A 57,111-nucleotide genomic window follows, 5' to 3' on the forward strand; every position below is an offset into this window, starting at 1 on the left:
ACCAGACCATTGACCAGGGCCTCCACTGGTCGATCATCCGCCGCGAACATCAAGCCAGAGCCCGCCGAAGCCACTTCCGCCGACGCCTACGCCTCCAGGTCATCCAGATCTAGGGATGTAGTACTAGGCCGAGCCGAGGAGATCCTCGAGGGCGTCGATCTCGACGGTGACGGCGAGGCGTAGCCACGACTCCAACTGCTCGAGATCAGGGCACTCACTGATCCGGACCTGCGCCTCCTCCGACACCTCGATCCCATGCACCGACAACACGATCAACAGCACCCTCGCTGTCCCCTTGGCCATTCCCGCGGCCATCCCCGCGGCCATCCCCATTTCGTAATGGCGGCGGGCGAAGTCGCTCTTGTACTTACCGGCTCCGGCGCTCATGAAGGCGGCCTAGAGTCGGCGCACGCACCCGGTGTGCCTCATCGGCCGAACAGCTCCTCGACCGAGGCGCCCGTGGCGGCGAGCCGCACCCAGGCGTCCAGTTGCTCAAGATCGGTGCACTCACGGATCTGAACCAGCGCCGCCTCCGGCACCTCGATTTCACGAGCCGACAGCGCGGCCAGCAACGCGCGCGCCTCGCCCCTGGCCTCGCCCCTGGCCTCGCCCCTGGCCTCGCCCTCGACGATGCCTTCGCCGTAGTAGCGGCGGGCGTAGTTGCTCTTGTATTCGCGCGCCCGGGTCTCCAACATCGCCTCCAGAAGCTCGCTGGCCGTCTCTGGGAGCACGGCGAGCACCTCATCAATATAACCTTGCGCCCGGTCAGGCTCTATTTTCTCCATGCCCTCGAGCATCGCGGCGAGAACCTTGGCGCCGTTGGGTCCGGCTCCGTGGACCACGGCCGACATGACGGCGAGTTCGGGTACCGCCATGTCCGGGGTGGTCAGCTCGGGCACCTCTTTCGGGCCCAGCACCAGCGGTGTGAGGACGAGCCCCGGATGGCCCAGCTCGATCGGCCGGCGTGCCCACTCGGCGACGCCGTTCTCCAGGCAGATCACCAGGAGCAGGGCCGGGCGGCCCAAACGCGCGCGGGCGGTGGCGACGTAGGCGGGCCAGCTGTAGTGCTTGCGCCGGTCCGAACGTAACTGCACCTCGACGATCACGGCCAGCTCGCGGTCTCCCCCGCCGACGGTGATCACGGCGTCCGCGTGGTACGACGCGGGTGTGTGTTCGCTCAGGTCGCCGGACTCGAGCCGGGCCTCGGTGCAGGCCGGCATGAGTCCCGACCGGACGCATTCCACCAGGTCCGCCGCCAGCGCCGGGCGCCTGCGGAGGAACTCGATCCACATCTCATGCTCACGGGTCGGCACGCAGGTAATACTAACGGTAGCCGACCGTATACGGGGAGTAAAACGCGCGAGACCCCCGCCGGAGATGGCGGGGGTCTCGGACGACAGAGGTGCTCAGCCGAAGAAGACCTCGGACTCGGTGTAACGCTCGGCCGGGACGGTCTTGAGCTCGTCCGTGGCCGCGCTCAGGTCCACCCGCTTGATGTCGGTGCCGTTCAGGCCGACCATCTTGCCGAAGTCGCCGTCGTGCACGGCGTCGATGGCGTGCAGGCCGAAACGCGTGGCCAGGACACGGTCGAACGCCGTCGGGGTGCCGCCGCGCTGGATGTGGCCGAGGACCGTCGTACGGGCCTCCTTGCCGGTGCGCTTCTCGATCTCGGCGGCCAGGCGCTCGCCGATGCCGCCCAGGCGCACGTGGCCGAACGCGTCGAGCTCCTGGTTCTGGGTGTCCATCTGGCCGTCGGCCGGGTGGGCGCCCTCGGCGACCACGATGATCGGCGCGTAGCGCGTCTTGAAGCGGCTCTCGACGTAGCCGCAGACCTTCTCGATGTCGAAGGGGCGCTCGGGGATCAGGATGACGTTGGCGCCGGAGGCCATGCCCGCGTGCAGCGCGATCCAGCCCGCGTGGCGGCCCATGACCTCGCAGATCAGCGCGCGGTGGTGCGACTCGGCCGTCGTGTGCAGCCGGTCGATCGCCTCCATCGCGATGTTGACCGCGGTGTCGAAGCCGAACGTGTAGTCGGTGGCGTTGAGGTCGTTGTCGATCGTCTTCGGCACGCCGACGACCTTGACCCCGCGGTCGTGCAGCTGCCGCGCCACCCCGAGGGTGTCCTCGCCGCCGATGGCGATGAGCGCGTCGACGCCCAGCCCGGCGAGGTTGTCCTTGATCCGCTCGACGCCGCCCTCGATCTTGACCGGGTTCGTACGCGACGAGCCGAGGATGGTGCCGCCGCGCGGCAGGATGCCACGTACGGCCTGCACGTCCAGCGGAAGGGTGTCCCCCTCGAGGGGACCACGCCACCCGTCGCGGAAGCCGACGAACTCGTATCCGTAGACCTGTACGCCCTTGCGGACCACTGCGCGGATGACGGCGTTCAGGCCGGGGCAGTCACCGCCGCCGGTCAGCACTCCGACACGCATGCCAACTCCTCTTCGAACCATGGGACTGACCCGACCAAGAGTAATGGCCAGGAGACTGTGGATGCGGCATCACGCATGAGACCGCGATTGGTCTAGACCATATCGGATAAAAGTGGTCCCCATCAGCCCACTACGAAGAGATCCCCCTTACCGTCCGGTATCCGTACACCCCGGGCCAGACGGGTTCGGCGGACGGCCGCCTCACGGCCTCCGTACCGTAACCGCCGGTTCGCATGGGACGCCGGCACCGGCCTGGTGGAGAATAGGGGCAGGACCCCCCTTGACGGCCGGTAAAACACCCTCCCACCCCGTCTCAGGTGTACGCCCGGAGACCGAACTGAGAGATGATGGTCATCTTCCCAACCCGGGACCCGCATCGCCCACCATCCGCAGCCGCAACCTTTTGGCCAATCAGAGTTGTTCCGGCCGTAGGCTCATCAGAGGCGTCGGTCGACGGGAGTTCGAGGGGAGGCGCCATGGCGTTCACGCCGGGCGTCCGGTCGGAGGATACGGGCGCGTCGTGCGGCGGCTCCGGCCTCACGCAGAGGGGATCCGGCCGATGAGCCGGCGCGGCAACGGACTCACGGCGGACGCCTACGTGCCACTCGCCGACCTGACACCGCAGCTCGCCGACGCGATGCTGGCCGCGCTGCGGGAGGCGGGCATCGCCGCGTACGCGGTGCCGGCGCCGGGCGAGACCGGGGGCTACCTGGACGTACGCCTGCCGGAGGAGCCGACGGACCGGTTGTACGCCGACGCGAGCGCCAAGTCTGCGGCCGAGGAGATCCTGGAGACCCGGCTGCCCGAGCTGCGGGCCGACTACGCGGCCTCGCGCGATGAGGACCAGATCTTCGCCGAGATCGTCGCGTCCTTCGACCGCCCCTCGGCCACCGGCGAGACGCCGTGGCCGGCCGAGGAGAACATCGACGAGACCCCCGACGAAACCACCGAGGAACCCGCCGAGGAGCCGCCGGGCGAGTCGACCGGGGAGCTCACGCTGACGGCCCGCGTCGTCAAGCCCGCCACCGACGACGATGACGACGACCACTTCATCCCTCCTCCCCCGCCGCCGCTGCCCAAGCCCGACGCGATGACACGCTTCGCCTGGATCGCCCTGCTCGGCGGCCCGGTCTACCTGGTGGCCTCGGTATTCCTGAGCTGGGAGGTGCCGAGCTGGGCGGCGTTCGCCGCGGTCGCGGCCTTCATCGGCGGCTTCGTGGCCCTGGTGCTGCGCATGGGCGACGAACCCCCGGAGGACGACGACGGCGCCGTCGTCTGAAGGCCCGGGGCCAGGGCGGAAGAAATCCGTCACGCCCGGGTTCGGTCCCTCGGGCCGGGATGCGGCCCGCCGGCCCGGCCGCCCTCCGCCGGCCCGGCCGGCTACCACGGGCACGCCGCGCCGGCCGACCCCGAAAGCCTGGGCGAGGTTCGCGTAACCGGCCGCCACCCCCTCCTGCAAGCACAGGAAGAGGCCCGTACGGCCGGCTCGGGGCGTCCACATCGCCGCCCGCAGGGCACGAGCCGACGGTCGAGGAGGCCGCCCGGTCCAGCGGCCATGACGGCCGTGGCGGCGCTCGCCTTGCTGCGCGAGTCCTCGAACCCCACCATCATGCTGACGGTCCAGACCGCCGGCCGGGCATCAAGGTCGACGCACGCCCACGACAAGGCCCCTCAGCGGACGCGCAGCTCGGCCAGTAGCGGGCGGTGGTCGGTGGCGAGTGGATAGTCCGCCAGAAGCTCCGGCTCGTCGGGTACGCCGCAGCGTACGATCTCGATCCCGGAGTCGGCGAAGACGCCGTCGATGCGGGTGAGGGGCACGGTGGCGCTGTAGGTCGCCCCCTGCCCGGACGGCGCGGTCGCGAAGCCGTCGCTGAAGCGCTTCGCCAGGAAGTCCCACGTCGCCCCGCCGGGCTCCTCGTTGATGTCGCCCGCCAGCACGACCGGCGCCTGGAAGTGCTCCCGCGCCTCGTCCAGCTCGGCCGCGATCTCCTCCGCGTGCCGCAGGCGCGGGCGGTCGGCCAGGTCCAGGTGGACGCTGGCCGCCACCAGCCGAGCGCCGCCGACCTCCAGCAGGCCCAGCACCAGCCCGCGGCGGTGCAGGCCCGGCACCGGCGACAGCAGCCGGTGCCGCCGGTGCAGGAGGGCCGTACGGGGCCCGGCGTACAGCTCCAGGCCCGCGGGCCTGGAGCGTACCGCCAGGCCCAGTGACGTCTTGCGGGCCAGCCACCGCCGCTTGCGCAGCCAGAACGCGAAGCGCGGCGCCTCCTGCACGCAGGCGACGTCCGGCTCCAGGCGGCGGATCACCCGGGCCAGCGCGGCGCGGTCGTCGCGCATCGACCGGATGTTGTAGCTCAGCAGCCGGATCGTCGCCAAGGGCGGGCTCAGCGCAGACGCGCCAGGTCCGCGGCGCCGACGATGCCGGCGTCCGGGCCCAGCTCGGCCATCCGGATGTCGGCGAAGACGCGGTGGCCCCGGCCGGTCAGGGCGTTCTCGAAGGCGGCGCGGGCCGGGTGAAGCAGGAGGTCTCCCGCCTCCGACAGGCCGCCGCCGATGATGAACGCACCCGGGTCCAGGATCGCGGCGAGGTCGGCCATGCCCTGCCCGACCCAGACGGCCACGCTGCGGAAGCACTCCAGCGCCGCCGTGTCGCCGCCGCGCGCCGCCTCGGTGATCTCCGGGCCGCTGATGCCCTCCGGCGAACCGTCGCCGAGTTCGAGCAGCCGCCCGGCCAGTGCCGGGGACACCCGTGCCAGCTCGCGGGCCTCGGCCACGAGGGCGTTGCCCGAGGCGTACTGCTCCCAGCAGCCGCGATTGCCGCAGCCGCAGCGCCGCCCGTCGGGCACGACACGGAAGTGGCCGAACTCCCCGCCGATGCCGAACCGGCCGCGGTAGAGCTCGCCGTCCATGATCAGGCCGCCGCCGATGCCGGTGCCGAGGGTGATGAGCGTGATGTGGTCCTCACCGCGCCCGGCACCGAACTTGGCCTCGCCCCAGGCGGTGGCGTTGGCGTCGTTCTCGACGATGACCGGCAGCCCGACCTGACTCTCGACCTTCTTCTTGATCGGCTCGTCGCGCCAGGCGAGGTTGGGCGCGAACAGCACCGTGGACCGGCTCTCGTCCACGAAGCCCGCCGCGCCGAGGCCGACCGCCTCGACCTCGTCGAACTTTCCCTTGAGGATGTCGACGACCTCGGCGATGACCGCCGCGGTCTCGTGCGGGCTGGTCGAGGGCGTCGGGCGACGCAGCTTCTCGATGATCCGGCCGCGGTCGTCGACCACTCCGGCGGCGACCTTGGTGCCGCCGACATCCACTCCAATGGTGAGCGTCATCGACGCGGGCCCCCTAGTCGCTGTGCGGCCGGCCGCCGTCGGCCGGTTCCTCGCCCGGCTCCTGGCGCGGCGGACGCGTCCGCTCGAACCCCGCCACCGCCTCGCGTACCGCCGCGTAGAGCGACTCGCCGGCCGACATCACGTGGCTGACGACGTCGGGACCCGACGTACGCGAGGCCGCGATCGCCCGGCAGACCGGGCAGTACCGGCACTCCGGTGCGCCGGTCGCGATGTGCTCGCCCCAGGCGTCACTCGTCGCCTCGCTCCACACGTCTCCGGAGGCCGCGCCGCCGCTCATCTTCTTACGCAGCGTCTCGGCGAGGCGTACGGCCTCAAACAGCACCGATGCTGGCTGTTCACTCATGGAGTCATCATCTACCTAATCGTTCGACGTGAGACGGTACCGCCTCGGAGGCGTCCGTGGCGCGCAGAAGCGGGGTCAACTGTCACGGTCTATGCCTCGACGCGCCGTTTGAGCCCTTTGAGAGCCGTCTCGATTATCCGCTTCTCCGCCTTCCGCCGGACCATGCCGATCATCGGGATCCGCACGTCGACCGCGAGCTCGTAGGTCACCTCGGTGCTCCCATCGGCCGGGGCGAGGCGGTATGCCCCGGTCATGCCGGTCAGCATCGTGCCCGCCTCGGCGAGGTTCCAGTGCACCGCGTCGTCGCCGGCCCAGTCGTAGGCCAGGACGTAGGTGTCCCTGATCGGCCCGGCCTCCAACGTGATCCGCACCTGGTCGGCCCGCCCGTCCTCGGCCGTCGAGACGACCTCGGCGGCGGTGATGCCCTCGGCCCATCCAGGGTATGCGGGAAAGTCGGCGATGACCGCCATCACCTCAGGCGCGGAGGCGTTGATCGTGATGCTCGAACTCGTCCGATCCGCCATCAGCACGTCCTTTCGTCGGCACATTTTCTTCCGGGAGCGTAGTCGTTACCACTCCAGGACGTAGGGAGCGCCGCGAGCGCGGAAATGCCCGACGTTGACGCACTCGGTGCGGCCGATGCGCATCCGGCGGGCGAGCGGCTGGTGGACGTGGCCGAAAAGCACGTAGCGCGGCTGGGTCTCGTGGATCGCCGCCAGCACCGCCTCGCTGCCGCGCTCGAAGCGCCGCGCGACGGTGTCGTACAGGAGTTCGGGTACGGCCGGCGGGATGTGGCAGCACAGGACGTCGACGGCACCGACGGCCGCGACCTTCGCGGCGTAGGTCTCGTCGTCCACCTCGTAGGGCGTGCGGTAGCGCGTGCGCAGCCCGCCGCCGACGAAGCCGAACCGCAGGCCGCCGATCTCGGCCGTCTCCCCGTCGAGCACCCGGTGGCCCTCGCGGAGGTTCTCCGCGTACATGTGCGGGATGTCGACGTTGCCGTAGGTGAGGTAGGCCGGTTCCGGCATCGCCGCGAACAGCGCCTTGTACTGCCGCCGGACCGCCGCCTCGATGTGCGCGCGCGGCTCGCCGTCGAGGGAGGCCCACAGCCCCTGGGAGAACTCCCGCGCCTCCTCGAAGCGCTTCTGGGTGCGCAGCGAGATGAACGTGTCGGCGTTCCGCTCGCCGAACAGGTCGGCGAAGATGCCCTGCCCGTGGTCCTCGTAGTCGATGAAGAGAACCAGGTCGCCGAGGCACACCAGCGCGTCGGCTCCGTCGCCGGCACCGGCGAGCGCGTCCACTCGCCCGTGAACGTCACTCACCACATGAACCCGCATGGGCAAACCCTATTCCGGACCCGCGGCGTTCAGACGCACGGCGACGCGTCGACCAGCGTCCGCCAGTCCCGTACGAGGGCGGCGTCCACCGTGTTGACCCCGGAGACGCCCGCACGGCGGACGGCGGCGCCGACGTGGAAGGCGTCCACTCCGGCCGCGACGAGCACGGCCACGTGCTTGCGCCGCAGGCCGCCGCCGGCGAGCACGAGCGACGCGTGCGAGGCGGTTCGCCGCAGCAGCACCGCCATGCCGGCCTCCACGCCGCGCGGCGACCCGGCGGACAGGACCGCGTCCAGGCCGGGCAGGTCCGCGATGGCCGCCCACGCGGAGTCGAGGCACGCGGCGTTGTCGACGGCGCGGTGGAACGTCCACGGCAGCGGCGCGACGGCGTCGGCGAGCTTCATCGTGGCCGCGACGTCGACGGTGCCGGTCGCGCTCAGGAAGCCGAAGACGAAACCGTCCGCGCCGCACTCGGCGTGCTCGCCCGCCGCGCGCCGCAGCCGGTCCAGCTCCGGGCCGGTCGTACGGAAGCCGGTCTTGGCCCGCAGCATGACGCGCATGGGCAGTGACGTGGCACGGCGGACCACGGCGACGGTGCACGGATCGGGCGACAGCCCACCGGCCCGTACGTCCGCCACGACCTCGATCCGGTCGGCGCCGCCCGCCTCGGCGGCCTCCGCGTCGGCCTCGGTCTGCGTTATGACCTCGAGCAGCGACATCTTCCTCCCCGGTTCACAGCGGACGAGCGCACATTCTCGCGGCGCCTGGGACCCACGCGGACCGGATTGACCTGGTCTTTGTCCGGGCAGGCCATGCTGGGGACGCCATGCCGACCGCCCTTCCAGCATGACGCGGCCGTGGTGAACGAGTGCGTCAACCGGTGATAAGAAGAAATGCGAGACGCGTCACCCGCCGAAGGCTACCGATCGGTAAGTAGAAGCGGTAGCGTCCGTGCAGCCCTGACGCCGTGCCCGAAAGAGGAGAATTCGTGCGTGAGTTCAGCGTTCCCGCGCAGGTGGCGATCGCCGATTCGGCGAATCTGACCGAGACGCTGTTCTCCCGGGCCGCCGAGGAGCCGGACCGGACCGTGTTCCGCCGCAAGGAGGGCGCGGGCTGGCGCGACGTGAGCGCGCGCGAGTTCGGAGACGAGGTCTCCCGCGTCGCCGGCGGGCTCGTCACGGCCGGCGTCGAGCCGGGCGACCGGGTCGCGATCATGTCGCGCACCCGCTACGAGTGGACGGTCGCCGACTACGCGATCTGGACCGCCGGCGCGGTGACCGTGCCGATCTATGAGACCTCCTCGGCGTCGCAGATCGAGTGGATCATCGGCGACTCCGGCGCCAAGGCGATCTTCATCGAGAGCGACGAGCACGAGAAGGCGGTGGCCTCCGTACGAGGCGAGCTGCCCGGCCTCGCGCACGTCTGGCGGATGGACGACCTGCCCTCCGAGACTCCCGGGGAGACGGATCTGGAGGAGCGCCGTGCGTCGCGTACCTCATCCGACCTCGCGACGGTCATCTACACCTCGGGCACCACGGGCCGCCCGAAGGGTTGTGAGATCACCCACGCCAACCTGCTCGCCACCGCGCGCAACACGATCGAGGGCGCCCTCGCGGAGGTCTTCGACCTCGCCGACGGCTCCACTCTGCTGTTCCTCCCGCTCGCGCACGTGTTCGCGCGGCTCATCGAGGTCGGCTGCGTCGAGGCGGGGGTCACGCTCGGCCACACGCCGGACCTGACCGACCTCGTCGGCGACCTGGAGTCGTTCCGCCCGACGTTCCTGCTGGCGGTCCCCCGCGTCTTCGAGAAGGTCTACAACGGGGCCGAGCAGAAGGCCGCCGCCGACGGCAAGGGCCGCATCTTCCACATCGCCGCCGACACCGCGATCGCCTACAGCCGGGCCGCGTCCCCCGGCCTCGGGCTGCGGCTCAAGCACGCGGTCTTCGACCGGCTCGTCTACACCAAGCTGCGCGCCGCGGTCGGTGGCCGGGTGACCCACGCCGTGTCCGGCGGCGCCGCGCTCGGCGAGCGCCTCGGCCACTTCTTCAACGGCGTCGGCATCACGATCCTGGAGGGGTACGGCCTGACGGAGACGACCGCGCCCATCGCGGTCAACCGGCCCGCCGACAACCGCATCGGCAGCGTCGGAAAGCCGATCCCCGGCACCTCGGTGCGCATCGCCGACGACGGTGAGGTGCTGGCCAAGGGCCCCAACGTCTTCACGGGCTACTGGCACAACGAGGAGGCCACCAAGGAGGCCCTCGACGACGGCTGGTTCCACACCGGTGACATCGGCGAGCTCGACGACGACGGCTACCTCAGGATCACCGGCCGCAAGAAGGAGCTCATCGTCACCGCCGGCGGCAAGAACGTCGCCCCCGGGCCACTGGAGGACCGCCTGCGCGCCCACCCGCTCATCAGCCAGTGCCTGGTCGTCGGCGACGGCCGTAAGTTCGTCGGCTGCCTGATCACCCTCGACCCCGAGGCCGTCGGGCCGTGGAAGGAACAGCACGGCAAGGACTCCATGTCCATGACCGAGCTGGTCGAGGACCCCGACCTGGTCAAGGAGATCGACGCCGCGGTGGCCGAGACCAACGCGTCCGTGTCACGGGCCGAGGCGATCAAGAAGTACCGCATCCTCGAGGCCGACTTCACCGAGGAGACCGGCCATCTGACCCCGACCCTGAAGGTCAAGCGGAACCTCGTGGTGAAGGACTTCGAGACCGAGATCGAGGCGCTCTACTCCTGACCCCGCTCCTGGCGCTCCTGGCCTTCCAGGAGGGCGGCGAAGCGCCGTGCCTGAACCGTCCAGCGCCACTCGCGCTCGATCCACGAGCGGCCCTTGTCGCCCATCGCGGCCGCGCCCGCCGGGTTGGCCAGCAGGTCGGCCACCGACTCCGCGACGGCCGCGACCGAGCGGCCGTCGACGACGAGCCCGGTCTCGCCCGCCAGCACGGCGTCCGGCGCGCCGCCCGAGTCGCCCGCGACGACCGGCAGCCCGGTCGCGGAGGCCTCCAGGTAGACGATGCCGAGGCCCTCGACGTCCAGGCCGCGCCGCCGCGTACGGCAGGGCATCGCGAAGACGTTCCCGGCGTCGTAGTGCGCCGGGAGCTCTTCCCAGGGCACGGTGCCGGTGATCCGCACGGACCCGGTCACGCCCAGCTCGTCGCGCAGGCGTTCGAGCGCCGGACGGTACGGGCCGCCGCCGACGAGCAGCAGCGCGGCGTCCGGCACCCGCCGCAGCACCCGCGGCCAGGCGTGGATCAGCGCGTCCTGGCCCTTGCGCGGCACCAGGCGTGAGACGCACACGGCGACCGGCCGGTCCGCCAGGCCGTACCGCGCGCGGATCTCCTCACCGCCCGCCCCGGGCCGGAACACCGTCTCGTCGACGCCGGGGGCGAGCCGCCGCATCCCGGCCGCGGCCCGCGGCGACAGCGCCCCGGCGATCCGGCCGCGTGTGTAGTCGCCGAGGTAGGTGAGCACGTCCACGCCGTCCCCGATGCGGCGCAGCAGCCGGCGGGCGCCCGGCAGCGCGGCCCAGCCCGCCTCGTGCCCGTGGGTGAGGCCGACGATCCGGCCGGCGCCCTCGCGGCGCAGGGCGGGCGCGAGCAGGCCGAGCGGCGCCGCCGCGCCGAACACCACCGAATCACACCCCTCGGCCCGTACGAGGCCGGCGGCGCGGCGCAGCACCGCCGGCACGGGCACCATCAGCCGGGTCGGATGCCGTACGACGGGAAAGGGCTGGGCGGCGTCGAAGGCGTCGGCGCCCGGCCACGAGGGCGCGTAGACCAGGACGGAACCGGGCGGGCGCCGTATCGCGAGGTTGTGGACGAACGCCTGAATTCCGCCCGGCCGCGGGGGAAAGTCGTTGGTGACAACGAGCGTCTTTGTCATGGCTCCGTCAGAATCGATTTGATGATCACATTTCGGTTCCAGGCCAGTGACCGGAACGAAACAGGGCGTTAATCTTTACAGGTGTCACATGTGGCCGCCCTAACCCCGCCCGGCCTGCTGAGATCAACGCGGACCTGACGAGGCACGGCGGTGGGAGTACTCCACGGATTAGGAGAAGCCACCTTGACCGAAACCCCCCAACCCCCCGCGCCGGCGATCTCGGCGATAGCAGACCCCGCCCCCCTCGGCCTCGCCGCCTTCGCCCTCACCACGTTCCTGCTCTCGGCCAAGAACGCCGACTGGACCAACGGTACCGACGCCTGGCTCGGCTACGCGTTCTTCTACGGCGGCCTCTGCCAGCTGCTCGCCGGCATGTGGGAGTTCCGTAACCGCAACACCTTCGGGGCGACCGCCTTCTCGACCTACGGCGGGTTCTGGATCGGCCTCGCCTGGTACGTCACGCACGTCGCGCCGACGGCCGGCGCGGCCGCCAAGGCCGCGGGCGGCGGCGACCCGGAGCTGCTCATCCAGAACGACCTCGGGTGGATCCTCCTCGCGTTCGCCATCTTCAACACCTACATGCTGCTGATGGCCTCGCAGGTCAACACCGCGGTCTTCGGGGTCTTCCTCACGCTGGAGGTCACCGAGATCGTCCTGTTCATCGGCAACTTCAACCACAGCGCCGGCACGGTCAAGCTCGGTGGGTGGATCGGCGTGCTGACCGCCGTCGTGGCCTGGTACACCTCGGCTGCCGGCGTCGCCAACAACACGCCCGGCCGGATCTCCCTGCCGGTCGGCTCGCCGTTCGGCGCCAAGACCGCCCAGCCGGTCGCCTAGCGACCACCGTCCCCGCCGTGGCCGCGCCGCATCGCGTGGTCACGGCGGGGTGCCGCCCGCGAGCGGCGGGGGCACCGTGAGGTGATGGAGCCGGGCCCAGTCGCGGCCCATGGCGATCCGCTCCGGGCCGGTCGGGTGGGAGTTCCACAGCGCGTACTCCAGGGCGTCCGGCGACAGCTCGTCCAGGTTGCTGGCGCTGAGCGAGCGCTGCATCCGCACGTACGTCTCCGGGTCCCGGGTCAGGTCCAGCGCGTGCATGTCGGCCCGCGCCTCGATGCGGCGGCTGACGAGGTTCTCCACCGGCGCCGCCGCCTGCGTCAGCACGGTCACCGCGGCGAGCAGCAGCGCGACCGACCGCGGGTCGGCCGCCGACTCCGCCCCGGCACGCCGCAGCAGCCGGGGCGAGCTCATGACCAGGTAGAGCACACAGACCCCGGCCGCCGCCCCGAGCGCGCCGACGAGAGTGCCGTGCAGGACGTCGCCGCGCTTGGCGTGACCGAGCTCGTGCGCCACGACCAGCTCGACCTCGGGCCGCGGTTCGGTGTCGAGCAGGGTGTCGTAGACGACGATCCGCCGGGTCGAGCCGAAACCTGAGACGTACGCGTTGAGCGCCGTGGTCCGCTTGGAGGCGTCGGCCACGAGCACGTCGTCGACCGGCACTCCGTCTCTTCGCGCCATCGCGAGCAGGTCGGTGCGCAGCGGCCCGGCCGGCATCGAGTGGAACGAGTTGAACAGCGGCTCGACCAGCACCGGATAGCCGAACGACGCCGCCCCGACGAGGACGAACCCGCCCACTGCGGCCCCCGCCCACCAGCGCCGGGGGAACCTGCGGACGAGCAGGTGCAGGCCGAGCAGCACGACGATCCAGATGACGAGGGTGACGCCGAGGGAGGTCGCCTGGTCGGTGAGCCAGGCGCCCCAGTGCTGGGTCGACAGCCCGTACTTTCGCAGCACGGTCTCGGACCACATGTCGAACGGCAGGCCGACGAGCCGCGTGAGCACCGCGAGCACGACCGCCGTGCCCACCAGGCGCAGCGGCGCACGGCGCAGCGGCCGGGTGAGCACGCCCAGCAGCCGCGAGCCCAGCGGCGTCAGGCCGAGCAGGAGCACCGCCACGAGTCCCGCGACCAGCCCGCCGTACGCCGGGGGGTTCAGGTCGGTGTTGAACGCGTGGCTGCGCGCGATCTGCGCGGGCGTGAAGTCGGCCCGCGGGTCGGGCGCGGTCCGCGCGCCCGGCAGCGGATGCCAGGGCGTCGTCAGCGCGATCACGACCACCAGCAGCGCGCAGAGCAGCACCGCCGCGATGACCGCGGGCCGCCGTGACGGCGTCGCGGCGGCCGACCGCTCGCTCTCGTCCACCTCCGTGGCGCTCACGCGAGCTCCTTGCGGACGTACGCGCGCCACTGCTCGTCGAAGCCGCTCGCACCGACGCCCAGGACCGTACGCAGCGCGCGGTCCTCGACGCGCGGGTCGCCCGCCTCACCGGGTTCGGCCTCGGCCGTACGGTAGAGCCGTACCAAAGTGTCCTCCCCGTAGCGTTCGGCGATCATCCGGCAGGCCAGCCAGGCCTCCTCGTACGCCGCGGACAGCCGGTCCCCCGAGCCCGCGAAGTCGGCGCGCCCCGGCGGGGCCGACGGCATGTCGCCGCCGGCGATGAGATCCGCCAGCTCCCGGCCCGCCGCCTTCGTCGCGACGCCGGCGTCCTTGTAGCCCACGTAGTCGGCCAGGCCCTCGATCAGCCACATCGGCGTACGGGCGTCGCGGGCCCCGCCCATCGCGACGTGGACCAGTTCGTGGGTGAGGACGACGTGCCGGCCGATCGCGTTGAGGCGGCCGAACGCGGTCGGCGTGATCACGACGCGGTCCTCCCCCGTCGCCCGGCCGCCGGCGTCGCCGGTGATGGTGGCGAGCGCCGCGATGTCACCGAGGTTGCGCATGTCCCCGGCCATCGCCTCGGCCTTCTGCTCGGTGGCGGGGACGAGCGCGACGACGTGCCGGGACCACCGGTCGCCGACCACGCCGGACACGATGCCCGCGCCGTCGTCGAGGCGGCCGGCGATGTCGTGGAGCTCGGCCGTACGGGCATGGGCGTTCTGGCCCGCGCCGTCTTCGGCGAGCACGAGGCTGCGCCGCCCGCGTACGACCGTGAGGTCGCCGCCGCTCCAGATCTGCGGGTCGTCGCGCAGGCCGTGCGCCGCGCCGTCGCCGGAGATCACCCATCCGGCGCCGCGGCGCCGGTCGAAGGTGAGGTACTCGGTGTAGACGAGGTCGCGGCGGTCGAAGCCGCGGATCCGGTACGCGAGACGCAGCCGGGCCGTCCAGCCGTCGTCCGCGGCCACCGCGGGACGCGTGTCGGCCAGGGACTCCTTCCAGTTCGTGAGGGGCACCTTGGCCAGGTTGTCGAAGAGCACCGACTGCCCGGCACGGAACGCCTGGCCCGACGGGTCGACGGTGGCGAGGAAGGCCGCGCGGTCGCGGGCCAGGACCGCTCGGGAGCGCCGCTGGAGCAGGGAGTTCACGGTCGCCGCGCTCGGCGCGGGCAGGGCTCCGGCGACCGGCTCCGAGCGGGCCGCCGGCCGGCCCGGGTCCGCGCGTGAGGTGAGGTAACCGGCCGCGGTGACCAGGTCGGCCACGATCGCCAGGCCGACCAGCCCCGCCAGGACGACCGGCGTGGTCGCGCGCGGGGTCGCCTTCTCCGTGGCCGGCATGCGCGCGATCCTAGCCGCCGGTGCCGAGTGACCCCGAATCCTTCCGGCATCCGCCGGCCGTCGCGGGCCTTTCGCCGCGCCGATCATCGCCATTCGGGCCGAAATATCGAGCCGATTATCGTCGTTCTCAGTAAAGGATTTTATCCGCCCCGGAAAAGGGCGGACGGCCCGGGACGATCCCCGGTAAGGGGACGGCCCCGGGCCTCAGATCGTGCCTCGGTCAGGCGGATCAGTACGGGCGAGCGCCGCCGTTGAAATGGTGCCGGTAGTAGCTGTTGAGCAGGACCTGTTTGATGCGGGTGCCGGTGTGGGCGGCGTGGATCATGTAGACCTTGCTGCCCTTGACCTTCGAGACGATGCCGGTGTGGCCGTCGCCGTAGAAGTACACCAGGTCACCGACGGCGAGGTTCGTGAACCTCACATGCCGTTTGACGTGCCTGTGCTGGGCGTCCGCGGTGCGCGGAAGCCGTACTCCGGCCTTTCGGTAGACGTACTGGACCAGACCTGAGCAGTCGAAACTGCTGGGACCGTGCCCGCCGTAGCGATACGGCTTGCCGATCTGCTTTCGGGCGACGGCGACCGCCGTCAACCCGACCTTGTGTCGCTGGCTCCAAGACTTGTGCTTCGCCACCGTGGCCGTCATCGGTGTGACCGTGGCGGCGTCCGCCGCCGGTATCGTCACGACCGTCACTGCCACGGGCGCGAGGATCGCGCCTGCCACCAGCATTCCGCCGGCGAGGCGCCTACGCGCGAATGAAGCGGTCGAGGGGTTGCGAGACAGGGTTCTCTCCTTCCGTGGACGCCTACCGGGTTAGCTGACGGGTTCGGGCTGGAAGTCGCGCCCTACGGCACGCCTGAGAAACAGGCGTCTCGATTCACCCCTGGAAGGCCGCGCTCATGGCGCGGTTGGGTCCCCGGCTCCGCGTGCCCGCGGATTCGGCGTTCGCGGCCACCCTGACGCGCCTGTTGTCAGGCGGTCCCCGTGGCTGGCCGCTTACCGATGCATTTCGGAAAGGCCGAAATAGAAATCCATCCCCGTAACGTGTTCCACAACACACGAATGACAGAATCCACCCCGACCGTGCGATACATGGCGTGTACCGCACATTTCTCGCACGCTAGCAAGACATCTACGAATGGGCAAACTTTGTCATAAAAAAGTAGCGGTGCAATCACTTAACGTGTGATTGCACCGCTACGAATGTTGGTTCTAGGCCTCTTTTAGAGAAGTCGGCCGCCGCCCTCGAAGACGGACGTGTACCATGCCTCGCTCAGGCTGGACACCTTGACGACATCGCCCGTGTGCGGCGCCTGAATGAACTTCCCATTTCCGACATAGAGGCCGACGTGCCCCAAGTCGTGGAAGAAAACAAGGTCGCCGGGCTGAAGCTGGGCCCGTGAGATGTGCCGGCTGGCGCTGTACTGGTTCGGCACATAGTGGCTCATGTTGATGCCGACCTGCTTGTAGGCCATCATCGTCAGCCCCGAGCAGTCGAAGGACGACGGGCCCGCGCCACCGAAGACGTACGGCTTGCCGAGCTGGGCGCAGGCGTACCGGAGTACCGCCTCGGCCTTGCCGGTGGCCAGGATCGAGCAGTTCGCCTTGGAGCTGCCCGGGTCGATGTTGCTGCCGAGCCGGTCGATCAGCCGCAGCTGCTTCGTGATGGCGGAGTTGGCCGAGGCGCGCTTCTTGTCGACCTGTTCCTTCTGCTGCTTGAGCTGCTCGGCCGCCTGCTCGGCCAGCGCCTTCTGCCGCTCCAGCCGCTGCGCGGACGCCAGGAACTGGGTGAGCTCGGCGGCGCGGTTGTTGGAGACCTTGGTGAAGGCCGTCATCTGGTCGAGCACGGCTTCGGGGTCCTTGGCCGAGACCAGGTCCGGGACCGAGCCGGCCTCACCGCCGGACTTGTAGGCCGCGGCGGCGAGCTGAGCCACTCTGATGTGCAGCTGCTCGAAGGTGGACCGCTCGGTCGTGACACTGGAGTTCAGGGCCTTGAGGCGGCTCTGAGCGGCCTTCCAGTCCTCTTTGGCCTTGTTGTACTGGTTCGCCAGCTGGTCGACCTGGTCGTTGAGCGTGGCGAGCTGCTTCTTCGCGGCGCTCAGGGAGGGGGTGGGCTTGGCTTCCGCGGGAGTCGCGGGCATGAAGAGCCCGGCGACGACGGCCGCTCCGGCGGTGCCGACGAACCAACGACTGGCTTTGGACATGGTTGTACGCTTCATCTCCACTCGTGACCCCCTACGGCCGGCCTGCGCCGTAGTAGTTCGAGGTGTAGTAACCGCTCAGGCTCGTGATCTTGACGACGTCGCCCGTGTGCGGCGAGTGGATGAACTTACCGCCGCCGACGTAGATGCCGACGTGGCCGAGTCCATCGAAGAAGACCAGGTCACCCGGCTCCAGGTCGGCCTTCGCGACCCGGCGGGTGGCGTTGAACTGGTCGGGCACGACGCGCGGCAGGCTGACGCCCGCCTGGCGCCAGGCCATCATCACGAAACCGGAGCAGTCGTAGCGGGGGCCGGTGCCGCCGTACTCGTACGGCGTGCCGAGCTTGCTGTACGCCCAGTTGAGGACGGTGCGCGCGTTGCCGGAGGCCGGACCGGTGTAGGTGCCGCCGATCGATCCGCCGCCGCTGCTGCTGGTGCCGCCGCCGAGCCGGTTGACCAGCGACTGCTGCTGAGCGGCCTGCTTCTTGAGCTTGTCGCGCTGCGAACGCTCGGACTTGAGCTTGGAGTTCAGGTCGGCGGCGGCCTGCTTGGCCTGCGCCTGCTGCCGCTGCAGGAGCTGCGCGGCGTTGAGGAACTGAGTCACCTCGGACGACCGGTTGCGGGCCACCTGGGTGAAGATCGAGATCTGGTCGAGCACGTCCTGAGGGTTACTCGACGAAACGAGGTTCGGAATGTCCCCGGACTGGCCGCTCTTGTACGCGGACGCGGCGAGCTGTGCCACGCGGACACGCAGCTGCTCGTACGTCGTCTTGTCGTCGGCGACCGACTTGTTCAGCGCCGCGAGCTTCTTCTGAGCGGCCTGTCGCTCTTCTCTGACCTTGTTGTACAGGTTGTCCTGGTGGTCGACCTGTGAGTTCAGCTTTTTGAGCTTGGCCTGGCTCTCCTTCAGCGTGGCCTTCGGCTTCGCCTCAGCGGACCCGACGGGCAAGACCAGCGCCGCCGAAGCCGCTACGCACAGGGTCGCCAAGGCACGAAGCCCGACCCTGCCTCTCGGCAGCCAGCCACCGGCGCGACTGCCGGCACTGCGCTCTGTTGCCACGATTGCGGCACGCCCCTCTCCCAAGGACCGCCTACCGGGTTAGCTGACGGATTCGGGCGTGGAAGTCGCCCTACGAAACGCCGCAGCGCTCCGATTCACCCCTGGAACCTGGTTCCCCGGCTCACACGACAGAACGGAGACCACCGCGAACGGAGGTCTCTCCTTTGTGCCGTGACGACTCGGCGGGAGCCCGTCGCCGTCGCCTGGGGGGCGACGAACGAGCGACTGACTCAGGGCGCGAGACTAGTCAAGTATCACCCTGGTAACAACCGCTTCCCGAGGAATGCTCGCAATTCGCATCACGGACGCCACAGAATGCGCACGCGCGACTACGAGGCGCGCTCATCGGAGATCGTCAACCGCAGCGGCGGCAACATGCCGCCCTCGGCGAGAACGTCCAGCGCACGACGCTCGCTGTCGCCGATCTCCATCGGCGCGACCGCGTCGCCGAGCATGACGGAGACTACGCAGTCCGCGCAGCCGACGTTGCGTACCTCACACTTTTCGCAGTCGATGAGCATGATGCCTCCTTGTGTCGACGTCATGACACAGACGCTAGGAGGGGGCACCGACAAAAACGCTCAGGTGCGGCTCAGCCGCCTGAGCAGGAGCGCGGCGGGTGCCGGGCGCGCGTCGGCGCGGCGGGCCGAGTCGCACACCTCCTGGTCGGAGGAGATGACCACGACCGCGCGCCCGGTCGGCTCCGCGCGTACGAGCTGGCCGATGAGGTCGTCGGCGGTCTGGCCGGGCACGCTGAACAGCACGCGTACGCCGCGCGGGGCCTGTACCGCGACCGGCGCGTCCAGCTCCGCGCCGTCGAAGACCACGGTCACCTCGGCCTTGGTCTGGGCGTGCAGGACGCCGACGCCGGAGATGAGGCGCGACCTCTGGTCGGACAGCGGGAGGTCGCCGTAGCCCGTCTTGGTGACGTTGTAGCCGTCGATGATGAGGTGCACCTGCGGCAGCATGAGGAGCTGGTCGAGCAGGGCCGGGTCGCTGTCGGCCAGGGCGCGCCCCGGGAGCGTGCGGTGCCCCGGGCGCGCCGGCGTGACGGCGCCGACGTTGTCGGCCGGCCGCGTGATGCCGGTCGGCAGCCCGACCTCCTCCCGCAGCCCCTTGGCGGCGTCGGTGAGCGCGTCGAGCAGGACCCGCAGCCGCGTGTCGTCGAGGTTGCGTCCCTCGCGCGCGGCCCGGCGGGTGTTCTCCGCGGTCGCCTCCGCCTGGGAGAGCCGGGCGCGCAGCCGCCGCATCTCCGCCTCGGCCGCGGCGAGCGCCGCCGTGGCGGCGGTCCGCTCCTCCCCCGCCTGGCGGTCGAGCTCCTCCGCGCGGGAGTGCTCGCGCTTGGCGCGGGTGCGGCTCTCGTGCAGCTTCTTGCGGAGCTCGGCGTTCTCCGCGCGGGAGGCGCGCAGCTCGGTGCGGAGCTTGTCGATCTCCTCCGAGCGCGTGGCCTTCGCCGCGGCGATCTGCTCGTGCAGCTCGGCGACCTTGCGGATCGTCTCGGCCTCGTCGGCGGCGAGCGCGGACCGCTCCAGGTCGCGGCGGGCGGTCTCGACACGCTCGGGCCAGCCGGGCGGGCGGATGAGATAGGCCAGGGCCGCGACGTTCACCGGGTCGGCCGCGGCCGGGACCGTTCCGGACTCGAGCGCGGCGGCGAGCTCGGGCTGGCTCTCGCGCACTGACTCCGCGACGCGCTCGCGGAACTCATCGTCCTTCTCGAGCTGGGCGGCGATCGGCATCGCCGCGAGCCGGGCCCGGCGGCGTGGCTCGAAGCGGGCGACGCGGCGGAGCGGCGCGGGGACCTCGTCCGCTCGCAGCGTGCCGACCACGTCGGCGGCCGTCTCGACCACGCGCTGCCGCACCGCCTCTGGCAGCGGTTGATCGAGCTGCTCGCCCGGGCCGGTGTCGATGATCTTTCTCCTCACGCATGATCCGGTCACGGGCTCCGACATGCCCCCGGTCGCCCGTACCGCCGTCGTTGCCCAGCGTAGACGGCACAGCACCCGGGAGCAGGTGATCTCTCCACGAATACCCCTCGTCGCGGCGGGTGATGAGCCGCACTTCCCGCGGGCATTGTCAGTGGCCGCCCGTACGGTGCCTGCCATGGCCTCCGACGGCCCTGCGGTGCAGGGCACCCTCGACGATCTCGGCACGCCTCTCGTCGGGGTCACGTTCGTGGTCGTCGACCTCGAGACCACCGGCGGTTCGGCCCACGACTCGGCCATCACCGAGATCGGCGCCGTCAAGGTCCGCGGCGGCGAGGTGCTGGGCGAGTTCGCCACGCTCGTGGACCCGGGCACGCCGATCCCCCCGTTCATCACGGTGCTGACCGGCATCACCCAGCAGATGGTCGTCGCCGCGCCCCGCATCGGCCACGTGCTGCCCTCGTTCCTGGAGTTCGCCCGCGACGCGGTGCTGGTGGCCCACAACGCGCCGTTCGACATGGGCTTCCTCAAGGCCGCGTGCGCGGCGCAGGAGCGGCCCTGGCCCGCGCCGCCCGTCATCGACACGGCAGACCTGGCGCGCCGCCTGCTGACCCGCGACGAGGTGCCCAACTGCAAGCTGTCCACGCTCGCCCGCTTCTTCCGTACGGCCACCGAGCCGTGCCACCGCGCGCTGTCGGACGCGCGGGCCACCGTCGACGTGCTGCACGGGCTGCTGGAGCGTGCCGGCGCGTTCGGCGTGGAGTCGCTGGAGGAGCTCCGGAGCTTCTCGCGCGCCCCGACGCCCGAGCAGAAGCGCAAGCGCCACCTGGCCGACGCGGTGCCGGCCGCGCCCGGCGTCTACATCTTCGAGGACTCCCGCGGCGAGCCGCTCTACGTCGGCAAGAGCGGCCGGCTGCGCACGCGCGTCAAGTCCTACTTCACCGCCTCGGAGACGCGGCGCGGCGTCCGCGAGATGATCGGCATCGCCGAGCGGGTGCGCACGATCGTGTGCGCGAGCGCGCTGGAGGCGGAGGTACGCGAGCTGCGCCTCATCGCCGCGCACAAGCCGCGCTACAACCGCCGCTCCCGCCATCCCGAGCGCGCCGTGTGGCTCAAGCTGACGCCCGATCCGTTCCCGCGCCTGTCCATCGTCCGCGAGGTGCGCGACGACGGCGGCTCCTACCTCGGCCCGTTCGGCAGCACCCGCGTCGCCGAGGAGGCGCGCGCGGCCGTGCACGACGCGGTGCCGCTGCGCCAGTGCACCCAGCGCCTGACGCTCCGCGTGATCTCCTCCGGCCGCGCGAGCACCTGCGCGCTCGCCGAGCTCGGGCGCTGCGGCGCGCCCTGCGAGGGACGGCAGAGCCCCGAGGCCTACTCCGAGCACGCGGAGCGCGCCCGCGCGATCCTGACCGGCGACGTACGTCCGGTGGTGGCCGCGGCGCGGGCCCGCATCGAGCGGCTCTCCGAGCAGCTGCGCTACGAGGAGGCGGCGGCCCACCGCGACCGCCTGGCCGCCTTCGTCCGCGGCGCGGCGCGCTGCCAGCGGCTGACCAGCCTCGCGGGCATCGCCCAGCTCGTCGCGGCCCGGCCCGCGTTCGACGGCGGCTGGGAGTTGCACGTCGTACGGCACGGCCGGCTCGCCGCCGCGGGCTCCGTCCCCCCGCACGCCCATCCCGTCCCCTATGTGGAGGCGCTCGTCGCGACCGCCGAGACCGTACGCCCCGGGCTCGGCTCCGTCCCACGGGCCTCCGCCGAGGAGATGGAGTGCGTGCTGCGCTGGCTCGACACCCCCGGCGTACGCCTGGTCGAGGTGGACGGCACGTGGAGCTGCCCGGCCCACGGCGCGGAGAGCGTACGGCAGTGGATCGAGGACGCGTACCGCGACGACTCCCGTATGGTTGAGCGCGCCGGTCGGCCGATGCGTTAGGAGCAGGAGTGGCGCTGCCGCTGTACGACAACCAGCCGACAAGGCGCGCGCCGCTGGTCACCTACCTCCTCATCGCGGCCAACGTGGTCGTCTTCATGTTCTCGCCACTCGCCTCCATCGGTCACCGGGGCGAGACCGACACCCAGCGCAAGTGCGAGCAGGCGACGTACCTCCTCAAGTACGGCGCGGTGCCCAAGGAGATGATCGACAACCGTCAGGAGCCGGTGCCGGCGGAGATCACCGAGGTCTGCCACCCCGCGCCGATCCACAAACGGCCGTGGCTGTCCGCGCTGACCTCGATGTTCCTGCACGGCGGCGTGACGCACATCCTGGGCAACATGGTCTACCTCTTCATCTTCGGGGCGGCCACCGAGGACCGGCTCGGCAGGTTCCGGTTCCTGGTCTTCTACCTGCTGGTCGGCATGATCGCGGCGTACGGCTTCGCGCTCACCTACCCCGACTCCCTCACCCCGCTGGTCGGCGCCTCGGGCGCCATCGCGGGCGTGCTCGGCTCGCACCTGGTCCTCTATCCGCGGTCGCGCACGATCGCGCTGATCCTGTCGGTGTTCCCGTTCCGGCTGCCGTCGTGGGCGCTGCTGGCGCAGTTCTTCGTGTTCCAGTGGTTCAGCCTGGGCGACCAGAGCCAGACGGCGTACGTCGCGCACATCTACGGCTTCATCGCGGGCATGATCTGCGGCCTGCTCGTTAAACGCGGCGGCTTCGCACGTAAGTCGGCGGCCCTGAGCTGGCAGTGACCTGCGCTGGACTAGGCTTTCCGGCGCCGCGTCCACCATCGCCAGGAGGTCCTCGTGATCACCGCCATCGTGCTCATCAAGGCCGACGTCTCGCGCATTCCCGAGGTCGCCGAGGTCATCGCCGGGCTCGACGGCGTCAGCGAGGTCTACTCGGTGACGGGCGAGTTCGACCTGGTCGCCCTCGTACGGGTGCGCCAGTACGAGCAGATCGCCGACGTCATCCCGGGCAGCCTCAACAAGGTCGACGGCGTGACGCACACCGAGACCCACATCGCCTTCCGCACGTACTCCCAGCACGACCTGGAGGCGGCGTTCTCCCTGGGCCTGCCGGGTTCGGACTGATCACTCCGTGCCCAGCCCCCGGGCCGCCGCCTCGGCCGTCTGGGCGAGCAGGACGGCCACGGTCATCGGCCCGACCCCGCCGGGGACGGGCGTGATGAGGCCCGCACGGGTCCGCGCGGACGCCTCGACGTCCCCGACGTTGCCGGGGTTGTAACCGGCGTCGACCACGACCGCCCCGGGCTTGACGTCCTCGGTACGGATGAACTCCGGCCGTCCTACCGCGGCGACCAGGATGTCCGCTTCGCGGACGATGTCCGTCAGGCCGCGCGTACGGGAGTGGCAGTACGTCACGGTGGCGTCCCGGGCGAGCAGCAGCATCCCGACGGGAAGCCCGAGAATCGGACTGCGCCCGACCACGACGGCGTGCCGCCCGGCGGCGTCGACGCCGTACTCCTCCAGCAGCCGCATGATCCCGCCGGGCGTGCACGAGACGAACCCGGGCAGCCCGAGACTCATCGCGGCGAACGAGGCGGCCGTGACGCCGTCGACGTCCTTGCCGGGCGCGATCGCCTCGAACGCGGCCCGCTCGTCGATGTGCGGCCCGACCGGGTGCTGCAGGAGGATGCCGTGCACCCCGGGGTCGTCCGAGAGCGCGGCGACGGCGCCGACCAGCTCCGTGGTCGTCGTGGCGGCGGGCAGCGCGACGTGGCGGGAGCGGATCCCGGCCTTCTCGCAACGGGCCCGCTTCATGCGGACGTAGGTGACGGAGGCGGGGTCGTCGCCGACCAGAACGGTGGCAAGGCAGGGCGGCGTACCGGTCTCGCGGGTGAGCGCGGCGACCTTGTCCGTGGTGCGCTCGACGAGGTCACGGGCGAGCCGGGCACCGTCCATCAGACGCGCGGTGTGGGGCTGGGACATGGGCTGCTCCTGAGCGGTCGGGGTGAGGAGGCCCAGGCGCGCGGCACGGATGACGGACCGCTCCCCGGTGGTACTCCACCTCAGCGCCAGTCACGGCCCGGGTCCACATTAACGCCCGCTTCGCGCCCACGCCGCGACGAAGTGCGGGGACCTGCCCATGGGCGGACGGGCCCGGTCAGTGGGAGCGGCTCGGACGGCGGTGGCGCCTCGGGGTGCGAGGGCGACTCGGTGGGTGAGGGCATCTCGGGGGCTGGGGCGACTAGGAGGGTGAGGGCACCTCGGAGGGCGGGGGCGGCGTGAAGGATGGAGGCACCCCGGAGGTCGGGGCAGGTCAGATGGGTGGGGCCAGCACGGAGGACAGAGGCGGCCCGAAGGGGCGGGGCCGCCACGGAAGGGTGAGGCCGACGCGGGAGGGCGGGGGCTAGTAAGGAGGGCCGGGGCCAGCGCGGGAGGGCGAGGGCGTGTACCGAGACAGGCAGGCGGGCGGTGTGGGTGATCGAGGACTCGTGCAAGCGATCGCGCGATGAACACCATCTGGGGCGAGATCGTCGGGTGTCGTGGGTCTCGAGCGGGGCCTGCGGCCAGCCCGGCTTTCGCCGCCGCTCGGCGGATTCCGAGGGCGTGGGCATCGCGGCCCTCAAGGGTTCCGCCGGCAGCCTGAGGGACACCACTCGCTCGACGGGCGCTGACCAGGATCGATGCGGTGCTGCAGTCCTCAACGGATCCCCTAGCCGGGGCTTAGCGCCACCGCCTGGTGGCGGGCCCGGGAAGCGGCCACACGGGGCGGCTACCTCGCGACCCATAGGCCGCCCGGCCGGACGGCGGGAACCCTCGACCCTTAGCCAGGCGCGCAAAGACGACCTTGGCGGCGTACGACGCCTGGCCGGCCCGGGGGCACCGCCTGGTCAGCGGGTACTGAGCAGAAAAACGGAACCACCGCAGGCCTCGGAGAGGCCCGCAGCCGATGCTAGGGCCGCGATCCCGCCTCCACTGCACGAACGGGAACGTCTGCCTACCGCGACTCGAACGCGTCCGCAGGACCGTGCCTGATCAGCGGGCTCACCAGGACGCGAAAAATAGATGAGTGGCGCGGGATCGGTGGCCAGCCGGTACGCCTCAGGCACGGCCCCCGCACCACCGCCTCGGCGCGTACCCGCGGTGGAAACGCGACGGCCCGCCTCCTTCAAGTGGAGGCGGGCCGTCGGTTCGCCGGGTTCAGCCCCGGCTCAGTTCCTTGTGGTCGCCGCCCTCGATCTCCGGGTGGTCCCCGTGACCGTCGGCGTGGCCGTTGCCATGACCATCGCCGTGGCCGTTGCCCATCGGGATGTCGTCGGACGTGAAAGCGCTGTTGAGCGCCTTCCGCGCCCTGCCCAAGGGGCCACGGGCACTCGGCGACGGGATGCCGTTCTCGTCCTCCTCAGCGGCCTCCAGCGCCGGGAGTTCCGGCTTGGCGCGCAGGACCGCCTCGGTGTCTTCCTTCACCGGCTCGTGGACCTCCACGAACTCGCCGGTCGGCAGCATCTTGATGATGCCCGACTCCACGCCGTGGTCCAGCTCGGCCGCGTCGCTGCGCTGCAGGCCGATGCAGATCCGCTTCGTGACGATGTAGGCGATGATCGGGCCGATGATGACGGCGAAGCGGAAGAACCACGTCGTCGCGTACAGCGACACGTCGAAGCGGTCCGCGAGGATGTCGTTTCCGCCGGCCAGCCACAGCAGGCCGTAGAACGCGACCGCGGTCATGCCGACCGCCGTGCGGAACGGGGCATTGCGCGGGCGGTCGGCGAAGTGGTGGACACGCCGGTCGCCGGTGGCCCACTGTTCGAGGAACGGCCACAGCGCGGCGCCCGTCATGATCAGGCCCAGTGGTACGAGGGCCGGGATCAGGACGTTCCAGCCGATCGTGTGGCCCCACAGGTTGGTCTCCCAGTTGGGCATGATCCGCAGTGCGCCCTCGAGGAAGCCCATGTAGAAGTCGGGCTGGGAACCGGCCGTGATGGAGTCCGGGGTGTACGGGCCGAACAGCCAGATCGGGTTGATCTGCGCGAACGTCGCCAGCCCCGCGATGACCGCGAAGGTGAACAGGAAGAACGCGTTGGTCTTGAGAAGGAAGACCGGGTAGAAGGCCTTGCCCGTGACCGTGCTCTCCGACTTACCCTTGCCCGGGAACTGCGTGTGACCCTGGAACCACATGATCATCAGGTGCGCCGCGACCAGACCCAGCAACAGGCCTGGGATCAGGAGCACGTGGACCGTGTAGAGCCGTGGAATGAAGTCATGGCCTGGGAACGAGCCGCCGAACGCGAAGTAATACAAATACGTGCCGACGAGCGGGATCGACTGGAGAACGCCCTGGGTGATGCGCAGGCCCGTACCGGAGAGCAGGTCGTCCGGCAGCGAGTAGCCGAACAGGCCCTCCAGGATCGCGAGCGTGAACATCGTGACGCCGATGAGCCAGTTGATCTCACGCGGCTTGCGGTAGGCGCCGGTGAAGAAGATCCGGAGCATGTGCACCATGATCGACGCCAGGAACAGCACCGCCGCCCAGTGGTGGATCTGCCGCATGAGCAGACCGCCGCGGACGTCGAAGGTGATGCGCAGCGTCGAGTCGTACGCCTCGCTCACGCTGACGCCGTTGAGCTTGGTGTAACTGCCGTGGTAGACGACCTCGGACATGCTCGGCTTGAACCAGAGCGTCAGGAACACACCGCTCAACAGCAGGATGACGAAGGAGTAGAGCGCGATCTCTCCCAGCATGAACGACCAGTGGTCGGGAAAGACCTTCTTCATCTTGCCGCGCAGGAAGTTCGCGGTGGCGAAACGATCGTCGGCGTAGCCGACCGCGCCGTCGACGGCCTTGGGGGGTGTCGTGGTGCTCATCTGTCGCTCACCGCTCCTCGCTCGCCGAGCGGATCACCGATCGGCGAGCCCATGTAGTACGTGCGGTTCATGCTTTGGGCCTCCCGCGTTCCCAGAAGCTCGGGCCCACCGGCTCCGTGAAGTCGCTCTTGGCGACCAGGTAGCCCTCAGAGTCTACGCCGATCGGCAGCTGGGGCAGAGGCCGGGCCGCCGGGCCGAAGATGACCTTCGCGCTGTCCAGCGCGTCGAAGGTGGACTGGTGGCACGGGCACAGGATGTGGTGGGTGGTCTGCTCGTACAGGGCGGCCGGGCAGCCCACGTGCGTGCAGATCTTGGAGTAGGCGACGATGCCGCCGACGTTCCAGTTCTCCCGGCCCTTCTTGATCTTCAGCCGGTCCACCGGGAGGTTGAGCAGCAGGACGGCGCCGGTGGCGATCTCGTCCAGGTTGTCCTCGGCGCCCTCGGGGACGACGGTGATGATGCCGCCTGGGGAGTTGAAGTCGGCCGCCTTGAGCGGGAGCCCGGTGCCGTCGACCACCAGCCGCGTGCCGTTCTTCCACGCCGTGTGACGCAGCTTCTTCTCCGGCAGCGGGCCGAGGTCGCGCAGCAGGACGAGTGGCAGCAGGCCAAGGGGCGCCGCGGCCAGCAGGAGAGTACGGCGGAGCAGCCGGCGGTGGCCGAGGCCGGTCTCCTGGGAGCCCTCCAGGAGGTACTGGTTGAAGGTCTCCCGGTCCTCGGCCCTGGAGGAGATCGCGTGCCGTTCCTGGACGATCTCCTTGGTGGTCACCAGGCTGCGGACCCAGATGGTCAGGCCCACGGCCAGGCCGAGGAAGACCAGCGTCAGCGCGATGCCCAGGGTGTAGTTGGACCGCGTCGCCCGCTGGATGTTGCCGACGTGGCCGGGCCACACGGCGTAGAAGACGATGAAGGCGATGCCCGCGACGAACGTGAGCATGAAGAAGGCGGCCGCGACGCGCTCGGCGCTGCGTGCCTTGTTCTCGTCCAGCACGTAACCGCTGCTCCCCTCCCCCGGCTCGTCGCGGGGCAGGAGCTCCTGGGTGCCGACCGGCGGCGGAGTGCCGATCACACGCTTCGGGACGCGGCCTTCCTCTTCCGGAGTCGCGTCGCTGGTGTCGTTGTTGTCAGTCATTCTGCGTCTTCTTCTTGGGCTTCCGGGCAGTGAGCCACATCGCTGCGACGACCATGAATCCGATCCCGACCAGCCAGCCGACGAGGCCCTCGGCCACCGGGCCGACACGGCCGAGGCCGCTGCCGCCGGGGTTGGGCTCGTCGCGGGTCTGCGTGACGTACGCGATGATCGCGCGCTTCTGCGCCGGCGTGACGGTCGTGTCGTTGAAGACCGGCATCGCCTGGGGACCGGTGATCATGGCCTCGTAGATCTGTGTGGGCGTGGCCTTGTCGAGCGACGGGGCGTACTTGCCGCCCGTGAGCGCGCCGCCGGACCCGGCGAAGTTGTGACACTGGGCGCAGTTGGCGCGGAACAGCTTGCCGCCGAGGGCGGAGTCGCCGTCCTTGGGGTCGACCTGATCCGCGGAGGGGACCGCGGGACCGCCGCCGAGGGAGGCGACGTACGCCGCCAGCAGGCGGACCTGCTCCTCGTTGAACACCGGCTTCTTGCGCGGGATCTGCGCGCCCGGGTTCATGGCGGGCATCCGGCCGGTGCCGACCTGGAAGTCGACCGAGGCGGCGCCGACGCCGATCAGGCTTGGCGCGGTGCGCGTACCCTCGGCGTTCGCGCCGTGGCAACTGGAGCAGGCTTGATTGAACAGCTCCTTGCCCTTGGCGACGTCCTGCGCCGACGCCTTGGTGTCAGACGCCTGGGCGCGGTCGGCGCTCGACGAGACACCGGCGTACGCAACACCGATGATCGCGAGCGCGGCCAGCACGACGGCGTAGCCCGCCCACGGGCGCCGGCGCCATGCGGTGAACCATTTCACGGAAGAATTCCCCGTTCTGGATCAGTGGAACTGCTCGATGAGGTAGATCGTGGCGAACAGCCCGACCCAGACCGCATCGACGAAATGCCAGTAATAGGACACGACGATCGCGCTCGTCGCCTGTTCGTGGGTCCAGCGTTTCGCTGCGAACGTGCGTCCGAGCATGAACAGGAACGCGATCAGGCCACCGGTTACGTGCAGGCCGTGGAAGCCGGTGGTCAGGTAGAACACCGAGCCGTACGCGCTGGAGGAGATCGTCGTGCCCTCACCGACCAGCGTGCGGTACTCGTTGAGCTGTCCGGCGACGAACACCGCGCCCATGAGGAAGGACAAGAAGTACCACTCGCGCAGGCCCCACTTGCGAAGATTGAAGATCTTCCCCAGCCGCCGGACCTGACCTCGCTCCGCCGCGAACACACCAAGCTGGCAGGTCACACTCGACATCAGCAGGATGAAGGTGTTCACCGAGGCGTACGGGATGTCCAGGTGGGCCTGCGGCCAGCTTCCGCCGTCGCCCTTGGTCACCGACCGGATGGTGAAGTACATCGCGAACAGGGCCGCGAAGAACATGAGCTCGGAAGACAGCCACACGATCGTGCCCACGCTCACAAGGTTGGGCCGGTTGACGCGGGACCGGGGTGCGCTGTCTGTCGCGGATACTGTTGCCACGGGCAGCATTATTACGGCACCTGCCGACCATGTGACGCAGGACCCCCCATCAGGCGTGCTCCGATCCTCTCCGAGCGGCCGTTTCCAGGGGGTTTTCCGGATCGATGCCGGTGAACGTGCCATTACGGAGCCGCTCCGGTCGTTGCGGCGGCGTCCCGCCCGGTAACATCGCACCGTGCGCGGGGCCTCATCGCCCGACCTGTGTCGATGATCACGCCGCTCGCCGGCGCCGGCATCGCGCGGCGCGACAGAGTCCTTCCAGGAAGGGGGAGGCGCAACCGCTTCCCGGCCTCACCGCCGGGGCCTCCGCGCCAGAGTCAGATGAAGATCCTCGTTTACAGCCACGACGCGAACACCCGCGCCCAGGTGCGGCTCGCGATCGGCCGCCGGCCCGCTCCCGGGCTCCCCCAGGTCGAGTTCGTGGAGATCGCCACCGAGCCGGCCGTGTTCGCCCGCCTCGACGAGGGCGACGTCGACGTGGCCGTCCTCGACGGAGAGGCGCAGCCCGCCGGCGGCATGGGCATCTGCCGCCAGGCCAAGGACGAGATCTACCACTGCCCCCCGATCATGGTCCTGATCGCCCGCCGCGACGACGGCTGGCTCGCCACCTGGTCGCGCGCGGACGCCGTCGCCAGCCAGCCGATCGACGCCATCGCCCTCGCGGAGGGCGTGGCCGGGCTGATGCGCAAGCGCGCCGCCGACACCGGCACCGAACTCTCCGTCCAGTAACGCCCGGCCTCACCCACACCAGGAGCCTCCGGATGGACCCGCGTACGACGTGGCCCTCCCTGCTGGACGCGCTGCTCAACGGGCAGTCGCTGTCGGCGGAGGAGACCACCTGGGTGATGCACGAGATCATGTCGGGGCAGGCCACCGACGTTCAGATCGCCGGTTTCGCCGTGGCCCTGCGCGCCAAGGGCGAGTCCGTCGCCGAGGTCGCGGGCCTGGCGACGGGCATGTTGGCCCACTCCACGCCGGTCTCGGTGCCCGGCCCCGCCGTCGACCTCGTCGGCACCGGCGGCGACCAGGCCCACACGGTCAACATCTCCACCATGGGCGCGATCGTCGCCGCGGCCGCGGGCGCGCGGATGGTCAAGCACGGCAACCGCGCCGCGTCCTCCTCCTGTGGCTCCGCCGACCTGCTCGAGGAGCTCGGCGTCGCGATCAACCTCTCCCCCCAGGCCACGGCCGAGGTCGCGGGTGAGATCGGCATCACGTTCTGTTTCGCGCCGCGCTTCCACCCGGCGCTGAAGTACGCCGCCCGTACGCGGAGCGAGCTGGGCACCCCGACGGTGTTCAACTTCCTGGGTCCGCTGACCAACCCGGCCCGCCCGACGGCGCAGGCGGTCGGGGTCTTCCACCTGCGGATGGCGGGGGTGACGGCGGGCGTGTTCGCCGAGCGCGGCTGCTCGTCCCTGGTGTTCCGCGGCGACGACGGTCTGGACGAGCTGACCACGACCTCGACGTCGGTCATCTGGGTGGTCCGCGACGGCACCGCCACCGAGACGACCTTCGACCCGGCGGACCTCGGCATCCCCCGCGCCACGCCCGACGCCCTGCGCGGCGCGGACGCCCCGCACAACGCCCGCGTGGCCCGTGCGGTCCTGGCCGGCGAGGAGGGCCCCGTACGCGACATCGTGGCCCTCAACGCCGCCGCGGCGCTGGTGGCCGCGGAGGGGGCCCCGCCCGCGGAGGCCCTGACGGAGTCGCTGCGCGCCGCGTACGCCCGCGCTCTGGAGGCGATCGACTCCGGCCGTGCCGCGGCCCTGCTCGACCGCTGGTCCGACCTGTCCCGGCGTCTCACCGGCTGACCGGCCCTACCAGGACGCGGACTCCTCCGCCGGGCTCGGCGGAGCGGCCAGTCCCTGACCATGCGACACGCCCGTGGAGCTCTCCGAGAGCCACTCCGGCCAGGTGAGCTGCCAGAAACCCCATCCGTTGCCCGGCGACAGGCGGCGGTGCGTGCCGGTCACCTCGACGACGTCGCCCGGCTGCGTACGGCGGTAGAACCAGCGGGCGTCGCGCGGGCCCAGGTTGATGCAGCCGTGGCTCACGTTGCGGCTCCCCTGGTCCCCGACCGACCACGGGGCGCTGTGCTCGTACTCCCCGCTGTCGGAGATGCGCACCGCGAAGTACACGTCGTGCCGGTAGTGGTCCGGGCAGCCCGGCGGGCAGCCGACCGACGCGGAGTCCATGACCACGTGATGGGCCTTCTCCATCGTCAGGTGGACCCCGCTCGTCGTCGTGTACGCGAACCGCCCGCCCTTGCCCATACTGATCGGCATCCGGCGGGCACGCCGCCCGTTGATGCGGACCACCTGGTGGTGGCTGCGGGCGCTGGCCACGGTGACGTGCGAGTCGCCGATCCCGAAGCCCAGCTCGACGTCCTGCGCGCCGTACGCGGCCCTCGTCAGCCGCAGGCCGCTCAGATGCGCGACCAGCCGGACCCGGGTGTGGGCCGGCCAGTACGTCCTGGGGCGGTAGACCACGTCGGTGTCGGAGAACCAGTGCCAGGCGCCGGTGACCGGGACGGACGTGCGCACCTCCAGCGCCCGCTCGGCCTCGGCACGGTTCTGCACCGGCGCGGCGAAGCGGACCATGATCGGCATGCCCACGCCGACCGTGGCGCCCTCGCCCGGGGCCAGGACCGCCGCGGCGACGGTACGGGCGACCCTCCGCGTACGGAACTCGCTCCGCGCCGTGCTCACCCGGCCGTCCACGCCGGTCACGGTGGCGGTCAGCCGGTACGCGCGACCCGGGGCCAGCGTCCACTTCGGCCACCAGACGGTGCCGTCGGGGCTCGTACGGCCCTCCAGTGACCGCTCCCCGTCCGTGAAGACGACCGTACGGAGCCGGCCGTCCCGTACGCGCACCGCCACGGGCGTGTCCGGGCGTACGGCGTGGCCGCCGGACTCCGGAGAGATCGTCACGATGGCCTCCGGGCGCGGGGCGGTGTGCGCGCAGCCACTGGCCGCGAGGACGCACGCGGCGACGGCCGTCGCTCGCCTCATACCCACCCCCAAGCCGGTAAGCCCGTGGCCGAGTATGGGCGAAGGCCGGTACCGCCTCGGGGCGGCACCGGCCTCTCTACCGTTTCTTGGGGGTTCTCAGTGAGAGAAGTGACCCCGGTAGTACTCGAAGACGAAACCGATGGCGGCGAGGATGACCGCGAACATGCCGATGATCAGCATCCACCAGCCGATGACGGCGCCGAGGGCGGCCGTCGCGGCGGCGGCCGCCGCGAACAGCGGCCACCAGCTGTGCGGGCTGAAGAACCCGAGCTCACCGGCGCCGTCGGCGATCTCTCCCTGCTTGTCGTCCTCCGGGCGGGGACCCACCCGGCGGCCGGTGAACAGGAGGTAGAAGCCGACCAGGCCGGCCAGGCCCACGGTGAGCGCCAGCGCCGTCGTACCGGTCGGGTCGTGCGACCACAGCCAGTAGATGACGTCCATGATGGCGAAGAACAGCGCGCTGAAGACGAACAGATAGCCTTCGACCTTCATCGGGTCAGTCCTCCGTCCCGGCGCCGGCCGCCACGGCGGGTTTCGCCTCGGTGTGCGGGTAGTGCAGGTCGAACGCGGGACGCTCGGAGCGGATCCGCGGGATGGCGGTGAAGTTGTGCCGCGGCGGCGGGCAGGACGTCGCCCACTCCAGCGAGTTGCCGTAGCCCCAGGGGTCATCGACGTTGACCCGCTCGCCGTTCTTGGCCGTGATGTAGACGTTCCACAGGAACGGCAGCATCGAGATGGCCAGGATCAGCGCGCCGATGCTGGAGACCAGGTTGAGGCCGGCGAACTCCTTGGCGTAGTCGGAGACGCGCCGCTGCATGCCCTCGGCGCCCAGCCAGTGCTGGACCAGGAAGGTCGTGTGGAAGCCGATGAACAGCAGCCAGAAGTGGACCTTGCCCCAGAACTCGTTCAGCATCTTCCCCGTCATCTTCGGCCACCAGAAGTAGAAGCCGCCGAACATCGCGAACACCACGGTGCCGAACAGCACGTAGTGGAAGTGCGCGACGACGAAGTAGGAGTCGTTGAGCTGGAAGTCCAGGGGCGGCGAGGCCAGGATGATGCCGGTCAGGCCGCCGAACAGGAACGTCACGAGGAACCCGAGCGCCCACAGCATCGGTGTCTCGAAGGTCAGATGTCCTCGCCAGATCGTCCCGACCCAGTTGAAGAACTTCACCCCCGTGGGCACCGCGATCAGGAACGTCATGAAGGAGAAGAACGGAAGGAGGACCTGGCCGGTCGGGAACATGTGGTGCGCCCACACGGTCACGGACAGGCCGGCGATGGCGATGGTCGCGCCCACCAGGCTGACGTAGCCGAAGACCGGCTTGCGGCTGAACACCGGGAGGATCTCGGTGATGATCCCGAAGAAGGGCAAGGCGACGATGTACACCTCTGGATGGCCGAAGAACCAGAAGAGGTGCTGCCACAGCATCGCGCCGCCGTTGGCGGCGTCGAACACGTGCGCGCCGAGCTTACGGTCGGCCTCCAGGGCCAGCAGCGCGGCGGCCAGCACCGGGAAGGCCATCAGCACGAGGACCGACGTCAGCAGGATGTTCCAGGTGAAGATCGGCATCCGGAACATCGTCATGCCCGGCGCCCGCATGCAGAAGATCGTGGTGACGAAGTTGACGCCACCGAGGATCGTGCCGAGCCCGGACAGCACCAGGCCCATGATCCATAGATCTCCGCCGATCTCCGGCGATCTGATCGCGTTCGACAGCGGCGAGTAGGCGTACCAGCCGAAGCTTGCGGCGCCGCCCGGGGTCAGGAACCCGCTGATCGTGATGATGCCGCCGAACAGGAACAGGTAGAAGCTGAACATGTTCATGCGGGGGAACGCCACGTCAGGCGAGCCGATCTGCAGCGGCATGATGACGTTGCCGAACCCGACGAACAGCGGCGTCGCGAACAGCAACAGCATGATCGTGCCGTGCATGGTGAACAGCTGGTTGAACTGCTCCCGGCTGACGACCTGCTCGCCCGGCTGGGCGAGCTCCGCCCGCATGATGAGGGCCAGGATGCCGCCGATGCCGAAGAACACGAACGACGTGATCAGGTACATGTACCCGATCACCTTGTGATCCGTGGACGACATCCAGGACGCGATGATCCGGCCCTTGGACGTACGCGGGCGGGCGCTGGGCGCCGCCGGCGTCGGATGAGAGATGGTCGTGGTCACTGAGCGCTCCCGCTCGGCTTATGGCTGGAGATGAACTGGTCGAACTCCGCCTGCGGGACGATCTTCACCTGGAAGAGCATCCGGCCGTGGTCGACGCCGCAGAGCTCGGCGCAGCGTCCTTCGTACGTGCCCGTCTTCGTCGGGGTGATCTCGAAGTCCTCACCGGACTTGACCCCCGGGAGGATGTCGCGCTTGAAGATGAACGACGGGACCCAGAACGAGTGGATGACGTCCTTGGACATCAGGTGGAACCGCACCCGCTTGCCGACCGGGATCTCGAACATCGGCTTGTTCTTCGCGTCCGGGGACACGGGCTGGCCGACGATCGGGGTCGTTTTGTACTGCGGGTAGTCGAACTGCCAGCTCCACTGGAACGCCGTGACGTTCACGATCGTGACGTCGCCGGGCTTCGGGTTCTTGGTCAGCTTGTCGAGATAGGTCTCGTCGCGCGCGGTGAAGTAGAACAGCACCGCGATGATGATGAACGGCACGACGGTGTAGAGCATCTCGATGGGCAGGTTGTAGCGAACCTGCGGCGGCAGCTGATCGGACCGCTTGCGGTGGAAGAGCACCGCCCAGATGATCAAACCCCAGACGAGCGCACCCACGGCCAGCGCGGCGACCCACGACCCCTGCCACAGGGTCAGGACGCGCTTGCCCTGCTCGGTGACCGGCGTCGGCAGGCCGAGGCGCACATTCTCTGCGGAGCACGCCGTCGCGGCGATCGCCAGCATCGAGAGCGCCGAAGCGCCCGTCAACAAGCGTCGGCGCGCACCGGGCGCACCTGCGCGCACTGGCGTACGCCGCTCTCTACGGCGGGTCGGACTCACGGATTGCCTTCCCACGATGAAGCCCGAGTCTCGGGCGATCAGGTCGATGTTCACACGTGTGTGGGAAAGATTAGCGGAGGGTCCCGGACACCCCGGTGGTACCCCCGTTACTGTCGTAGGCGTGGTCTACTTCGACGCCGCCTCCACCGAGCCTCTGCACCCGGCGGCACGTGATGCGCTGGTCGGCGCGCTGGAGGGCGGCTGGGCCGATCCCCAGCGGCTCTACGGCTCCGCCCGCCGTACCCGCATGCTGCTCGAGCGGGCCCGTACGCAGGTCGCGGCCGTGCTCGGCGCGCGGCCGGACGAGACGTCCTTCACCTCTTCCGGCACCCAGGCGGTGCACCTGGGGCTGCTCGGCACCCTGCACGCGCGGCGGCGGGCCGGCCGGCACCTGGTGGTGAGCGCGGTCGAGCACTCCAGCGTGCTGCACACCGCCGGGCAGCACGAGCGCGACGGCGGCAAGGTCACCACAGTGGGCGTCGACCGCTCCGGCCGGGTCGACCCGGAGGAGTTCGCGGCGGCGCTGCGGCCCGACACCGCCCTGGCCTGCCTGCAGTCGGCCAACCACGAGGTCGGCACGCTCCAGCCCGTGGCCGAGGTCGCCGAGGCGTGCCGGGCGGCCCGCGTGCCGCTGTTCGTGGACGCGGCCCAGTCCGCGGGCCGGGTGGCGATCCCCGGCGGCTGGTCGGTGCTGGCGGCCTCGGCGCACAAGTGGGGCGGCCCGCCCGGCGTCGGCGTTCTGGTCGTCCGCAAGAACACCCGCTGGCGCTCGCCGCTGCCCGAGGACGAGCGGGAGAGCCGCCGCGTCCCCGGCTTCGAGAACGTCCCCGGCGCGGTGGCCGCGGCGGCGGGGCTGGAGGCGTACCGCAAGGAGATGGATCTCGACGGCCCGCGCCTGTCGGCCCTGGTCGAGCTGATCCGCGAACGCGTCCCCCGGCTGGTCGGAGACGTGGAGGTGATCGGCGACCCGGTCGAACGTCTCCCCCACCTCGTCACCTTCTCGTGTCTCTACGTCGAGGGCGAGGCCCTGCTGACCGAGCTGGATCGCCTGGGATTCGAGGTCTCGTCCGGAAGCTCCTGTACGGCCGATACGCTCCGTCCCAGCCATGTTCTGGAGGCGATGGGAGTGATTACTCATGGAAATGTCCGGGTATCGCTCTCCCGCGGGGCGCGAGCGGCCGATGTCGACCGCTTCCTCGCGGTCCTTCCGGGGGCGGTCGAGCGTCTCCGTCAGACCAGTGGAGTGACCGGGTGAGCGGGCAGAGTTCAAGCGAGGAGTTCGGCATATGGGCCTGAAGCGCCGCCGCGCCGTGCGGGAGGCCCCGCCGGAGCCGCAGCCGGTGAGGACCGGCCCCCGAGCGCTGGTCACCATCGACGCGCTGGGCCGTAAGTGCCCGATTCCGATCATCATGCTGGCCGAACGCATCGGCGAGGTGCCGGTCGGCGAGATCATCGCGGTCAAGGCCGACGACGTCGCGGCCCGTACGGACGTGCCCGCCTGGTGCCGGATGAAGTCGCAGGACTTCGTCTGGGAGGAGACCCTCCCGCGCGGCTGGGCCTTCCACGTGCGCCGCACCTACTGAGACGGCGGCCCCGGAGAACGATCTCCCCGGGGCTCGCGTGGCGGCCGGTCAGGCCAGGACGTGCCGGGCGACCTCGTCGGCGGCCTCCTGGCCGTACGCTCCGGCGAAGCGCTCCACGAACTGGTGCTTGTGCAGGGTGTACTCCTGCGGCCCGGCGACCTCGAGCACGTGCGCGGCGAGCAGGTTGCCCGTCTGCGCCGCCCGCTCGATGGACAGCCCCCACGAGATCGCGGACAGGAACCCGGCGCGGAAGGCGTCGCCCACTCCGGTCGGCTCGACCTTGCGGACCTCCGGGGCGGCGTCGACGTGCAGGCTCGGCTCGCCCAGGCGGTCGATGCGGACACCCTTGGGGCCGAGAGTGGTCACGCGTACGCCGACGCGCTCGAGGATCTCCTCATCGGACCAGCCGGTCTTCTGCTCGCACAGCGACTTCTCGTACTCGTTGGTGAACAGGTACGCGGCGCCGTCGACGAGTTCGCGCACGTCGTTCATGCGGGCGAGCTGCTGGGAGGGGTCGGCGGCGAACGGGATGCCGCGCGTACGGCACTCCTCGGTGTGGCGGAGCATGCCGTCGGGGTCGTCGGCGCCGATCAGCACCAGGTCCAGGCCGCCGACGCGGTCGACGATGGGCTGCAGCTCGATCTCGCGGGCCTCGCTCATCGCGCCCGCGTAGAAGGAGGCGATCTGGTTGTGGTCATCGTCGGTGGTGCACAGGAAGCGCGCCGTGTGATGGAGCTGGGAGACGTACACGGACGCGGTGTCGACGCCGTGCCGGTCGAGCCAGGACCGGTAGTCGGCGAAGTCGTCGCCGACCGCCCCGACCAGGATCGGGGTGTGCCCGAGGACGGCCATGCCGAAGCAGATGTTGGCGGCGACGCCTCCGCGCCGGATGTCGAGGGCGTCCACCAGGAACGACAGGGACACGGTGTGCAGCTGTTCGGGGATGAGCTGGTCGGCGAACCTGCCTGGGAACGTCATCAGGTGGTCGGTTGCGATGGAGCCGGCAACAGCGATGCGCACGACGTCGATCTCCTCGGTCGTTTCGGTGGCCTCGTCTTTGCCGCGAGACCATCTCGAACCAGTGGGGCAAAAACCCGGCAAGACTACTGCCTCACCGGGGCCGGACAGGCAGATGCCCGTGCCCGGTTGACCCCGGGACACGGGCATCCATCATCGATCTTGTGGCTTAAGGCTCAGTGAAATGAGTCACCGCAGGCGCAGGAGCCGCCGGCGTTCGGGTTGTCGATCGTGAAGCCCTGCTTCTCGATCGAGTCGACGAAGTCGATCGTCGCGCCCGACAGGTACGGAACGCTCATCCGGTCGATACGGACACTGAGCCCGCCGAAGTCCTGGATCGCGTCGCCGTCGACCTCGCGGTCGTCGAAGTAGAGCTGGTAGATGAGGCCCGAGCAACCGCCGGGCTGGACCTGCACACGCAGCGCGAGGCCTTCTTCGCCCTGCTGATCGAGCAGGCTCTTGGCCTTCTCCGCCGCAGCGTCGGTGAGGACGACGCCCTTCTGGGTGGAGGTGTCGGCTGAAACCGTCATGTGCTGACTCCCGGATGGCTCGGCCGTCCCATGACGACCGTCGCTGTTGGCTTTTCCCTCCTGCACAACGTACCCGCTGCCCCTGGCCATTCCCTACTTCGTGCGTGTGTTCCTGGCCGCATACCGCCGCATACTGCTGAAGACCCCCACACTTCGTACTCGTCGCACCAGGTCGTACAGTATCGTCAAAGCGACGATAAGCCTCTCTGGAGGGGGTACCCCAGTGACCACCAGCAGCCTGCTGATCCTCGGGCGCGGCTCGGATCCGGCCAGTGAACGAGGCGTCTCCTGCCCCGGCGAGCTTCCGCCCGCCTCCGACCCCACGCTGGTGGAGCGCGCCCGCGTGGCCAAGGCCGCGCTCGGCGACCGGCTTTTCGTGCTCGGCCACCACTACCAGCGCGACGAGGTCATCCAGTTCGCCGACGTGACCGGCGACTCGTTCAAGCTCGCCCAGGAGGCCGCGGCCCGCCCGGACGCCCCCTACATCGTGTTCTGCGGCGTGCACTTCATGGCCGAGTCGGCCGACATCCTCACCACCCCGGACCAGCGGGTCGTGCTGCCGGACCTGGCGGCGGGCTGCTCGATGGCCGACATGGCGACCTACGACCAGGTCGAGGAGTGCTGGGAGGTCCTGGAGGACGCCGGCATCGCCGACGACGTGGTGCCGGTCACGTACATGAACTCCTCGGCCGACATCAAGGCGTTCGTGGGCCGGCACGGCGGCACGGTGTGCACCTCCTCCAACGCCCGGCGGGCGCTCGAATGGGCCTACTCCAAGGGCTCGAAGGTGCTGTTCCTGCCCGACCAGCACCTCGGGCGCAACACCGCCGTCCTGGAGATGGGCCTGTCGCTGGACGACTGCGTCGTCTACGGTCCGAACCGCCCCGGCGGCGGCCTGAGCACCGCCGAGCTGCGCGACGCCTCGATGATCCTGTGGCGCGGGCACTGCTCGGTGCACGGGCGGTTCAGCCTGGACTCGGTCGAGGACGTACGCGCCCGGATCCCGGGCGTCAACGTGCTGGTCCACCCCGAGTGCCGCCACGAGGTCGTACGGGCCGCCGACGAGGTGGGCTCGACGGAGTACATCATCCGCGCGATCGAGCAGGCGCCGTCCGGCTCGGCCTGGGCGGTCGGCACCGAGCTGAACCTCGTGAAGCGCCTCGCCGCGCGCCACCCCGACAAGACGATCGCGTTCCTGGACAAGACCGTCTGCTTCTGCTCGACCATGAACCGCATCGACCTGCCGCACCTGGTGTGGTCGCTGGAGTCCCTGGCGGGCGGCGAGGTGGTCAACCAGATCACGGTGGACGAGGAGACCGCGCGCTACGCCCGCGCCGCCCTCGACCAGATGCTCGCGCTGCCGTAATACCCGCGCGGCATCACAGCCGCGGGAGCAGGTCTTGGACCGCGGGCCGGCGCCGCGACCAGAGTGGGAGCCCTACCGAGAGAGGGGCTCTCATGAAGGTCTTCATCACCGGAGGCTCGGGCTACATCGGCCGGGCCGTCGTCGAGACGCTGGTCCGGCGGGACGTGGCGGTCACGGCGCTGGCCCGCGGCGAGGCCTCGGCACGCACGCTCGCCGGACTCGGCGCGGAGCCGGTCCGCGGTTCGCTGACCGACCTGGGCGTGCTGCGCGAGGCGGCCCGCACGTCGGACGGCGTGATCCACCTCGGCCAGCACAACGGCGAGGACACCGCCGGGGTGGACCGCGCCGCCGCCGAGGCGCTGCAGGACGGCGCGGGGCCCCGCCCGTACGTGCACACGGGCGGCGTCTGGGTCTACGGCGACACCGACGGCGTCGCCGACGAGGACGCCCCGCTGAGGCCGCCGCGCGTGACGGCGTGGCGCCTGGAGAACGAGAAGCGCGTCCTCGCCCGGGTGGCCACCGGCGAACGCCCGATCGTGGTGATGCCGGGCGTCGTCTACGGCCGCTCGGGCGGGCTGGTCGAGTCGTTCTACGCCGCCCCCGGCCGGGCCTCGGGCGCCGTGCCGTGTGTGGGCGACGGGTCCAACCACTGGGCGATGGTGCACGTCGAGGACGTCGCGGAGCTGTACGCGCTCGCGCTCGCCGCGCCCGCCGGGTCCGTCTACGCCGGCGTCAGCGACCGGAACCCGGCCGCCGGGCAGGTCGCCGCCGCGGTCGGGCGTGCCGTGGGCGCCCCCGTCGAGCGGCTCACCCTCCAGGAGGCCGAGGAGCGGATGGGGCCGATCGCCGAGGCGTTCGCCCTCGACCAGCGCCTCACCGGGGCCCGCGCCCGCGCGGAGCTGGGCTGGCGGCCCGCGCACCTGGACCCGCTGGAGGAACTCGCCCGCCCGTGACCTCTGGATAGGCTGGGGCCGGGAGATTCACGTGGATCTGGACCTGCGCAAGGTTCGCTACTTCGTCGCGGTGGCCGAAGAACTCCACTTCGGGCGGGCCGCCGAGCGGCTGCACATCGCCCAGCCTGTGCTGTCCCGGCAGATCCGGGCGCTGGAGGACGAGCTGAAGACGCGGCTCTTCTCACGCGACCGGCGTGCCACCGCCCTGACCCCGGCCGGCGAGCAGCTCCTGGCCGACGCCCGGCCGCTGCTCGCGGCGGCCGAGGCCACGCGCCGCCGGCTGGCCCGCGCGGCCCGCGGCACCGAGACGTTCACGATCGGCTTCATGCCCGGACTGATCGTCACCGGCGCCGTACGCGAGCTGTCCCGCCGCCATCCCCGCCTCGGCGTCGAGGTGGTGCGGACCGGCTGGGACGACCAGATCGAGGTGATCCACGACGGCCGGGTGGACGTGGGCTACGTACGGCTGCCGGTCGACCGGCGCGGCCTGGAGGTACGGGACCTGTTCACCGAGCCCCGGGTGGCCGTGCTGCCCGCCGGCCATCCTCTGGCGGACAGGGACGCCCTGCGCGTCTCCGACCTCGCCGGCGAGCGCCTGCTGCAGGACCCGGCCGCCGTGCCGGAGTGGCCGGTCTCCGGCGTCGAGCCGCCGCCGTCGATCCGCACCGTCGAGGAGAAGCTGGAGCACGTCGCGGCCGGGCACGGGGTGGTGGTGCTCCCGCTGTCGACCGCGACGTTCTACTCTCGCCCCGGCATCGCGCGCGCCGAGGTCTCCGGCCTCGGCCCGAGCGCGGTCTGCCTCGCCTGGGACGCCGCGCGCCCGAGCCGGCTGATCGAGGAGTTCGCCGCCATCGCCGCGGAGCACGGCACCGTCTGACCCGTTCCGCTCAGCTGTTCCGGTAGGCGACCTGGTGCGCCATCGCGCCGAGCTCCCGCTGCCAGCGCTCGTCGAGCGGGGCCGCGTCGATCGCCGCGCGGCCCTTCTCGACGAGCCGGTCGATGTGCGCCTCCACGTCCATGCGGACGCCCGTCTCGTCGAGGAGCCTGCGCACCTCCGCCGGGTCGCGCTCCGCTCCGAGCACGAACTCGCGCGTCCGCCGGTCCCGGTCCATGGCGAGCCCCATCAGCAGCGTCATCTTGTGCTGCTCGATGTCCAGGCCGACGGGCTTGCCGGTGGCGTCGGAGTCCCCGAAGGCGTCCATGAGGTCGTCGCGGAGCTGGAACGCCTCGCCGAGCGCGTCCCCGTACGCCTCGAACGCCCCTTCCAGCTCCGGCCGGCCGGCGAGGGTCGCGCCGATGAGCAGCGGGCGGTGGATGGTGTACCGGCCGGACTTGACGACGGCGATCCAGCGGGACAGCGCCACGTCGGCGGAGAACTCCGCGGCGACCACCACGTCCATGAACTGGCCGATGATCAGCTCCGACCGCAGCTCCGCCCACGCCGCGCCGAGCGACGGCGAGGCCTCCGACATCATCTGGTCCGCGTAGATCAGCGCCAGGTCGCCGGCGAGGATCGCCACGCTCTCCCCGTACCGTCGTGGCTCGCCCTCCCACCCGTTCCTGGCGTGCTCGGCGGAGTGCCGGGCGTGCACGGTCGGCAGGCCGCGCCGCCGCGGCGACGCGTCGATCACGTCGTCGTGGATGAGCGCGCAGGTGTGCAGCATCTCCAGCGCCGAGGCGGCCGCGACGATGTCCTCGGACGCCGGGTCACCGCCCGCGGCGAGGTAGCCGGCGACGCAGAACGCCGGGCGGATGCGCTTGCCACCCGAGTCGATCAGCGCGGTGAGCGCGTCGATCGGGGCGGCCGCCCGCGCGTCCACCCTGGTCCTCAGCTCGCGTTCGGCGGCGAGGAAGTCGTGGAGGCGGGTCTCGACGCGCCCGAGCAGCCGCCCGCACAGCCGTGCGGGTGAGGCGGGGTCCGTCGAACCGTCGTGCGGCGCGGTGGTGATCTCAGTGGCCACGCTGTCTCCTTGTCGAGGGCTTCGGGGTTCGGCGTCGGTTCACGCGGATCGGGCCTCGGCGTCGGTGACGAGGGCGTGCAACTCCTCCGTGGTGATCGGGCCGAGCAGGGTCCGCATCGGGACGGTGTGGCCGAAGGCGGACTTGATCTTGGTACGCAGCTCCACGGCGAGCAGCGAGTCCAGGCCGATGGCGCGCAGCCGGTCCGCGCCGCGGACGACCGCCACGTCGGAGATCTTGAGGGTGTCCATGATGAGCGACTCCAGCGAGGTGGCCTGCCCGGCCGGCTCCGCGCGCGCCGTCTCGGCCGGGGGCGGGGAGACGTCGCCGACCGGGCGCAGCTCGTGGAGCAGGGCGTCGCGCCGCAGCACGTCGTACCGGCCGCCGAGCTCCGCCCAGTCGGCCGGGTAGCAGACCGGGAGGTCCCCGCGCGGCGCCGCCATGACGTTCCAGAGGAAAGCGTGGCCGTCGTCCGCGCCGATCTCCTGGACCCCGGCCGGCGTGAACGAGCGGGTCGGGTCGAGGTCGCGCAGCATGCCGGCCCCGGCCCAGAAGCCCCACCGCACGCCCCGCACGCGTACCCGGCCGCCCGCCGCGGCGAGGATGCCCTCCAGCGCGGCGTTGGCCGCGCCGTAGTGGGCGAACTGTGGTGAGGCCAGCACCGCCGAGGCCGAGGAGTAGGCGACGAGCATGTGCGCGCCGGCCCGTTCGGCGGCCTCGACCAGGTTCCGGGTGCCGTCGACCTTCGGTCCGAGCACCCGGGTCCAGTCGGCGCGCTCCAGCTCGGTGAGCGGACCGGCCGACAGCCGCCCGGCGAGGTGGAAGACGTACACCTCGTCGGCCTTGACCCGGCTCAGCCGCTCGTAGAGCGTGTCGGCCGCCCGCGCCGCGCCGATGTCGCACCGCAGATGGCCGAACGGTCCCCCGGGGTCCTCGCGCGTCCCGACCAGGATGATCTCCTCGAATCCGCGGGCCGCCAGGTCGGCGGCGAGGGCGGAGCCGAGCCCGCCGTACCCGCCTGCGATCAGCGCCGCCCGCCGCCGCGCGGTCCGTTCGGCGGGCCGGTCGTCCTCCCGCCGTACGGTGCCGGGAGCGGTGCGGGCCAGCGTCGTCTCGATCTCGGCCGGAGCGGACCGGTGGCCGAGCGACCGCGGCCAGGTGCTCGCCGGCGCCAGCTCGGGCAGGGTGAGCGCGGCCCCCTCCCCACCGATCAGCAGGTCGACGTCGGGCAGCTTGGACGCCGCGCCGAGCGCGACGCCGACGCGGCGCGGTGCTCCCGGGTACGCCGTGGTCGTCAGGGCGGCGATCGCGGCCCGCAGCAGCGCGGCGCGGTCGGAGTCGCCCGGCAGGAGGAGGTCGTCTCCCGCGCTCAACCGGGCCACCTCCACGATCCGCCGTGCGGTGTGCGCCGCCCACAGCACGTCCGGCATCCGCTGTGCCTGCGAATACCGCCCGGGCAGGGGCCGGACGCCGATGCCGCGCGGCCCCCGGTCCGGGTCGGACCAGACGAGTTCGAGGTCGCAGGCTCGCGCCGGGTCCAGCCGTACCTCGGCGGACCACTGGTCGAGGTGGCGTTCGCGGGGATGGGAGTACGGCGGGCGGGACCTCGGCGGCCGATCGGTCAGCCGCGCCGCCTGCAGCGCGCCGGCGCCGTCGCGGCGCACCCGGTGCTCGCCGCGTACGGAGAGCTCGCGGATCGACGGGAGCTCCCCGAGCGGCTCACCGGCGGCGACGGACACGACCGCCACGGCGAGGGAGGGGATCTCCGCCGGGAGCGCTCCGGCCAGGGAGAACAGGAACGCTGTGCCGGCCGCGGCGAACTCCCCGGCCGGCGGGTGCTCGACGTCGGCCACGACGATGCCGAGCGGGACCCCGGCCTCGGCGGCCGTACGGGCCAGCCGGGTGAGCACCAGTCCGAGTCCGGCGAGGTCGTCGGTCATCGTGCCCGCCGGGCGGTCCGGGAAGGTACGGGCGTCGACGAGCAGTTCGCGGCCGGCGCCGATCCCGGCCACCATCTCGGCGAGGTCGAGGTCGCCGAGGCCGAGTGGCGAGCCGAACAGGTCGAAGACGCGCTGCTCGCCCCCCGTGGCGGCGCCGGTGAGCGGCACCCAGCTCCGCCACAGCGCCGGGATCGCCGGCCGGTTCTCCAGCGGGCGGATGCGCACGCCCTCGCACCGGACGGCGAGACGGTCCTCGGCGTCGAGCACGGCGATGTCGAAGCCGGCCCCGGTGGCGGCCGGCGCGACGATCGACCGGACGCGCCCCCGCAGCCGGTGCCGGTGGAAGGTCATCCGGTCCACCCCCTCGAAGTAGAAGGGGCACCGGGGTTCGGCGCCGTGGACCATGCCGTAGTGCACCGCCGCCAGGCCGTGCAGCGCCGCGTCGAACAGGGCGGCGTCGATCTCACCGCCGATCGGGAGCGGCTCGCCGAGCTCGGCGGTGACGTACGCGTGGGAGGTCGACGCCCAGAGCTCGGTGATGGAGCGGAACGGCCCGTCCCAGAGGTTCCCGGCCGCGGCGAAGTCGCGGTAGAAACCCTCGACCGGCAGCGGGGACAGGTTCAGCGGCAGGTCGATGACCGCCTCCGGGGAGCCGGCCGGCGCGGCCGTCGCGGCCGTCGCGGTGCAGCACAGGACCGGGGCCGCCGCGGGGTCGGTGGTGAAGTGCACCTCCACGTGCGGCCCGGTACGCGTGACGGTGAGCGCGAGGTGATCGGTGTCGTCGTCGATGACGATCGCCTCGACGAACCGCACCGAGTCCAGCCGCAGCGCCTCACCGTCCCGCTGCAGGGCGCGCACGACGTGGCTGAGGGTCAGCGTGCCCGGGACCACGATCTCGCCGTTCACCTGGTGACCGGCCAGCACGCCCAGCTCCCGCCCGCTCAGCCGGAAGGTCACCGGCTCGGCCTCGGCCGCGGGCCTTGGCGACGCCGGCGCGCGCCCGGCGGGGCGGAGCGGCGGGACCGTACGCGGCGTGAGCCTCGGCGCCAGGGCGGTGGCGAGCTCGGAGGTCCACGGCGGCAGGCGGTCCGGGCGCAGCGGGACGTTCGCCGCGTGCAGCGCGCCGATCACGGCGCGGAGGAAGTCGTCGCCGTCGAGCGCGTCGGTGGCCAGGACCGTCCCGCTGAACTGGGCGCGCAGGTGGCCGGCCAGCACCGCCCGCGGCCCGATGTCGAGGATGACGCCGTGGCCGTCGCCCGCGAGGCGCGCCGCCACCGGCGGCAGCTCGACCGGGACGCGCAGGTTGGCCAGCCAGTGCCCCGGGGCCATGGCCGTCTGCGGCACGGCGGCGGCCGTGGTGGTGGAGGAGTAGAACGGCACGTCGGCGGTCCGGTCCCGGCCGATGGCCGTCGCGACGGGGGTGAAGGCCGGGATCGCCGGCTCCACGAACCGGCTGTGCGAGCCGAAGGTCACCTCCAGCGCGCGGGCCTCGTGCCCCTGGGCGACCGCCAGCTCGGTGACGGCGTCCACCGCGCCGGCGGGACAGGCCAGCACCACACAGCCCGGGCTGTTCACCACGGCGACGTCCGCCGACGGCGGGATCCAGGCGCGATCGCGGGCCACGTCCTCCCCGGTGATCACGATCATCCGGGTGTCGCCCGAGTGCGCCCGTACCGCCTCCGTGCGGGCCACCAGCAGGTCCGCGGCGGTGTCGGCGTCGAGGGCGCCCGCGACGCACGCGGCGGCGATGTCGCCGAAGCTGTGCCCGAGGACCGCGTCCGGGCGCACCCCGTAGTCCGTCAGGGTGAACGCGATGGCGAGCTGGGAGGCCCAGGTGGCGTACGGCTGCAGCGCGGCGGGGACGGCGTCGCCGCCGTCGAGCAGGTGCCGTTCGCCCTCGGGGAGCCGGTCGCGCACCGCGGCGTAGCCGGTGTCCAGGTGGGCGCGCAGGATCGGGTCGGCGACGGCGGCGGGGTCCAGCCAGTGCGCGCCGAAACCGCCGAAGGCGAAGACCAGCTTCGGCGTCTCGCGCCAGAGCCCGGCGATGAGGCCCGCGCCGGACGTGGTGACGGCCCCCTCGTCCGGGGTGCCCGCCCGCCGCCGTCCGGTGGAGTGGTTGAGCCGGTACGCCAGCGCCGCGTCGACGCGGTCCCGGTCGCCGGCCTCGCCGCCGGCGGGCGGCGCCACTCCGGCCGAGGTGAGCCGCGGCAGCGACGGGCGCGGCCGGGGCACGTCGTCCGCCGGCCGCGGTGGCGCGGCGAGGACGGCGTGCGCGTTGGTCCCGGTGATGCCGAACGAGCTGACGCCGATCACCGCGTCGTCCGGCAGCGGCAGCACGCCGTCGACGTGCGCGAACAGGCCGCGTCCGGCGTCGGCCAGCTCGGCCCGCAGCTCGCCGTGCGCGAGCATCGGCGGCACCGCGGAGTTGCTCAGGCTGAGGGCGGCGACGACGAGGCCGGCCAGACCGGAGGTCGCCTCGCAGTGCCCGATCCGGGTCTTCACCGACCCGACCGGCAGCGGCCGCGCACGGCCGGCGAAGACCGTGGCGAGAGCGTCGAGCTCGACCTGGTCGCCGACCGTGGTGCCCGTGCCGTGCGCCTCGACGTAGCCGACCTCGGCCGGCGCGCGTCCCGCCAGCGCCAGCGCCCGGCGGACGACCTCGACCTGGCCGTCGGCCGACGGGGTGACCAGCGAGCCGCTGCGGCCGGCGTCATTGCCGGTGGCGACGGCCTCGATCACGGCGTAGACGCGGTCGCGTTCGGCCAGGGCGTCTTCCAGCGGCCGCAGCACCACCGCGACGAAACCGTCGCTGCGCACGAACCCGTCCGCCCGGGTGGTGCCGAACTTGCAGCGCCCGTCCGCGGCCAGCATGCCCGACCGGTGGAACGACAGCGTCTCGTACGGGTCGAGGACCAGGTTGGTGGCGGCGGCGATGGCGACGGAGCAGTTGCCGGTGAGGATGTTGTCGATGGCCGTTCCGACGGCCGCCAGCCCCGACGAGCACGCGGTGTCGATGGTGATCGAGGGCCCGGACAGCCCGAACACGTGCGAGAGCCGGCCGGACAGGCCGCTGCCGGTGTTGCCGACGTTGCTCATGGCGTCCAGGCCCGCGTCGTGGCGGGCGCTGAGCCAGTAGTCGCGGGTGATGCACCCGGTCACGACGCCGGTCGTGCGCCGCTGCAGGTAGTCGAGGGTGAGTCCGGCGTCGCCGATGGCCTCGAACGCCGTCTCCAGCAGGACGCGCTGCTGCGGGTCCATCACCTCGGCCTCGCGAGCCGAGATGCCGAACGCCGGATGGTCGAACTCCTCCCACCCGTCGACGAACCCGCCGGTGCGGCACACCTCGGCGAAACCAGGGTCGGTGACGTCGTGCTGGGCGAGGAAGCGCGCCCGGCTCTCCGGCGCGGACCCGATCTCGGTCTCCCGGCGGCCGAGCATGCGCCACACTCCGGCGGGTCCGCGCCCGCCCGGCAGCCGTGCGCCGATCCCGACGACGGCGATCGGTCGATCCATCAGCCACTCACTCTCGTTCGTCCACGGAGGATTTCGCGGGCACGGCGCCGTCCACCTCGGACAGCGCCCGCCCCGGGCAGCAGCTGACGGCGTGGCGGAGCAACGCCGGGTCGGCCGTACGGGCGGCGCCGTCGTCGATCACGACGAGCCCGCTCTCGTCCTGGCCGAAGATCTCCTCGGCGATGAGCACGCACATGCCCGCGCCGCAGCAGCGGGACCGGTCGGCACGGATCACGCGCTATCCCCCGGCGGACCGGCGCACGAGCAGCCGGGTCAGGCCGTGGACGATCGTGTCCGACTTCATCTCGTACGAGTCGAGGCTGAAGGTGGCGTACCGCTGCAGGAAGACCCGCAGCGCCACGGTGATCTCGACGCGGGCGAGTTGCTGGGCCACGCACTGGTGGACGCCGAAGCCGAAGGCGAGATGCCCGCGGTCGCCGCGGCCGACGTCGAGCCGGTACGGGTCCGGGAAGCGCCTGGCGTCGAAGTTGCCGGCGGGCAGGGAGATGGTGATGGTCTCCCCCGGCTGGATCACGACGCCGGCCAGCTCGACCTTCTCCAGGGCGGCGCGCGAGATGCCGTACTGGATGATGGAGAAGAACCGCAGGAACTCCTCCATGGCGTCGGCGATCGCGTCGTCGGAGCCGGCGATCGCCCTGGCCGTCTCCGGGTTCTGCAGCAGGTGCAGATAGCTCAGCGCGATCATGTTCGTGGTGGTCTCGTGACCGGCGGTGTAGAGCTGGAAGGCCACGCTCGTCATCTCGGCGTTACCGAGCCGCCCGTCGTCGACCATGTTGGTGACGAAACCGGGAGCGTGGTCCCGCTGGCGCCGCGACACGACCGCGCCCAGCTCGTCGAAGATGGTGCCGAACATCTGCCGTACCTCATCGGCGGTGGACTCCAGCGACAGCATCCGCTCCAGGCAGTGGGTGAGCGTGTGGCTCACCTCCTCCTCGACCCCGAGGAGTTCGGTGATCACCAGGGCCGGCAGCGGTGAGGCGACGTCCGCGACCAGGTCGGCCGTCTCGCCGGCGCAGGCGTCGAACAGCGTCTCCGCCCGCTCGGTGACCCTGGCCTGCAGTTTGCGCATCTCGCCGAGGCGCAGCGCGGCGGCGACGATGCGCCGGTAGTGGGTGTGCTCGGGCGGGTCCATGCCGACGAACATGCCCGGCCGTTCCTCCGGCGGCTGGCCGTCGCCGATGGCCTCGTGGATCGCCGAGTGCCGCAGGTCGGGCCGGGAGCTGAACTCCGGCCTCATCAGGACCGTACGGCACAGCTCGAAGTCGGTGACGAGCCAGCCGACGTGCCCGTCGGCGTACCTCAGCCGGTGGATGGGCCCGGCTCCGGCCATGTCCATGAGCCCGTCCGGAAGCTCGAACACCGAGGCCCGTCCGCGCGGGATGGTGGGCCCGGACTCGGCCGGGCTGGTCGATAGTTCGGTCACTGCCGCTCTCCGATCTGGGTGAGGGTGTGCGCCACCGCGTCGATGACGGCACGCACGTCGCCCGGTGCGAGGTCGGCCGGATCCGCGATGAGCGTGATGTCGACGGCGCCCGTCGCCGGGCTCTCGTTCACCGCGATCATCGGCAACGCCGGGATCGAGGACTGCGGCGCGATGAGAAGCCTCCCCGCGGTGGCGAGCCGCGGGAAACGGCGCGTCGCGCCGCGTGCGTTCGAGACGACGAGGTGCGCGGGAAGGTTGTTCTCGGGCAGGTACCGCCGGCCGTCGAGGAACGGGGCGGTGGGGGCCACGGCCTCGATCTGGTCCATCAGCTCGGCGTCGTACTCCCGTGCCGCGGCGAGCACCGCGTCGACGGTGCGCGCCGGGCGCGGCATCCGCATCAGCGCGCCGTGGCTGCAGTTGCCGATGGCCCGCAGGGGGAACTCCCCCGCTCGCAGGGGATCGGCGAACACCCGGCAGTCCACCGGCACGCCCACACGGCGGCCTTCGCCGTCGCCCGTGAACGGCGCCGCGGCCACGGCGATCACCGCGGTCAGCGACACGGACTCGGCGGCGCACACGTCGTCGATCGCGCGCACCCGCGGCGCCTCCAGGTGCAGAGTCGCCGGACGCGCGGGCTTCAGCGGCGGCGCCGGGGCCTCGCCGAAGAACAGGCGCGTCTCCCGTAAGGCGCCGGCGGGCTGCGGGACGCCGAACACCCTCTCGGCCGCGATCGGCCAGTCCCGCGCCGTCTCCGGCGGTATCGACCCGGCGCCGGGTCCGGCGCCGAGCTCTCCGAGCAGGTGGTCGAGGATCGAGAGGATGCCCGTCACGTCGCACAGTGCGTGGTGCAGGCGGCCCGAGATCTCGGTGACGCCCGGCCGCGCGGTGCCGACGGTGAACGCCGACAACGCCGTGTCCACGCGCACGTCCCCCGCGTCCGTCTCGACCGCGGGCGCGGTCCCGGTCTCCTCGAACGCGAAACCGTCCGCCGTACGGGCGATGCGGCCGCCCAGCCGGGGAAAGGAGGAGTACATCCGCCGAAGGCCGCCGGCCGCCGCGGCCGGTGTCACGGAGGCGGGCACCTCGGCCGCGAACCCGGTCTGCCAGTCGAGGAACGCGTGGTAGGCCTCGCTCGGCTCCAGCAGGCGCGTCACGACGGCTCACCCGCCGTCTCGGGCAGCCGCCGTACGGTGGCGCCGACGGCTCCCGGGATGATCGTGGCCAGCGGGCGTCCCTCCGGGTGCTGCGCCGTGGCCGACTCCAGGTGCACCGCCGCCAGCATCTCCGCGACGACGATCCACATCATCTGCCAGGCGTACTGTTCGCCCACGCAGTGCCGGGGCCCGAGGCCGAACGGCGTGTAGGACCCCTTGGCGGCCGGGCAGGCGCCGGCGCCGAAGGTCTCGGGCTCGAAGGCGGGGCCGGCCGGGAAGTGGGTCCGGTCCCGGTGCATGGCCCACGGGCTGTACATGACCTCGGTTCCCGCGGGCAGCGTGACCCCGCGCAGCTCGGTGTCGCGGGCGGTGCGCCGGGAGATGACGAGGATCGGCTGGCGGCAGCGCATGAGCTCCGAGAGCACCTTCTTGAGCAGCGGCGCCTCCGTCAGGTCCGGCTCGTACTCCACTCCACGCCGCCGCGCGCCGGAGAGTTCGTCGCGCAGGGCGTTCTGCAGGGCCGGGTCGGCGGCCAGCTCGACCGTCAGCCAGGACAGCGCCGTGGCCGCGGTCTCGGCCCCGGCCATGGTCACCGCGACGATCTGGTCGGCCATCTCGTCGGCGGTCAGCGGCTCGCCGTCGGCGCCGCGCACCGTCCGCATGACCGAGATGAGGTCCAGCCGGTCCGGTTCCGCCGCGCCGAGTGAGTTCATGGCCGCGGTGATGGCCGCGCGCAGCCGGTCCATCGCGGTGTCGTGCAGGCGGTTCCGCCTGGTGGGGATGCGCAGGTACCAGCTGGGAACCACGGTGCGGAACATGATCGCTTCGAGGGTGAGCCCGAGCCACTCGTGGATCCGGTCGAACTCCCCGCGGTCGATGTCGGTGCCGAACATCGTCGCGGCCAGGAGCTTGAACGTCATCCGGTGCAGCGCCGCGTCGATGTCCAGGGTGCGGTCCCACTGCGCCAGCTCGTCGCGGACGACCGTCGTCATGAGGCCGCGCAGCCCGACGACGTGGTCGCGCTTGAAGAACCGGTCCAGGTAGTCGCGCTGCCTGCGGTGCTCGGCCCCGTTCGCGAGGACGACGCCGTTGCCCGCGAGCCGGCGCACCCGGTCGTAGAACAGGCCCTTCTCGAAGTCGCCGCGCCGGTCGACCAGCATGTCGTTGATCAGCAGCGGATCGGCCAGGAAGACGAAGTCCTTGCCCAGCGCGGTGAACACCTGGACGTCCGCCGCGCGGTTGAGCGCGGTCACCTTGGCCAGCGGATCCCTGGCGAGCCGTAACAGCTCCCGGATCAGCCCGAGGCGCCGGTGGACGCGGACGGAGTACCCGGCCGCGCGCTCACGCCAGTCCTTCGGCGACGAGGTCGGCGTAGCACTTGTCGGTGAAGAGGGTGCCGCCCTCCTGGAGCTGGACGACTTGGGGATACCGGCCATCCCACTGATGCCTTTCTCCGTTGTAGCGCGTGGTTCGGTAGGACCAGTCGACGTTGCCGCACATCATGTGCCACAGCAGCCCGCCGTAGACGCTCACCGCGTGGTCGCCGCCGAGCGCCGAGACCGTCTCGCGCAGGGCCCGGCGGAAGGCGATCTCGTTGCGCTGCACTTCGAGCCCGACGCGGTCGAAGGCCTCCTGGACCGACAGGTCCTCGCTGAGGATGAGCGTGGCGACGGCGTTCACGGTGTCGTCGGCGTCCGCCTCCGCGCGGAAGGAGAACAGGTCGTTCGCGAGCGCGATGTGGTCGAGCGCGTGGCCGACCAGGCGTTCGCGGTACGCCGAGCCGTCCACCGCCTCGGCGGCGAAGGGGGGTACGAGCGCCTCGCCCAGGGCGAAGTACATGCCCATGCCGACGCTGTTGCGCCGCATCCGCAGGTAGGTGTCGAAGTCGTAGACGGCGTCGGAGTTGCGGTAGTAGACCTCCTCGACGCAGCCGACGAAGAACCGCAGGACCTCGTCGTGGAAACTGCGCCACACCTCGTCCGAGAGGTACGTCCGCAGCGTGGACAGGCACTCGCGCAGCGGCTCGAACCAGATGGCCAGGTCCTCACTCGCCGAGGCGCCGACGGTGCCGCCCTCGAACAGCGCGTCGATGGCCGCCTTCATCTCCGCCGCGTACGCCGGATCGCTGCCGAGCCGGTCCTTGTCGACCAGGGCGTTGTCGAGGATGGAGAGGTACTCGGTGTACCTCGCCGCGGTGACCAGGAACTCGTACGGCGCGGTGGGCAGGACCAGGATGGTCCACAGCGACGCGCGCTCGGCGAGCAGCGTGGTCAGCGCCGGCGGGGACAGCAGGTCGGCGAGCCCTTGACGGCACCACTTCTGGCTGTCCGACACCACCTGGCCGGCGTCGGAGCGTTCCAGCGCGGGCGCGCAGTGCTGGAAGCTCGGCAGCAGCACGTGGGTGCCGGCGAGAGTACGGGTGAAAGTCTCGGCCATGGTTATGCGCTCTCGTCCGCAGGTACGGGGAACGGGTTCATCGCGGCACCACGGCTCTCAGCCGGATCGGCAGCGCGCCCGGCACCAGCGCGCCCATCGCGGCGGGCGGCACCTGCTGGCCCGGCTGCAGCGCCATCTGGTAGCGCTGGAGGATGTTGAGGACGGCGATGGAGATCTCGATCCACGCGAAGTGCTCGCCGATGCAGTTGCGGACGCCGGCACCGAAGGGCAGGAACGCCGTGCGCGGGTACTTCTTGGGATCGTCGAGCCAGCGGCGCGGTTTGAACTCGTCGGGGTCCTCGTACACGCTCTCGTCCCGCTGGATCGCGTACACGGAGTAGAAGACCTGGGTGCCCGGCGGCAGTTCGTGACCGCCGAGGCTCGTGGTCCCCAGGGTGCGCCGGCCCAGCGCCCACACCGGCGGGTACAGCCGCAACGACTCCTTGATCACCGCTTGCAGCAGCGGCAGCCCGAAGATGGCCTGCACGGACCCGTTCGCGTCCATGTCGAACCCGGTGACCTCGGCGCGCAGCTCCTCCTGGATCTCGGGGTGGCGGGCCAGCAGGTAGCAGCACCAGGCCATGGCGCTGGGCGTGGTCTCGGACCCGGCGGTGAGGAAGGTCAGGAACTCGTTCAGGATCTGCGCCCGGTCGTTGTCCTTGCGGGTGACCTCGTCGTCGGTGTCGGTCAGCACGTTCATGAGGTCGGCCCGCGCGCCGCTCGCGCGGTCCGCGCGGAGCCGGTCGTCGACCAGCCGGTCGCCGAGCGCGCGCAGGTCGGCGATGGCCGAGTGGAACGCGCGGTTCTCCGAGGTCGGGATGATGTCGAACAGGCGCGGCGGCAGGGCTCCGCGCTTCTCGATCCCCGAGATGACGATCGGCATCTTCTCGCGGACGAGCTCGACGTCCGCGTCGCTCATCTCCGTCGAGAAGAGAGTGTCGATGACGACCCGCGTGGCCAGCCGGTAGAACTCGGGATAGAGCTCCACGACGTCGCGGCCCGCCCACGACTCGACCATGGCCGTGCTGTAGGTGTGCATGGCGTCGATGTAGTCGTTGACCGACGGCTTGTTGAACATCGGCTGCATCAGGCGGCGCTGCCGGAAATGCAGATCGCCCTCCGCGAGGAGCACGCCGTTTCCGAGCATCGCGCGCGCTCGTTCGTACTGGATGCCCTTGTCGTACTTCTTGGCGTCGGGCACCAGGATTTGGTAGAGCAGTTCGTGATTGGAGATCAGGCAGGCGTCCTTCCACCCGATCTTTATGCGCGACAGCGGCGCGGTCCGTGCCGCGCTGCTGAAGAACTTCAGCGGGTCCTGCCAGATGTTGAGGATGTGTCCGATGAGCGGCTTGGCGTGCGGTACCAACGGCGGTTTGGCGACCATGACTGGAATTCCCCTCACCAGCGGATGGGCAGCGAGCTGAAAGCGCGGAACACATATCCGCCGGGCAGCCGCTCGGGTGGCGCCGCCTCGTCGAAACGCGGCGCGGACGGGACCGCCTCCAGCAGCGCGGCCAGCGCCAGGCGCGCCTCCACACGGCCGAGATGGGACCCAACGCAGCGGTGGATGCCGTGCCCGAAGCCGATGTGCTTGTGGCCGCCCGCCATCGGGTCCGCCGTCGTGCCGTTCGGCCCGGCGAGAAGCGGATAGGCCCCGATCGCCAGGTGCAGCCGCGCGCCGGCCGGGACGGTGACGCCGCGGATCACGGTCTCCTCCTCGACCGAGCGGGGCGTGCTCTGCACGGAAGGGTCGGCGGCGAGCGTCTCCTCGACGAAGTCGGGAATGGCGCCGGGATCGCCGGCGAGCCGGTCCCAGCGGCCGGTCTCGATGAGCCGGGCCACCGCGTTGCCGATGAGGCCGGAGGTGGTCTCGTGCCCGGCGGCGATCATGACCCGGATCGCGACGATGATGTCGTCCACCTCGTGCACGGCGCCCGGTGTGCCGATGGCGTCGGCCATCTCCAGGATGAGGCTGGGCCGCCGCTCCGCACGGATCTTCGCGATCAGGTCCCGCACGTAGTCGTCGTAGGCGCGGACGGAGCCGGCCGCCTGTGTCTGCTGCTCCGGCGGCAGCGGGGCCACCTGCAGCGCGAGCCATAGATCGTTCCACTGCTTGACCTGAGCCCGGTCGTCCTCGGGGATGCCGATCATGTCGGAGATGATTTTGATCGGCAGCGGGTAGGCGAGCTCCCCCATGACGTCGAAGGCGTTCCGGCCGGTCAGGTCACCGCACAGGCCGGTGGCGACGTCGCGGATCTTGGGCGCCAGCCGGTCGACCGCGGCCGGGGTGAACGGCCGGATGAAGGTCTTGCGGAACGCCGAATGCGCGGGAGGCGGCTCGTTGAACAGTGCCGTCCGGTAGAAGAGGGTGTCGTCGAGGATCGCCCGCGCCTCGTCGCAGACCGGAACATGGCCTTCCAGATTATGGACGCTCGTGTACTTGTCGTGATCCTCGAGTATCTCGAAGATCAGGGCGGGGTCGGTGACGACGTACTCCGCGGGGCCGACCGGGGTGAGGGGCGCCTCGGCGTTCAAGGCCCGGTAAGTGGAGTACGGGTCGGTCATGAAGTCGTGGACGGTACCGGTTAACGACACATGCCTCTCCAATATCACGCAGCATGAAAAAACAACGGCGATGACGACGATGGAAGCGCCCGTTGCAGGGGGCTGCATTCATACGCCTAATGGCGCTACGCAAAGCAGCGTGAGCGATATTCGGCTGGTTGCTTTGTACTCAGGTGAAGTTACCAACCGGCCGACTGTGCATCAAGAGTTCTTTTTGCATCGTCGGCGAAGGCGCGTAGCAGCTTATTGCCAATGGCATTTCACGGCGGCCGTCCGTGTGCGGTTCAGGCGAGCTTCAGCAGGAGGCCGGCGAGCTCGGCCGGCATGGTGATCATGCAGTCGTGGCCGGTCGGCAGCTCCCACACCTGCGCCGGGGTGCCGTTGGGCTGGATCGCGGGGACGGGCCGCCGGGTGAAGCCGTCCGGCTTGCCGACGGTGCAGTGGATGTGCGTGCGCGGGATCGCGTCCGCGGCCGGGTCGTCCAGGCGGACCGGCTGCTGGAGGCAGCGCACCGGCTGGTCCGACAGCATCGTGCGCAACCAGGCGACGTCCTCCGGGTCGGTGACCCCGAACAGGCCCATGGGCGGCGGCATCTCGGGGAGCGGCGGAACGCGCCAGCCGCTGTCGGACTTCAGGGTGAGGTCGATCAGGGCCCGGGTCACCGGCATGACGTCGGCCGCGGTCTCACCGTCTTCCGGGACCATCGCGTCGAGGTAGACCAGGTGCGCGATCCGGTCCGGGACCCGGTCGGCCACGGACGCGATGACCAGCCCGGCGTAGCTGTGTCCCACCAGCACCACCTCGGTGAGGTCCTCCTCGGTGATCAGCCCGACGATGTCCTCGACGTGCGTGTCCAGCCCCACGTCGGGGCCGAGCAGGTGCGCCCTGTCGCCGTAGCCGGTCAGCGACGGCGTGAGCACCCGATGCCCGGCCGAGGTCAGCGACGGGACCATCCGCTCCCAGCACCGCCCGCTGTGCCAGGCACCGTGGACCAGTAGATATGTGGACATGACTCTCCCCCACTCGATCTGGCATGATAGAGAAACGGGACAGCGTCCCGGTTGCTCGATCGACGATATGGGACGTTGTCCCGTTTAGCAACGGCCGGTGGGAAGGACATGGTGGACGAGCGCGCGGTACGGCCCAAGCGGGCGGACGCCCGGCGCAACGAGGAGGCCCTGCTC

52 protein-coding genes and 3 riboswitches (1 of these 55 only partly in view) are annotated in these 57,111 nt (G+C 71.1%); of the genes, 14 read left to right on the plus strand and 38 right to left on the minus strand.

Annotated features, from left to right (window positions below; translation table 11 throughout):
• Positions 1-123 precede the first annotated feature (123 nt).
• The 3 genes from QWU11_RS11365 to QWU11_RS11375 form a co-directional block, all read right to left on the minus strand.
• Positions 124-387: a hypothetical protein gene (locus QWU11_RS11365; protein WP_290105121.1), complete on the minus strand. Its 264-nt coding sequence runs from the start codon at positions 385-387 to the stop codon at positions 124-126.
• A gap of 38 nt (positions 388-425) precedes the next feature.
• Positions 426-1,313 carry a hypothetical protein gene (locus tag QWU11_RS11370; RefSeq protein WP_290105122.1) on the minus strand — a complete coding sequence of 296 codons (888 nt, stop codon included), beginning with the start codon at positions 1,311-1,313 and terminating at the stop codon, positions 426-428.
• A gap of 93 nt (positions 1,314-1,406) precedes the next feature.
• On the minus strand, positions 1,407-2,432 hold the full coding sequence (locus QWU11_RS11375) for a 6-phosphofructokinase (protein ID WP_290105123.1): 1,026 nt from the start codon (positions 2,430-2,432) through the stop codon (positions 1,407-1,409).
• Positions 2,433-2,991: 559 nt separating this feature from the next.
• Between QWU11_RS11375 and QWU11_RS11380 the strand changes: the two genes are divergently transcribed.
• Positions 2,992-3,711, plus strand: coding sequence for a hypothetical protein (locus QWU11_RS11380; protein ID WP_290105124.1), 720 nt, complete (start codon positions 2,992-2,994; stop codon positions 3,709-3,711).
• A gap of 392 nt (positions 3,712-4,103) precedes the next feature.
• Here QWU11_RS11380 and QWU11_RS11385 read toward each other — a convergent pair whose 3' ends face one another.
• From QWU11_RS11385 to QWU11_RS11410, 6 genes are all read right to left on the minus strand, one after another.
• Positions 4,104-4,805: an endonuclease/exonuclease/phosphatase family protein gene (locus QWU11_RS11385; RefSeq protein ID WP_290105125.1), complete on the minus strand. Its 702-nt coding sequence runs from the start codon at positions 4,803-4,805 to the stop codon at positions 4,104-4,106.
• Positions 4,806-4,813: 8 nt separating this feature from the next.
• The gene (locus QWU11_RS11390; RefSeq protein WP_290105126.1) at positions 4,814-5,761 is read right to left on the minus strand and encodes an ROK family glucokinase; all 948 of its coding nucleotides are present in this window, start codon (positions 5,759-5,761) and stop codon (positions 4,814-4,816) included.
• 13 nt (positions 5,762-5,774) lie between these two features.
• Positions 5,775-6,125 carry a hypothetical protein gene (locus tag QWU11_RS11395; RefSeq protein ID WP_290105127.1) on the minus strand — a complete coding sequence of 117 codons (351 nt, stop codon included), beginning with the start codon at positions 6,123-6,125 and terminating at the stop codon, positions 5,775-5,777.
• A gap of 89 nt (positions 6,126-6,214) precedes the next feature.
• Positions 6,215-6,649 carry an SRPBCC family protein gene (locus QWU11_RS11400; RefSeq protein ID WP_290105128.1) on the minus strand — a complete coding sequence of 145 codons (435 nt, stop codon included), beginning with the start codon at positions 6,647-6,649 and terminating at the stop codon, positions 6,215-6,217.
• Positions 6,650-6,694: 45 nt separating this feature from the next.
• On the minus strand, positions 6,695-7,462 hold the full coding sequence (locus tag QWU11_RS11405) for a metallophosphoesterase (RefSeq protein ID WP_290105129.1): 768 nt from the start codon (positions 7,460-7,462) through the stop codon (positions 6,695-6,697).
• A 29-nt stretch (positions 7,463-7,491) separates the two neighbouring features.
• Positions 7,492-8,181 carry a copper homeostasis protein CutC gene (locus QWU11_RS11410; RefSeq protein ID WP_290105130.1) on the minus strand — a complete coding sequence of 230 codons (690 nt, stop codon included), beginning with the start codon at positions 8,179-8,181 and terminating at the stop codon, positions 7,492-7,494.
• Between the two features lie 269 nt (positions 8,182-8,450).
• Between QWU11_RS11410 and QWU11_RS11415 the strand changes: the two genes are divergently transcribed.
• On the plus strand, positions 8,451-10,211 hold the full coding sequence (locus tag QWU11_RS11415; RefSeq protein WP_290105131.1) for a long-chain fatty acid--CoA ligase: 1,761 nt from the start codon (positions 8,451-8,453) through the stop codon (positions 10,209-10,211).
• On the opposite strand, the gene QWU11_RS11420 is transcribed toward QWU11_RS11415, so the two are convergent.
• Positions 10,202-11,356, minus strand: coding sequence for a glycosyltransferase family 4 protein (locus QWU11_RS11420; RefSeq protein WP_290105132.1), 1,155 nt, complete (start codon positions 11,354-11,356; stop codon positions 10,202-10,204). The genes QWU11_RS11415 and QWU11_RS11420 overlap by 10 nt on opposite strands.
• A gap of 183 nt (positions 11,357-11,539) precedes the next feature.
• Between QWU11_RS11420 and QWU11_RS11425 the strand changes: the two genes are divergently transcribed.
• Positions 11,540-12,193 (plus strand): acetate uptake transporter, encoded by a 654-nt coding sequence (locus tag QWU11_RS11425; RefSeq protein WP_290105133.1) that lies wholly within the window; start codon positions 11,540-11,542, stop codon positions 12,191-12,193.
• A 39-nt stretch (positions 12,194-12,232) separates the two neighbouring features.
• Here QWU11_RS11425 and QWU11_RS11430 read toward each other — a convergent pair whose 3' ends face one another.
• The 7 genes from QWU11_RS11430 to QWU11_RS11460 all read right to left on the minus strand — a co-directional run bounded on the left by QWU11_RS11430 (position 12,233) and on the right by QWU11_RS11460 (position 20,082).
• Positions 12,233-13,567, minus strand: coding sequence for a M48 family metallopeptidase (locus QWU11_RS11430; RefSeq protein ID WP_290105134.1), 1,335 nt, complete (start codon positions 13,565-13,567; stop codon positions 12,233-12,235).
• Positions 13,564-14,901: a hypothetical protein gene (locus QWU11_RS11435; protein ID WP_290105136.1), complete on the minus strand. Its 1,338-nt coding sequence runs from the start codon at positions 14,899-14,901 to the stop codon at positions 13,564-13,566. The genes QWU11_RS11430 and QWU11_RS11435 overlap by 4 nt, the downstream gene beginning before the upstream one ends.
• Before the next feature lie 229 nt (positions 14,902-15,130).
• Positions 15,131-15,598 (minus strand): C40 family peptidase, encoded by a 468-nt coding sequence (locus QWU11_RS11440; protein WP_290105137.1) that lies wholly within the window; start codon positions 15,596-15,598, stop codon positions 15,131-15,133.
• 88 nt (positions 15,599-15,686) lie between these two features.
• Positions 15,687-15,853: riboswitch (cyclic di-AMP (ydaO/yuaA leader) on the minus strand.
• Between the two features lie 269 nt (positions 15,854-16,122).
• Positions 16,123-17,103 carry a C40 family peptidase gene (locus QWU11_RS11445; protein WP_290105138.1) on the minus strand — a complete coding sequence of 327 codons (981 nt, stop codon included), beginning with the start codon at positions 17,101-17,103 and terminating at the stop codon, positions 16,123-16,125.
• Positions 17,104-17,134: 31 nt separating this feature from the next.
• Positions 17,135-18,049 (minus strand): C40 family peptidase, encoded by a 915-nt coding sequence (locus tag QWU11_RS11450; RefSeq protein WP_290105139.1) that lies wholly within the window; start codon positions 18,047-18,049, stop codon positions 17,135-17,137.
• A gap of 123 nt (positions 18,050-18,172) precedes the next feature.
• Positions 18,173-18,306, minus strand: a riboswitch (cyclic di-AMP (ydaO/yuaA leader).
• Positions 18,307-18,489: 183 nt separating this feature from the next.
• Entirely contained in the window at positions 18,490-18,681 is a 192-nt protein-coding gene (locus QWU11_RS11455; protein ID WP_290105140.1) for a hypothetical protein, read from the minus strand.
• Positions 18,682-18,741: 60 nt separating this feature from the next.
• Positions 18,742-20,082, minus strand: a complete 1,341-nt coding sequence (locus QWU11_RS11460; protein WP_290105141.1) for an NYN domain-containing protein — start codon at positions 20,080-20,082, stop codon at positions 18,742-18,744.
• Positions 20,083-20,260: 178 nt separating this feature from the next.
• Between QWU11_RS11460 and QWU11_RS11465 the strand changes: the two genes are divergently transcribed.
• From QWU11_RS11465 to QWU11_RS11475, 3 genes are read left to right on the plus strand one after another with little or no spacing between them, the layout of a single operon-like run.
• Entirely contained in the window at positions 20,261-22,009 is a 1,749-nt protein-coding gene (locus QWU11_RS11465; protein ID WP_290105142.1) for a DEDD exonuclease domain-containing protein, read from the plus strand.
• A gap of 8 nt (positions 22,010-22,017) precedes the next feature.
• The gene (locus tag QWU11_RS11470; protein WP_290105143.1) at positions 22,018-22,764 is read left to right on the plus strand and encodes a rhomboid family intramembrane serine protease; all 747 of its coding nucleotides are present in this window, start codon (positions 22,018-22,020) and stop codon (positions 22,762-22,764) included.
• Positions 22,765-22,818: 54 nt separating this feature from the next.
• Positions 22,819-23,106: an Lrp/AsnC ligand binding domain-containing protein gene (locus tag QWU11_RS11475; RefSeq protein ID WP_290105144.1), complete on the plus strand. Its 288-nt coding sequence runs from the start codon at positions 22,819-22,821 to the stop codon at positions 23,104-23,106.
• On the opposite strand, the gene QWU11_RS11480 is transcribed toward QWU11_RS11475, so the two are convergent.
• The 5 genes from QWU11_RS11480 to QWU11_RS11500 all read right to left on the minus strand — a co-directional run bounded on the left by QWU11_RS11480 (position 23,107) and on the right by QWU11_RS11500 (position 29,459).
• A complete protein-coding gene (locus tag QWU11_RS11480) occupies positions 23,107-23,964 on the minus strand; it encodes a bifunctional 5,10-methylenetetrahydrofolate dehydrogenase/5,10-methenyltetrahydrofolate cyclohydrolase (RefSeq protein ID WP_290105145.1) in 858 nt (285 codons plus the stop codon).
• 23 nt (positions 23,965-23,987) lie between these two features.
• A riboswitch (ZMP/ZTP riboswitch) is annotated at positions 23,988-24,068 on the minus strand.
• Positions 24,069-25,179: 1,111 nt separating this feature from the next.
• Positions 25,180-26,844 (minus strand): ubiquinol-cytochrome c reductase cytochrome b subunit, encoded by a 1,665-nt coding sequence (locus QWU11_RS11485; RefSeq protein ID WP_290105146.1) that lies wholly within the window; start codon positions 26,842-26,844, stop codon positions 25,180-25,182.
• A gap of 67 nt (positions 26,845-26,911) precedes the next feature.
• A complete protein-coding gene (locus QWU11_RS11490; protein WP_290105147.1) occupies positions 26,912-27,973 on the minus strand; it encodes a Rieske 2Fe-2S domain-containing protein in 1,062 nt (353 codons plus the stop codon).
• Complete coding sequence (locus QWU11_RS11495; protein ID WP_290105148.1) at positions 27,966-28,781, minus strand: c-type cytochrome; 816 nt, start codon at positions 28,779-28,781, stop codon at positions 27,966-27,968. Before QWU11_RS11495 ends, QWU11_RS11490 begins: the two co-directional genes overlap by 8 nt.
• 21 nt (positions 28,782-28,802) lie before the next feature.
• Positions 28,803-29,459, minus strand: a complete 657-nt coding sequence (locus tag QWU11_RS11500; RefSeq protein WP_354670835.1) for a heme-copper oxidase subunit III — start codon at positions 29,457-29,459, stop codon at positions 28,803-28,805.
• 312 nt (positions 29,460-29,771) lie between these two features.
• Between QWU11_RS11500 and QWU11_RS11505 the strand changes: the two genes are divergently transcribed.
• Together QWU11_RS11505 and trpD are read left to right on the plus strand one after the other, a co-directional pair.
• Positions 29,772-30,179 carry a hypothetical protein gene (locus QWU11_RS11505; RefSeq protein WP_290105150.1) on the plus strand — a complete coding sequence of 136 codons (408 nt, stop codon included), beginning with the start codon at positions 29,772-29,774 and terminating at the stop codon, positions 30,177-30,179.
• A 32-nt stretch (positions 30,180-30,211) separates the two neighbouring features.
• Positions 30,212-31,261 carry an anthranilate phosphoribosyltransferase gene (trpD, locus tag QWU11_RS11510; RefSeq protein ID WP_290105151.1) on the plus strand — a complete coding sequence of 350 codons (1,050 nt, stop codon included), beginning with the start codon at positions 30,212-30,214 and terminating at the stop codon, positions 31,259-31,261.
• 6 nt (positions 31,262-31,267) lie between these two features.
• Here trpD and QWU11_RS11515 read toward each other — a convergent pair whose 3' ends face one another.
• The 4 genes from QWU11_RS11515 to coxB all read right to left on the minus strand — a co-directional run bounded on the left by QWU11_RS11515 (position 31,268) and on the right by coxB (position 35,395).
• Complete coding sequence (locus QWU11_RS11515; protein WP_290105152.1) at positions 31,268-32,461, minus strand: Ig-like domain-containing protein; 1,194 nt, start codon at positions 32,459-32,461, stop codon at positions 31,268-31,270.
• 96 nt (positions 32,462-32,557) lie between these two features.
• Positions 32,558-32,953, minus strand: a complete 396-nt coding sequence (locus QWU11_RS11520) for a cytochrome c oxidase subunit 4 (RefSeq protein WP_290105153.1) — start codon at positions 32,951-32,953, stop codon at positions 32,558-32,560.
• 4 nt (positions 32,954-32,957) lie between these two features.
• Complete coding sequence (gene ctaD, locus QWU11_RS11525) at positions 32,958-34,637, minus strand: cytochrome c oxidase subunit I (RefSeq protein ID WP_290105155.1); 1,680 nt, start codon at positions 34,635-34,637, stop codon at positions 32,958-32,960.
• Complete coding sequence (gene coxB / locus QWU11_RS11530; protein ID WP_290105156.1) at positions 34,634-35,395, minus strand: cytochrome c oxidase subunit II; 762 nt, start codon at positions 35,393-35,395, stop codon at positions 34,634-34,636. The genes ctaD and coxB overlap by 4 nt, the downstream gene beginning before the upstream one ends.
• 193 nt (positions 35,396-35,588) lie before the next feature.
• Here coxB and QWU11_RS11535 point away from each other — a divergent pair, with 193 nt between their 5' ends.
• A complete protein-coding gene (locus QWU11_RS11535; RefSeq protein WP_290105157.1) occupies positions 35,589-36,722 on the plus strand; it encodes a cysteine desulfurase family protein in 1,134 nt (377 codons plus the stop codon).
• A gap of 31 nt (positions 36,723-36,753) precedes the next feature.
• Positions 36,754-37,050, plus strand: coding sequence for a sulfurtransferase TusA family protein (locus QWU11_RS11540; protein ID WP_354670836.1), 297 nt, complete (start codon positions 36,754-36,756; stop codon positions 37,048-37,050).
• Positions 37,051-37,098: 48 nt separating this feature from the next.
• Here the strand turns inward: QWU11_RS11540 and QWU11_RS11545 are convergent, their stop codons facing one another.
• Both QWU11_RS11545 and QWU11_RS11550 read right to left on the minus strand, forming a co-directional pair.
• Positions 37,099-38,070, minus strand: a complete 972-nt coding sequence (locus QWU11_RS11545; RefSeq protein WP_290105158.1) for a carbohydrate kinase family protein — start codon at positions 38,068-38,070, stop codon at positions 37,099-37,101.
• A gap of 173 nt (positions 38,071-38,243) precedes the next feature.
• Complete coding sequence (locus QWU11_RS11550; protein ID WP_290105159.1) at positions 38,244-38,597, minus strand: iron-sulfur cluster assembly accessory protein; 354 nt, start codon at positions 38,595-38,597, stop codon at positions 38,244-38,246.
• A 223-nt stretch (positions 38,598-38,820) separates the two neighbouring features.
• On the opposite strand from QWU11_RS11550, the gene nadA reads away from it, so the two are divergent.
• The 3 genes from nadA (at position 38,821) to QWU11_RS11565 (ending at position 41,793) form a co-directional block, all read left to right on the plus strand.
• Complete coding sequence (gene nadA, locus QWU11_RS11555) at positions 38,821-39,963, plus strand: quinolinate synthase NadA (protein WP_290105160.1); 1,143 nt, start codon at positions 38,821-38,823, stop codon at positions 39,961-39,963.
• A 92-nt stretch (positions 39,964-40,055) separates the two neighbouring features.
• A complete protein-coding gene (locus tag QWU11_RS11560; protein ID WP_290105161.1) occupies positions 40,056-40,916 on the plus strand; it encodes an NAD-dependent epimerase/dehydratase family protein in 861 nt (286 codons plus the stop codon).
• A 31-nt stretch (positions 40,917-40,947) separates the two neighbouring features.
• Positions 40,948-41,793 (plus strand): LysR substrate-binding domain-containing protein, encoded by an 846-nt coding sequence (locus tag QWU11_RS11565; RefSeq protein WP_290105163.1) that lies wholly within the window; start codon positions 40,948-40,950, stop codon positions 41,791-41,793.
• Between the two features lie 10 nt (positions 41,794-41,803).
• Here QWU11_RS11565 and QWU11_RS11570 read toward each other — a convergent pair whose 3' ends face one another.
• From QWU11_RS11570 to QWU11_RS11615, 10 genes are all read right to left on the minus strand, one after another.
• Entirely contained in the window at positions 41,804-42,877 is a 1,074-nt protein-coding gene (locus tag QWU11_RS11570; protein ID WP_290105164.1) for a polyprenyl synthetase family protein, read from the minus strand.
• A 39-nt stretch (positions 42,878-42,916) separates the two neighbouring features.
• Positions 42,917-48,328, minus strand: a complete 5,412-nt coding sequence (locus tag QWU11_RS11575; RefSeq protein WP_290105165.1) for a type I polyketide synthase — start codon at positions 48,326-48,328, stop codon at positions 42,917-42,919.
• A 7-nt stretch (positions 48,329-48,335) separates the two neighbouring features.
• Complete coding sequence (locus tag QWU11_RS11580; protein WP_290105167.1) at positions 48,336-48,563, minus strand: ferredoxin; 228 nt, start codon at positions 48,561-48,563, stop codon at positions 48,336-48,338.
• A 3-nt stretch (positions 48,564-48,566) separates the two neighbouring features.
• Entirely contained in the window at positions 48,567-49,772 is a 1,206-nt protein-coding gene (locus tag QWU11_RS11585; protein ID WP_290105168.1) for a cytochrome P450, read from the minus strand.
• Positions 49,769-50,926 carry a hypothetical protein gene (locus QWU11_RS11590; RefSeq protein ID WP_290105169.1) on the minus strand — a complete coding sequence of 386 codons (1,158 nt, stop codon included), beginning with the start codon at positions 50,924-50,926 and terminating at the stop codon, positions 49,769-49,771. Before QWU11_RS11590 ends, QWU11_RS11585 begins: the two co-directional genes overlap by 4 nt.
• Positions 50,923-52,179, minus strand: coding sequence for a cytochrome P450 (locus QWU11_RS11595; protein ID WP_290105170.1), 1,257 nt, complete (start codon positions 52,177-52,179; stop codon positions 50,923-50,925). The genes QWU11_RS11590 and QWU11_RS11595 overlap by 4 nt, the downstream gene beginning before the upstream one ends.
• Before the next feature lie 88 nt (positions 52,180-52,267).
• Entirely contained in the window at positions 52,268-53,362 is a 1,095-nt protein-coding gene (locus QWU11_RS11600; protein ID WP_290105171.1) for a terpene synthase family protein, read from the minus strand.
• A gap of 37 nt (positions 53,363-53,399) precedes the next feature.
• Positions 53,400-54,746: a cytochrome P450 gene (locus QWU11_RS11605; protein ID WP_290105172.1), complete on the minus strand. Its 1,347-nt coding sequence runs from the start codon at positions 54,744-54,746 to the stop codon at positions 53,400-53,402.
• A gap of 14 nt (positions 54,747-54,760) precedes the next feature.
• Positions 54,761-55,927, minus strand: coding sequence for a hypothetical protein (locus tag QWU11_RS11610; RefSeq protein WP_290105173.1), 1,167 nt, complete (start codon positions 55,925-55,927; stop codon positions 54,761-54,763).
• Positions 55,928-56,211: 284 nt separating this feature from the next.
• Positions 56,212-56,937 carry an alpha/beta hydrolase family protein gene (locus QWU11_RS11615; protein ID WP_290105174.1) on the minus strand — a complete coding sequence of 242 codons (726 nt, stop codon included), beginning with the start codon at positions 56,935-56,937 and terminating at the stop codon, positions 56,212-56,214.
• Positions 56,938-57,045: 108 nt separating this feature from the next.
• On the opposite strand from QWU11_RS11615, the gene QWU11_RS11620 reads away from it, so the two are divergent.
• Positions 57,046-57,111, plus strand: the start of a protein-coding gene (locus QWU11_RS11620) for a TetR/AcrR family transcriptional regulator (RefSeq protein ID WP_290105175.1). It continues 498 nt past the right edge of the window; the window shows 66 of its 564 coding nt (coding positions 1-66); the start codon lies at positions 57,046-57,048; the stop codon falls past the right edge of the window.

Origin of the sequence: Actinomadura sp. DC4, assembly GCF_030406325.1 — a bacterium.
In the GTDB taxonomy this organism is placed as follows: Bacteria; Actinomycetota; Actinomycetes; order Streptosporangiales; family Streptosporangiaceae; genus Actinoallomurus.

Coding starts and splice junctions, on each gene's coding strand:
- QWU11_RS11365 (WP_290105121.1), bottom strand. CDS start 387: ATGAGCGCCGGAGCCGGTAAGTACAAGAGCGACTTCGCCCGCCGCCAT.
- QWU11_RS11375 (WP_290105123.1), bottom strand. CDS start 2,432: ATGCGTGTCGGAGTGCTGACCGGCGGCGGTGACTGCCCCGGCCTGAAC.
- QWU11_RS11380 (WP_290105124.1), top strand. CDS start 2,992: ATGAGCCGGCGCGGCAACGGACTCACGGCGGACGCCTACGTGCCACTC.
- QWU11_RS11390 (WP_290105126.1), bottom strand. CDS start 5,761: ATGACGCTCACCATTGGAGTGGATGTCGGCGGCACCAAGGTCGCCGCC.
- QWU11_RS11395 (WP_290105127.1), bottom strand. CDS start 6,125: ATGAGTGAACAGCCAGCATCGGTGCTGTTTGAGGCCGTACGCCTCGCC.
- QWU11_RS11400 (WP_290105128.1), bottom strand. CDS start 6,649: ATGGCGGATCGGACGAGTTCGAGCATCACGATCAACGCCTCCGCGCCT.
- QWU11_RS11405 (WP_290105129.1), bottom strand. CDS start 7,462: ATGCGGGTTCATGTGGTGAGTGACGTTCACGGGCGAGTGGACGCGCTC.
- QWU11_RS11410 (WP_290105130.1), bottom strand. CDS start 8,181: ATGTCGCTGCTCGAGGTCATAACGCAGACCGAGGCCGACGCGGAGGCC.
- QWU11_RS11420 (WP_290105132.1), bottom strand. CDS start 11,356: ATGACAAAGACGCTCGTTGTCACCAACGACTTTCCCCCGCGGCCGGGC.
- QWU11_RS11435 (WP_290105136.1), bottom strand. CDS start 14,901: ATGCCGGCCACGGAGAAGGCGACCCCGCGCGCGACCACGCCGGTCGTC.
- QWU11_RS11445 (WP_290105138.1), bottom strand. CDS start 17,103: ATGTCCAAAGCCAGTCGTTGGTTCGTCGGCACCGCCGGAGCGGCCGTC.
- QWU11_RS11455 (WP_290105140.1), bottom strand. CDS start 18,681: ATGCTCATCGACTGCGAAAAGTGTGAGGTACGCAACGTCGGCTGCGCG.
- QWU11_RS11465 (WP_290105142.1), top strand. CDS start 20,261: ATGGCCTCCGACGGCCCTGCGGTGCAGGGCACCCTCGACGATCTCGGC.
- QWU11_RS11480 (WP_290105145.1), bottom strand. CDS start 23,964: ATGTCCCAGCCCCACACCGCGCGTCTGATGGACGGTGCCCGGCTCGCC.
- QWU11_RS11485 (WP_290105146.1), bottom strand. CDS start 26,844: ATGAGCACCACGACACCCCCCAAGGCCGTCGACGGCGCGGTCGGCTAC.
- QWU11_RS11490 (WP_290105147.1), bottom strand. CDS start 27,973: ATGACTGACAACAACGACACCAGCGACGCGACTCCGGAAGAGGAAGGC.
- QWU11_RS11500 (WP_354670835.1), bottom strand. CDS start 29,459: ATGCTGCCCGTGGCAACAGTATCCGCGACAGACAGCGCACCCCGGTCC.
- QWU11_RS11505 (WP_290105150.1), top strand. CDS start 29,772: ATGAAGATCCTCGTTTACAGCCACGACGCGAACACCCGCGCCCAGGTG.
- trpD (WP_290105151.1), top strand. CDS start 30,212: ATGGACCCGCGTACGACGTGGCCCTCCCTGCTGGACGCGCTGCTCAAC.
- QWU11_RS11515 (WP_290105152.1), bottom strand. CDS start 32,461: ATGAGGCGAGCGACGGCCGTCGCCGCGTGCGTCCTCGCGGCCAGTGGC.
- QWU11_RS11520 (WP_290105153.1), bottom strand. CDS start 32,953: ATGAAGGTCGAAGGCTATCTGTTCGTCTTCAGCGCGCTGTTCTTCGCC.
- QWU11_RS11540 (WP_354670836.1), top strand. CDS start 36,754: ATGGGCCTGAAGCGCCGCCGCGCCGTGCGGGAGGCCCCGCCGGAGCCG.
- QWU11_RS11550 (WP_290105159.1), bottom strand. CDS start 38,597: ATGACGGTTTCAGCCGACACCTCCACCCAGAAGGGCGTCGTCCTCACC.
- QWU11_RS11560 (WP_290105161.1), top strand. CDS start 40,056: ATGAAGGTCTTCATCACCGGAGGCTCGGGCTACATCGGCCGGGCCGTC.
- QWU11_RS11575 (WP_290105165.1), bottom strand. CDS start 48,328: ATGGATCGACCGATCGCCGTCGTCGGGATCGGCGCACGGCTGCCGGGC.
- QWU11_RS11600 (WP_290105171.1), bottom strand. CDS start 53,362: ATGGCCGAGACTTTCACCCGTACTCTCGCCGGCACCCACGTGCTGCTG.
- QWU11_RS11605 (WP_290105172.1), bottom strand. CDS start 54,746: ATGGTCGCCAAACCGCCGTTGGTACCGCACGCCAAGCCGCTCATCGGA.
- QWU11_RS11610 (WP_290105173.1), bottom strand. CDS start 55,927: ATGACCGACCCGTACTCCACTTACCGGGCCTTGAACGCCGAGGCGCCC.
- QWU11_RS11615 (WP_290105174.1), bottom strand. CDS start 56,937: ATGTCCACATATCTACTGGTCCACGGTGCCTGGCACAGCGGGCGGTGC.